The sequence below is a fragment of the Campylobacter sp. RM12642 genome, from assembly GCF_020137635.1.
GTDB lineage: Bacteria > Campylobacterota > Campylobacteria > Campylobacterales > Campylobacteraceae > Campylobacter_E.
This window is the reverse complement of sequence record NZ_JACGAT010000005.1, coordinates 57672-103758: the sequence shown is the minus strand read 5'-3', so window position 1 is coordinate 103758 and position 46087 is coordinate 57672. Positions and strand designations below refer to the sequence as shown.

General features: G+C 27.1%; 44 protein-coding genes and 1 tRNA gene (1 of these 45 running past the window's edge). 24 read left to right on the top strand and 21 right to left on the bottom strand.

Going from position 1 to position 46087, the window contains the following annotated elements:
- Positions 1-9 precede the first annotated feature (9 nt).
- On the bottom strand, positions 10-603 hold the full coding sequence (rdgB, locus tag AVBRAN12642_RS03495) for an RdgB/HAM1 family non-canonical purine NTP pyrophosphatase (RefSeq protein WP_214117295.1): 594 nt from the start codon (positions 601-603) through the stop codon (positions 10-12).
- Between the two features lie 34 nt (positions 604-637).
- On the opposite strand from rdgB, the gene AVBRAN12642_RS03490 reads away from it, so the two are divergent.
- Positions 638-1780, top strand: coding sequence for an aminoacetone oxidase family FAD-binding enzyme (locus tag AVBRAN12642_RS03490; RefSeq protein ID WP_336607947.1), 1143 nt, complete (start codon positions 638-640; stop codon positions 1778-1780).
- Positions 1773-2765 (top strand): pyridoxal phosphate-dependent aminotransferase, encoded by a 993-nt coding sequence (locus tag AVBRAN12642_RS03485; RefSeq protein WP_336607081.1) that lies wholly within the window; start codon positions 1773-1775, stop codon positions 2763-2765. Before AVBRAN12642_RS03490 ends, AVBRAN12642_RS03485 begins: the two co-directional genes overlap by 8 nt.
- Before the next feature lie 22 nt (positions 2766-2787).
- Here AVBRAN12642_RS03485 and ruvB read toward each other — a convergent pair whose 3' ends face one another.
- Positions 2788-3798, bottom strand: coding sequence for a Holliday junction branch migration DNA helicase RuvB (ruvB, locus tag AVBRAN12642_RS03480; RefSeq protein WP_214117299.1), 1011 nt, complete (start codon positions 3796-3798; stop codon positions 2788-2790).
- Positions 3799-3866: 68 nt separating this feature from the next.
- On the opposite strand from ruvB, the gene AVBRAN12642_RS03475 reads away from it, so the two are divergent.
- Positions 3867-4286 (top strand): Hpt domain-containing protein, encoded by a 420-nt coding sequence (locus tag AVBRAN12642_RS03475; protein ID WP_214117301.1) that lies wholly within the window; start codon positions 3867-3869, stop codon positions 4284-4286.
- Positions 4283-5314 (top strand): AI-2E family transporter, encoded by a 1032-nt coding sequence (locus AVBRAN12642_RS03470; protein WP_336607082.1) that lies wholly within the window; start codon positions 4283-4285, stop codon positions 5312-5314. The genes AVBRAN12642_RS03475 and AVBRAN12642_RS03470 overlap by 4 nt, the downstream gene beginning before the upstream one ends.
- On the opposite strand, the gene AVBRAN12642_RS03465 is transcribed toward AVBRAN12642_RS03470, so the two are convergent.
- Both AVBRAN12642_RS03465 and AVBRAN12642_RS03460 read right to left on the bottom strand, forming a co-directional pair.
- Entirely contained in the window at positions 5311-6300 is a 990-nt protein-coding gene (locus AVBRAN12642_RS03465; protein WP_214117309.1) for an alanine racemase, read from the bottom strand. The two genes, AVBRAN12642_RS03470 and AVBRAN12642_RS03465, sit on opposite strands and share 4 nt — an antisense overlap.
- Positions 6300-7262, bottom strand: coding sequence for a L,D-transpeptidase family protein (locus AVBRAN12642_RS03460; RefSeq protein WP_336607083.1), 963 nt, complete (start codon positions 7260-7262; stop codon positions 6300-6302). The genes AVBRAN12642_RS03465 and AVBRAN12642_RS03460 overlap by 1 nt, the downstream gene beginning before the upstream one ends.
- Before the next feature lie 144 nt (positions 7263-7406).
- Between AVBRAN12642_RS03460 and AVBRAN12642_RS03455 the strand changes: the two genes are divergently transcribed.
- Genes AVBRAN12642_RS03455 through AVBRAN12642_RS03435 form a run of 5 tightly spaced genes read left to right on the top strand, consistent with a single transcriptional unit; the run spans position 7407 to position 10371 of the window.
- A complete protein-coding gene (locus tag AVBRAN12642_RS03455) occupies positions 7407-7832 on the top strand; it encodes a copper chaperone PCu(A)C (protein ID WP_214120431.1) in 426 nt (141 codons plus the stop codon).
- Positions 7832-8266, top strand: coding sequence for a hypothetical protein (locus AVBRAN12642_RS03450; protein WP_336607084.1), 435 nt, complete (start codon positions 7832-7834; stop codon positions 8264-8266). Before AVBRAN12642_RS03455 ends, AVBRAN12642_RS03450 begins: the two co-directional genes overlap by 1 nt.
- 1 nt (position 8267) lies before the next feature.
- Positions 8268-8798, top strand: coding sequence for an SCO family protein (locus AVBRAN12642_RS03445; RefSeq protein ID WP_214117317.1), 531 nt, complete (start codon positions 8268-8270; stop codon positions 8796-8798).
- Positions 8799-8844: 46 nt separating this feature from the next.
- Complete coding sequence (locus tag AVBRAN12642_RS03440; protein ID WP_214117318.1) at positions 8845-9264, top strand: hypothetical protein; 420 nt, start codon at positions 8845-8847, stop codon at positions 9262-9264.
- Positions 9265-9297: 33 nt separating this feature from the next.
- Positions 9298-10371: an SLC13 family permease gene (locus AVBRAN12642_RS03435; RefSeq protein ID WP_336607085.1), complete on the top strand. Its 1074-nt coding sequence runs from the start codon at positions 9298-9300 to the stop codon at positions 10369-10371.
- Positions 10372-10382: 11 nt separating this feature from the next.
- Here the strand turns inward: AVBRAN12642_RS03435 and AVBRAN12642_RS03430 are convergent, their stop codons facing one another.
- Positions 10383-12950: an ATP-dependent Clp protease ATP-binding subunit gene (locus tag AVBRAN12642_RS03430; protein WP_336607086.1), complete on the bottom strand. Its 2568-nt coding sequence runs from the start codon at positions 12948-12950 to the stop codon at positions 10383-10385.
- Positions 12951-13105: 155 nt separating this feature from the next.
- On the opposite strand from AVBRAN12642_RS03430, the gene AVBRAN12642_RS03425 reads away from it, so the two are divergent.
- The 7 genes from AVBRAN12642_RS03425 to AVBRAN12642_RS03395 all read left to right on the top strand — a co-directional run bounded on the left by AVBRAN12642_RS03425 (position 13106) and on the right by AVBRAN12642_RS03395 (position 20464).
- Entirely contained in the window at positions 13106-14401 is a 1296-nt protein-coding gene (locus tag AVBRAN12642_RS03425; RefSeq protein WP_442862234.1) for a S41 family peptidase, read from the top strand.
- Positions 14401-15552, top strand: coding sequence for a hypothetical protein (locus tag AVBRAN12642_RS03420; RefSeq protein ID WP_214117324.1), 1152 nt, complete (start codon positions 14401-14403; stop codon positions 15550-15552). The genes AVBRAN12642_RS03425 and AVBRAN12642_RS03420 overlap by 1 nt, the downstream gene beginning before the upstream one ends.
- Positions 15536-16219 carry a lysophospholipid acyltransferase family protein gene (locus AVBRAN12642_RS03415; protein WP_239802974.1) on the top strand — a complete coding sequence of 228 codons (684 nt, stop codon included), beginning with the start codon at positions 15536-15538 and terminating at the stop codon, positions 16217-16219. Before AVBRAN12642_RS03420 ends, AVBRAN12642_RS03415 begins: the two co-directional genes overlap by 17 nt.
- On the top strand, positions 16216-16581 hold the full coding sequence (gene crcB, locus AVBRAN12642_RS03410) for a fluoride efflux transporter CrcB (RefSeq protein ID WP_214117327.1): 366 nt from the start codon (positions 16216-16218) through the stop codon (positions 16579-16581). Before AVBRAN12642_RS03415 ends, crcB begins: the two co-directional genes overlap by 4 nt.
- Before the next feature lie 8 nt (positions 16582-16589).
- Positions 16590-18407, top strand: coding sequence for a molecular chaperone HtpG (gene htpG / locus AVBRAN12642_RS03405; RefSeq protein ID WP_336607088.1), 1818 nt, complete (start codon positions 16590-16592; stop codon positions 18405-18407).
- Positions 18407-19495 carry a DNA adenine methylase gene (locus AVBRAN12642_RS03400; RefSeq protein WP_239802976.1) on the top strand — a complete coding sequence of 363 codons (1089 nt, stop codon included), beginning with the start codon at positions 18407-18409 and terminating at the stop codon, positions 19493-19495. The genes htpG and AVBRAN12642_RS03400 overlap by 1 nt, the downstream gene beginning before the upstream one ends.
- Positions 19496-19792: 297 nt before the next feature.
- The gene (locus AVBRAN12642_RS03395) at positions 19793-20464 is read left to right on the top strand and encodes a hypothetical protein (RefSeq protein WP_336607946.1); all 672 of its coding nucleotides are present in this window, start codon (positions 19793-19795) and stop codon (positions 20462-20464) included.
- Positions 20465-20497: 33 nt separating this feature from the next.
- Here the strand turns inward: AVBRAN12642_RS03395 and AVBRAN12642_RS03390 are convergent, their stop codons facing one another.
- Genes AVBRAN12642_RS03390 through fliP form a run of 4 tightly spaced genes read right to left on the bottom strand, consistent with a single transcriptional unit; the run spans position 20498 to position 26255 of the window.
- A complete protein-coding gene (locus tag AVBRAN12642_RS03390; RefSeq protein WP_336607945.1) occupies positions 20498-23515 on the bottom strand; it encodes an efflux RND transporter permease subunit in 3018 nt (1005 codons plus the stop codon).
- Complete coding sequence (locus AVBRAN12642_RS03385) at positions 23516-24247, bottom strand: efflux RND transporter periplasmic adaptor subunit (protein ID WP_214117332.1); 732 nt, start codon at positions 24245-24247, stop codon at positions 23516-23518.
- A gap of 8 nt (positions 24248-24255) precedes the next feature.
- Positions 24256-25512: a TolC family protein gene (locus AVBRAN12642_RS03380; protein WP_336607944.1), complete on the bottom strand. Its 1257-nt coding sequence runs from the start codon at positions 25510-25512 to the stop codon at positions 24256-24258.
- Positions 25513-25520: 8 nt separating this feature from the next.
- Complete coding sequence (gene fliP, locus AVBRAN12642_RS03375) at positions 25521-26255, bottom strand: flagellar type III secretion system pore protein FliP (protein WP_214117334.1); 735 nt, start codon at positions 26253-26255, stop codon at positions 25521-25523.
- Positions 26256-26328: 73 nt separating this feature from the next.
- Between fliP and glmU the strand changes: the two genes are divergently transcribed.
- From glmU to AVBRAN12642_RS03340, 7 genes are read left to right on the top strand one after another with little or no spacing between them, the layout of a single operon-like run.
- On the top strand, positions 26329-27615 hold the full coding sequence (glmU, locus tag AVBRAN12642_RS03370) for a bifunctional UDP-N-acetylglucosamine diphosphorylase/glucosamine-1-phosphate N-acetyltransferase GlmU (RefSeq protein ID WP_239802981.1): 1287 nt from the start codon (positions 26329-26331) through the stop codon (positions 27613-27615).
- Complete coding sequence (coaBC, locus tag AVBRAN12642_RS03365) at positions 27615-28778, top strand: bifunctional phosphopantothenoylcysteine decarboxylase/phosphopantothenate--cysteine ligase CoaBC (protein ID WP_214117336.1); 1164 nt, start codon at positions 27615-27617, stop codon at positions 28776-28778. The genes glmU and coaBC overlap by 1 nt, the downstream gene beginning before the upstream one ends.
- On the top strand, positions 28771-29346 hold the full coding sequence (locus AVBRAN12642_RS03360; protein ID WP_214117337.1) for a hypothetical protein: 576 nt from the start codon (positions 28771-28773) through the stop codon (positions 29344-29346). Before coaBC ends, AVBRAN12642_RS03360 begins: the two co-directional genes overlap by 8 nt.
- Positions 29343-30014, top strand: a complete 672-nt coding sequence (gene uppS / locus AVBRAN12642_RS03355; protein ID WP_214149817.1) for a polyprenyl diphosphate synthase — start codon at positions 29343-29345, stop codon at positions 30012-30014. The genes AVBRAN12642_RS03360 and uppS overlap by 4 nt, the downstream gene beginning before the upstream one ends.
- Positions 30004-30774 (top strand): prepilin peptidase, encoded by a 771-nt coding sequence (locus AVBRAN12642_RS03350; protein ID WP_214149818.1) that lies wholly within the window; start codon positions 30004-30006, stop codon positions 30772-30774. The genes uppS and AVBRAN12642_RS03350 overlap by 11 nt, the downstream gene beginning before the upstream one ends.
- The gene (locus AVBRAN12642_RS03345; protein ID WP_214117340.1) at positions 30753-31778 is read left to right on the top strand and encodes an LptF/LptG family permease; all 1026 of its coding nucleotides are present in this window, start codon (positions 30753-30755) and stop codon (positions 31776-31778) included. The genes AVBRAN12642_RS03350 and AVBRAN12642_RS03345 overlap by 22 nt, the downstream gene beginning before the upstream one ends.
- Positions 31779-32609 carry a 1-aminocyclopropane-1-carboxylate deaminase gene (locus AVBRAN12642_RS03340; protein WP_336607943.1) on the top strand — a complete coding sequence of 277 codons (831 nt, stop codon included), beginning with the start codon at positions 31779-31781 and terminating at the stop codon, positions 32607-32609.
- Here the strand turns inward: AVBRAN12642_RS03340 and AVBRAN12642_RS03335 are convergent.
- The 11 genes from AVBRAN12642_RS03335 to mraY form a co-directional block, all read right to left on the bottom strand.
- Complete coding sequence (locus AVBRAN12642_RS03335; protein WP_214117342.1) at positions 32606-33973, bottom strand: MFS transporter; 1368 nt, start codon at positions 33971-33973, stop codon at positions 32606-32608. The genes AVBRAN12642_RS03340 and AVBRAN12642_RS03335 overlap by 4 nt on opposite strands.
- Positions 33974-34301: 328 nt before the next feature.
- A complete protein-coding gene (locus AVBRAN12642_RS03330) occupies positions 34302-34904 on the bottom strand; it encodes a hydrogenase-4 component G (RefSeq protein WP_214117343.1) in 603 nt (200 codons plus the stop codon).
- 77 nt (positions 34905-34981) lie between these two features.
- Entirely contained in the window at positions 34982-36148 is a 1167-nt protein-coding gene (locus AVBRAN12642_RS03325) for an amidohydrolase (RefSeq protein WP_214117344.1), read from the bottom strand.
- Positions 36148-36912: a pseudouridine synthase gene (locus AVBRAN12642_RS03320; RefSeq protein ID WP_336607094.1), complete on the bottom strand. Its 765-nt coding sequence runs from the start codon at positions 36910-36912 to the stop codon at positions 36148-36150. Before AVBRAN12642_RS03320 ends, AVBRAN12642_RS03325 begins: the two co-directional genes overlap by 1 nt.
- A complete protein-coding gene (locus AVBRAN12642_RS03315; RefSeq protein ID WP_214117346.1) occupies positions 36912-37835 on the bottom strand; it encodes a KpsF/GutQ family sugar-phosphate isomerase in 924 nt (307 codons plus the stop codon). The genes AVBRAN12642_RS03320 and AVBRAN12642_RS03315 overlap by 1 nt, the downstream gene beginning before the upstream one ends.
- A 9-nt stretch (positions 37836-37844) precedes the next feature.
- Positions 37845-39749 (bottom strand): ribonuclease J, encoded by a 1905-nt coding sequence (locus AVBRAN12642_RS03310; protein WP_239802988.1) that lies wholly within the window; start codon positions 39747-39749, stop codon positions 37845-37847.
- Entirely contained in the window at positions 39739-40506 is a 768-nt protein-coding gene (gene rsmA, locus AVBRAN12642_RS03305) for a 16S rRNA (adenine(1518)-N(6)/adenine(1519)-N(6))-dimethyltransferase RsmA (protein ID WP_336607096.1), read from the bottom strand. The genes AVBRAN12642_RS03310 and rsmA overlap by 11 nt, the downstream gene beginning before the upstream one ends.
- A 102-nt stretch (positions 40507-40608) precedes the next feature.
- A tRNA-Phe gene (locus AVBRAN12642_RS03300) sits at positions 40609-40684 on the bottom strand.
- Positions 40685-40730: 46 nt separating this feature from the next.
- Entirely contained in the window at positions 40731-41117 is a 387-nt protein-coding gene (locus AVBRAN12642_RS03295; RefSeq protein ID WP_214117349.1) for a hypothetical protein, read from the bottom strand.
- Positions 41110-42297 (bottom strand): UDP-N-acetylmuramoyl-L-alanine--D-glutamate ligase, encoded by a 1188-nt coding sequence (gene murD, locus AVBRAN12642_RS03290; RefSeq protein WP_336607942.1) that lies wholly within the window; start codon positions 42295-42297, stop codon positions 41110-41112. Before murD ends, AVBRAN12642_RS03295 begins: the two co-directional genes overlap by 8 nt.
- Before the next feature lie 5 nt (positions 42298-42302).
- Entirely contained in the window at positions 42303-43349 is a 1047-nt protein-coding gene (gene mraY, locus AVBRAN12642_RS03285; protein ID WP_214117351.1) for a phospho-N-acetylmuramoyl-pentapeptide-transferase, read from the bottom strand.
- A 97-nt stretch (positions 43350-43446) separates the two neighbouring features.
- Here mraY and thiD point away from each other — a divergent pair, with 97 nt between their 5' ends.
- Positions 43447-44229 carry a bifunctional hydroxymethylpyrimidine kinase/phosphomethylpyrimidine kinase gene (gene thiD, locus AVBRAN12642_RS03280; RefSeq protein WP_214120200.1) on the top strand — a complete coding sequence of 261 codons (783 nt, stop codon included), beginning with the start codon at positions 43447-43449 and terminating at the stop codon, positions 44227-44229.
- A 23-nt stretch (positions 44230-44252) separates the two neighbouring features.
- Here the strand turns inward: thiD and AVBRAN12642_RS03275 are convergent, their stop codons facing one another.
- Positions 44253-46087: the 3' portion of a hypothetical protein gene (locus AVBRAN12642_RS03275; RefSeq protein ID WP_336607941.1), read on the bottom strand. Its footprint extends 589 nt past the window's final position; only the last 1835 of its 2424 coding nucleotides appear in the window; its start codon lies off the right edge, out of view — the gene reads right to left on this strand; the stop codon is at positions 44253-44255.

Here is a 46087-nt window from a genome sequence, read left to right as displayed (position 1 = left end):
TATAATTTATTAAAAAATCTTTTTTAATTCTTCTAAAGCCTTAAATCTGTGGCTAATTTTATTTTTTTCATCTTGACTAAGCTCTGCAAAAGTCTTACTTAATCCTAAAGGAATAAACATACTATCATAGCCAAAACCATTATTACCGCTTTCTATTTTACTAATCGTTCCATCGCAAACGCCTTTTGCAAATTCTATCTTTGAATTAGTAATTAAGCATAGAACACAAACAAAACTAGCTTTACTAAAATCAACTCCAACTTTTGTTAATTCAAGGCGTAATTTTTCTCTATTTTTAGCATCTTTTTCATCACTAAAATCATTTGCGTATCTAGCAGAAAAAATGCCTGGAGCATTATCTAAAGCCTCAACGCAAAGACCACTATCATCAGCTAATACTGCATAATTTTTCTTATCTTCTTCGCTTAATTTATCCCACAATGCTTTTGCTTTAATTTTTGCATTTTGTTTAAAGCTATTTCCATTTTCAATAGGATTAAAATCACTAACAAAATCACTTGCTAAATAAAGCTCGCAATTTGTTAATAATTCTTTAAATTCTTTTAATTTACCACTATTTGAACTCGCAATTATTATTTTCATTATCTATCCTTTATAATTTTTAGTATTATAAGTAATAAAAATACCAAAAGGACAAACCATTAAAGATTTAATAATTATTGGAGCTGGAGCAGCGGGATTATTTTTGGCTGCTAATTTGAAAAAAAATGCTTTAATTTTAGAGCAAAATAACGCCGTTGCTAAAAAACTTTTAATAAGTGGTGGTGGCAAATGCAATGTAACAAATGAAAATATCAATATTAAATCGTATTTATGCGATGATTATGATAAATTAAAGCAAAGTTTAGATGAGTTTAGCTATCAAGATAATCTTAATTTTTTTAAAGGAATTAAGTTTAATAAAATTAGAAATAAGCAGTTTTTTGCTCCTAATTCTTCGTTAATCCTTGATAAATTATTAAGTCAAAATAAATCAAAAATTATGCTAAATACTAAAGTTTTAGGCTTAGAAAAGGCAAATAATTCTTATAAAATCATCACAAATAAAGGCGAGTTTTTAGCTAAAAATGTAGTAATTGCTACTGGTGGAATTTCTTTTGCTACTTTAGGAGTAAGCGATATTGCATTAAAAATTGCAAAAGAATTTCAAATAGGATTTAGCGAGTTTTTACCTGCTTTAGTGCCACTTACTTTACAAAAAGATGAGTTTTTTATGAAAAATCTTAGTGGAATTAGCATTGAAGTTTGCATTAATGATATTTTTAAAGGTTCTATGTTATTTACCCATAAAAGTATTAGCGGCCCTGTGGTTTTGAGTGCTTCATTGTTTTGGACTAAAGGCAAAATCAAAATTAATTTTCTAAATGATTTTAAAATAGATTTTAGTAGTTTAAAGCAAGCTAGCACGCATTTATCTTTACCTAAAGCTTTTATTAAAGAATACTTAAATGCAAATAATTTAAGCGATAAAGCAATGAATAAATATAATTTAGAAGAAAAAGAGATTATAAATAAATTATATAATTATGAGTTCGCACCAGCAGGAAATCTAGGATTTAATAAAGCAGAAGTTTGTAAAGGTGGAATTAGCCTAAAAAGCCTAAATGAGCATTATGAAAGCTTAGAAAATAAAGGTTTATTTTTCATAGGTGAATGTTTAAATGTAGCAGGGATTTTAGGCGGATTTAATATACATTTTGCATTTGCTAGTGCAAAAAAATTGGCAAATTATTTAAACAAGGAGTTAAAAGATGATTGATTTATCAAATAATGAAAATACCTTAATAAAACACGATTTTAAAAGCATTATGAATGATTATGATTTAATGTGTAAATACCCTTGCGATAGCGAGTATTTGCTAAAAGAAGAACTAGCCAAAAAGCATAATGTAAAATCAAATAACATAAGCTTAGGTTGTGGCTCAAGCGATATTATTTATAGAACAATTTGTGCTTTAAATGCAAGAGCAAAAAGCGAAAATAAAGAGCTTAATTTAATAGTTCCTATGCCAACATTTGATTTGGTTTTAAGCATTGCAAAAGCTTTAAAAGTAAAAATCACTTATATTTATTTAAAAGATGATTTTATCCTAAATGTAAATGATATAAAGCCATTAAAAAACTCATATAATTTAATTTATATTACCAACCCAAACAACCCAAGTGCAAAAGAGCTTAGCCAAAATGATTTAGGGTATTTATGCTCAATTTGTAAGGATAATACTTATATGATTTTAGATGAAGCTTATGCCGAATACAATACTAATTTTATAAGTATTAAAAAATGTCAAAAAAATATAATAATTACTAGAACCTTTTCTAAAATCTATGCTCTAGCGGGACTTAGAATAGGATATGCTATTGCTGAAAATGAATTGCTTTCTTTTATTGATGAGTTTATTTTAATAGACAATATCAATGCTTATGCTTTATTTTGTGCTATAAATGCTTTAAAAGATGAAGAATTTGTAAGTAAAACAAGAGCTATGACTTTAGAAAATAAGGCTAAATTAGAACAGGTTTTAAATGAATTGGATATTTTTTATTTTAAATCTAATGCTAATTTTATTTTACATAAAATAAAAAGTGAAAATTATCATAATTTTATGCTAGAAAACGGCGTTAAAGTAGGTAGAAAAATACATAATTATCCTTTATTTAACAGAATTAGCGTAGGAAATATTGAAGAATTAAATGTATTTTTTAAAGCCTTAAAATTAGCAAAAGAAAAAGATTTGGTGTAAAAATAAATTAAGAATTTAATTCTTAATTTATATCAAATAAAGAAGGTGTATAACCACTTAATTTTAAAAGCGAATAAGCTTTAGTGGTTGCTACTCTTCCTTTTGCACTTTTTTCTATGTAATTATTTGCTATTAAATAAGGCTCGATTACATCTTCAATAGTTCTTTCATCTTCGCTTAAAGCTGCTGCAATAGTATTTAAGCCCACTGCTTTTTTAGCCTTGCATAAAAACTCAAGATAATTTAAATCGCACTCATCAAGACCTAATTCATTTACACCTAAACTCTCAAGCGCTAATTTAGCTCTTTTTAAAGTGATTTTTGTTTCATTATTTACTATGGCAAAATCCCTAACTCTTTTAAGAAGTCTAAGGGCAATTCTTGGGGTGCTTCTGCATCTTTTAGCTATTTCTTTACTAGCGTCGTTATCACAGGTAATATCAAGCTTTAAAGCAGCTTTGCTAATAATTAAAGCAAGTTCATCAGGGGTATAAAACTCTAGCCTACAATTAATCCCAAATCTATCCCTAAGCGGAGTTGAAATTCCACCGCTTTTAGTAGTAGCAGCAATTAAGCAAAACTTAGCTAAATCAATTTTAACGGTTTGAGCTGCAGGGCCACTTCCTATTATAATATCAAGACGAAAGTCCTCCATCGCTGGATATAAAACTTCTTCAATAGCAGGGCTTAAGCGATGAATTTCATCAATAAATAATATATCTCCATCTTCAAGATTTGTAAGAATTGCAGCTAAATCTCCGCTTTTTTCTATCATAGGCGCTGCTGTTGTTTTAATATTTACTCCCATTTCATTTGCAATTATATTTGCTAAAGTGGTTTTTCCAAGACCTGCAGGGCCAAAAAATAAAGTATGATCTAGTGGGGCATTTCTTAACTTTGCTGATTTTATAAATACTTTTAAATTCTCTTTAGTTTTGTTTTGACCTACATATTCATCAAAAGTGCTTGGTCTTAGGCTAATTTCATATTTGCTATCATCTTTAAATTGTTCAATTTCAACTATTCTTTCCATTTTTTACCTTAAATAATGTTTGTAAATAATTTGTATAATCTTAGCAAAATATAAAAACGAGTGATTACATGAATAAAAATTTAGGACTTTTAGGGCAATTAGAATTAGAATTTGATTTTGATATCGTTGATGATTTTATGACCCATTTTAATATTTTTTGCGATTCTTTAGAGCCTGTTATTATCGCACTTGAAGATGAAGATAAATATAAAAATAAAGTAAATGAGCTTTTTAGAATGTTTCATAATATGAAAAGCGCTAGTGGTTTTTTAAAAATTAATCAATTCGTAAATATTTGTAAAATTGTTGAAGATGTCTTAGATGAAGCTAGAGATATGAGAGGTCCTGCTAGCGATGAATTAGTAGATTGGCTACTTTTTGTAACTGACCAATTTATGATATACAAAAGAGATTTTAACGATAATAATCCTTATCTATCAGCTTTAAATCCAAAAATTATTCACCTACCACAAAGGCTAAATAAATGAATGCTAAATATTTTATAACAGCTATTGTTTTATTGGTTTTATGTTGTTTGCTTTATTTATTTAAACCTTTTTTATTAACTATTGCAATCGCTGTTTTAATGGCAGTTGCTACTGCAAATCTTCATCATAAAATATTCATAAAAACAAAAAGAAAATATGTAGCTCCAATAGTTTTAACAACTATGATGTCTTTATTATTTTTTGCTCCACTTGCATACACTAGCTTTTCTTTAGCAAGTTCAATTAAAGACTTAGATATAGTTCAAATTCAAACAACAATTACAAAATTAAAATCAGCAGAATTTAATTTACCAAGCAATTTAGACTACATAGAGCCAAAAGTAAAAGAAGCTTTAAATGAAATAGATTTAAATAATGTAGGTAAAAATATATTAAATTATGCTTCAAATTTTACAAAATCAGGTGTTAAATTCTTTACTGAACTTATATTAATAATAATATTTTATTTCTTCGCAAATTATTACGGAGTAGAACTTGTAGGATTTTTTAGAAAACTTATGCCGCTTAAAAAAAGTGAATTTGAAAATGTATTAGGCGAAGTATCTAATGTAATGAGCGTTGTGTTTTATTCTGTAATTATTACTGCTGTTTTTGAAGGTTTATTATTTGCAGTATTTTTAATGTATTTTGGATATAACGGACTTTTAATGGGTATTTTATATGCAATATCTTCGCTAATTCCATTAATAGGCGGTGCTTTACTTTGGGTTCCTGTTAGTTTGTATGAATACTCTCACGGCAATACAGCAAATGCTATAATAATTGCACTTTATTCAATTATTATGATTTCTATTATTGCAGATACTTTTGTAAAGCCATTAATAATTAGATGGATTAATGAAAAATTGTTAAAAACTCCAGCAAATGTCAATGAGCTTTTGATATTTTTTGCAATGATTGCTGGTATTTCTACATTTGGCTTTTGGGGAGTTATATTAGGGCCTGCTATTTTGGCTTTATTTTTATCAGTTGTAAAACTTTATGTATTAATTATAGAAAAGCATTAAATTATTATTTTTTTAATACTTGGATTTAATCTAACTAAAGCTTCATAAACATTAGTATTAAAATAATTTGCGTATTTTAAAGCATCGTTAAATACGCAGATATTTTCTTTATTAGTATCTTCAATACTAAAGCTATCCATTGAGATTTTGCCTAAAACTTGTTCATTATTTGCTAATTTAAATTCTTTTAAACCTTTATAATATAAAAGCCCATCTCCATATCCTAAATCATAATTAGCAACTTTTAAATCCTTATTAGATACAAAAATCTCATCATATCCAATACTATCTCCAGCACTAATAATTCTTGAGCTAATTTTTTCAGCCCAAAGACTTAAAACCGGCTTTAAATTAGCCTTTACATCGCAATATCCAAATTGTGCTAAACCTACTCTAGCAGCCTTATCGTATTCATTTTCATCTAAAAATAAAGTGCTAGAATTTGCAGAGTGAAAAAACACTTCATCAGAATAATTATTCTTTATAAACTCGCACATTTTTATATAAAGTGGTTTTTGATTTTTAATATTATTTGGACTTGAATAATGAGTGAAAGCTGATACTAATTTCAGCTTTTTTTCTTTAATAATTTTTAGAGCTAATTCTAAATTGTTTTCACATATTCCACTTCTATGCATATTAGTATCAAGTTTTAAAGCGACTTTATCTTCATTATTTAAATAATCAAAATAACTCAAATCATTAATCGCTAAAATATAATTATCGCAAGCTTTATAATGCTTTGGAATTTGAGATAGTATTAATATATTTTTAAATTTATTTTGAATAATACTAGCTTCATTTATGTTTTTTACTGCGACATTTTTAATACCAAATTCTAAAGCCAAATCACTAATTATATTAATATCGTGCCCGTAAGCATTGTCCTTTAAAATAATGATTAATTTATCAATGCTACTAACTTTTTTTAAGCACTCATTTAAATTATGAAAATAATTTGCTTTATTAATTGTGATAAATGCCATTATTGCTCCGTTAAGATTGATATTTTTCCATTTACTAATTCAACATATAAAACTTTTTCGCCATTAAAAGTATAACTTGAAGTAGCATAATTTTCATAAAAAGTAATCTTAAATATTTTTCTTTGCTCTAAATTAGGATAAGGAATTATATTTATATCTTTAAATTGTATTGTTTTATCCTGCTTTCTACTAAAAATTGCCTTTTTTTGCTCCTTAAAAGCAGATATTTTCGTGCCATCATATTTAATAAACTCATCACTATAATAACTAAGATATGTTTTATAATCATTGTTAGTCCAAGCATTTTTCCAGTCAAATAAATTAGCCAATATTAAAGCAATTTCATCAGCATTTGTGCTAACAACGCCTTTTTCATTAATTAATACATATATTTTTTTATTATTTACAATGCCATTAAAATCTAGCAAAACATCATTAGTCATTACAACACAACCCTTAGTCTTATAAGCATCATATCTTACATCGCCTTCAAGTGGAAAACCATGAATCCAAATTCCAGAGCCTGTTTTTTTACGAACTTTATCATATAAATTAGGATAGTTTAAAACAAAAGCATAAGGTCCATAATAATTATCAGGTGGAACCATTTTGTTTAAAACCTGATAAGCTCCAATAGGGGTTTTTAAGTCCCCTTCTCTTTCTTTATTACCCATAAGACCTGTTATTACACTTTGCTCGAATTTAGGTGTTAATTTGTTGTTTTTTTCTTCAAATAAAACTAATTTTTGTTTATCTTTATCAACTACTACCACCATAGCATCATCGCTATAGTATCCATATTTTAAATCAAGTCCTTGCAATTGAGTTTGCCAAAACTTAACATCACTAAGTCCAGCTTCAAGCTTATTTTCAACTGCACCTATGCCATCTTTTAAATAAATTTGTAATAAATTGTCTGAATATAAATAAATTGATAATAATAAAATTATGATTTTTTTCACTATTAGCTCCTATAAAAGTTAAGGACTAATTATAAAAAGTAATTTTAAAGCTAAGTTAATACCAAAAATGTTTTTTTGATTATTGCTTTCATTAAGAAAAATTTATTTATAATCCTTATCGTTTTTATTAAAAAGGAGAATTCAATGAAAAAGATATTATTAGCGTTAAGTTTAGGTGCAAGTTTATTTGCAAACAATATAGAAATAAGTGAGCCTTATGTTAAAATTACCCCACCAAATGCAAAAAATTCAGCTATTTTTATGAGTATTAAAAACAACTCAAATGAAGATATAAAGTTAGTTGATGCTAAATGTGATTTTGCAAAAAATACAGAAATCCACACTCATATTCACGAAGATGGTATGATGAAAATGATTAGAATACAAGACGCAACAATCAAGGCAAATGATACTTTAGAACTAAAACCAAAAAGCTATCATATTATGCTAATGGATATTAAAGATAGCATTAAAGAAGATACTAAACTTAATTTAGAACTAAGCTTTAGTAATGGCGAAAAAGTTGAATTAAAAGACATTCCAGCAAAATCAATAATTCACGCTCATTAATGAAAAAATTAATATTTTTATTAGTAATAATTGCTATTTTTGCAAGTTTGTTTTATTTTTATCCAAATTCTAAAAAAAGGGAGTTAATCACTACATTAACTCCACTTAGTTGCGATTTAAATGTAAGTGAGTGTGAAGTAGATTATAATGGTAAAAAAATCATATTTGATTTAAGTCCAAAACCGCTAAAAACCTTAGAAGAAACAAAAGTAATTATTAAAAATTTAGAAGATTTTCCCAAATTAAATGCAAGACTTTATGGGCTTAATATGTATATGGGAGATATTGTAGGAGAATTTGAAAAGATTAATAATGCTTATATTGCAGATATTGTTTTTAGTGCTTGTACTGAAAATACTATGAGATATAGATTAGAATTATTTAATGACAATAAAAGCCTTGATTTATCTATAGATTTTGATGTTAGGAGATAGTATGAAAAAGCTAATTATTTTTATTTTTTTAGGATTAATCTTAACTGCTTGTTTTAATAATAAATATGATTTTAATTTAAAAGGAGCAGGTGATAAAACTTATACCCTTAAAGATTTTAAAGGAGATAATTTATTAATTTACTTTGGCTACACATTGTGTGCTGATATATGCCCTACTTCTTTAGCTATTGCCACTAAAGCTTTAAATGAATTAAATAGAAATGATATAAAAATATTATTTATTAGTCTTGACCCTAAAAGAGATACGGCAAATGATATAAATGAATATGTGCAATATTTTTATAAAAACTCACTAGGACTTGTGCCTAGCGAAGATGAGCTTAAAAGAATTTCAAAAAACTATGGGGTAAAATATGAGTATATTTATCAAGATAGTGCTGCTGAATACACCGTAGCTCATAGCTCAAGTTTTTATATAATTGATAAAGATGGTAATTTCAAAGGAGAAATAAGCAATTTAACAAATGCGAATGTTAAGAAAAAAATTAGCGAATTTTTAGGTAATAATTAACTATTTACTTTTACAATTCGGTTTTTAAATATATAAAGGAGAAATAATGGCTACTAAAAAAACTAGCGAAAAAGAAACAAAGCAAACAGCTAAAAAAACTACTGCTAAAAAAGAAACGGCTAAAAAAGAAGTAAGTAAAAAAGAAACTTCTAAAGAAGTAGCAAAAAAACCAACTGCAACAAAAGCTGAAAAAGTAGAAAAAGAAGTAGTTGAAGATAAAGCTGTTAAATCTAAATCAAAGGAAACTACATTGTCTAACGAAGTAAGTAAAGTTGAAGAATTACAAAATGAAATTGAAAAATTAAAAGCTGAACTTGGTATTATGAAACAATTCAATAATAATCGTGATAAAAACTCAAGCGATAAAATCTTTATGGAACTTGAAAAATTAAAAGAGATTATTTATGGTTTAGAAGATAGAATTGAAGAGCTTGAATATCAAGTAAGCGAAAAAGACGATTATTAATATTCATTCCGTTTTTCGGAATGAATTAAACTTATGCTATTTACATTTATTCTTTCATTAATTAGTTTTGTTGTTTTAATTATTTTTAAAGGTATTGATTTTACTTATTTAAATTCTTTATATGATTTTATAAGTTTTAAGACACTTGCCTTACTTTCTATGTTTATAGCTGTTAATAAATCCTTAGAATTAATAGGAGCATTTAAGCTACTTGCCTTTTATGTATTAAACAAAATTACCAAATTAAAAACCATAGCAATTTTACTAATACTAATATGTTTTTTTAGCTCTATGTTGGTTACTAATGATGTAGCATTGCTTTGTTTTGTGCCTTTTAGTATTTATTTATTAAAAGAATTAAAAGCGAAAAAATTTACTATGCAAATCATAATATTACAAACAATAGCAGCAAATCTTGGCTCAATGCTAACCCCATTTGGAAATCCACAAAATTTATTTATATTCACATATTTTCATTTAGATTTTTTAAGCTTTTTTAAAAGCACTTATATTTACTGCATTATATCTTTAATATTATTATTTATTTTTACCATAAATATTAAAAACAAAAACATAAAACTAAAAAATCTTATAAAAACTCAAATAAATCAAAAATTATTTATCCAAAACCTAGCATTATTTTTCATATCAATTTTATGTGTTAGTGATATTTTAAATATATTTTTAGGCTTTTTTATAGTTTTTATAAGCTTATTTATTAGCAATAAAAACGCAATTTTTAAAGCTGATTTTTCTCTTATTATAATTTTTATAAATCTTTTTATATTTGTAAAAAATATAAGTTATTTTATAAGTATTAAAGAATTTGATATTTTTTATCTAAGTATATTTTTATCTTGGATTATTAGCAATGTTCCTGCTTGTGTGTTTTTAGCTAGTTTTACAAATGATTATAAAGAATTATTACTAGGGGTAAATATTGGCTCATTAGGGACTTTAATAGCTTCTATGGCGAGTTTAATTTCTTATAAATACTATATTAATTCTTATAAAAATAAAGCTTTTAAATACATAATCAATTTTACTTGGATAAATATTGTATTTTTAATAATTTTAGTAGTTTTTAAAGAATTATCCCGAATTTAATCGGGATAAAATTATTTCGTATTAAATATAAATTCCTTATCAAAATCAACTTCTACAAAAGATTTCAAATTCCCTTGTAAAATAAGCTCACTAAGTCTTGAATCAATTTCTTGATATATAGTTCTTTTTAAGGCTCTAGCACCATATTCATCACTATATCCTAGATTTAAAATTTCTAATTTTGCATTCTCACTAATACTAAAGCTAATTCCAAGTTCTGCTAATTTATTGCTAGTATTTTTAAGCAAAATATCAACAATTTGTAAGCATAAATCTTTGTCTAAAGCATTAAATCCTACTATTTCATCAAGCCTATTTACAAATTCTGGTTTAAAGTATTTTAATAATTCTTTATTTATTAATTCATTTCTTTCTTTTTCATCTTTAATCTCTACAAACTTAGCTGCTCCAATATTACTTGTAAATATTATTAAAGTGTTTTTAAAATCAACCCTAAAGCCTTTATTATCACTCAAAGCTCCTTCATCTAACATATTTAAAAATATATTAAAAATCTCAGGATGAGCTTTTTCTATCTCATCAAAAAGTAACACCGAATAAGGTCTATTTTTAACAGCTTCTGTTAATTGTCCGCCTTCATCACTTCCTACATAACCAACCGCAGAACCTATTAAATTGCTTACTCTATAGCTTTCAGCATATTCATTCATATCAAAACGAATTAAAGCCTTTTCATCATCAAAAAGCTCTTTTGCAATTGCTTTTGCTAATTCAGTTTTACCAACTCCTGTAGGCCCTAAGAATAAAAAGCTTCCTATAGGACGATTGCTATCACTAAGCCCTGCTTTATTTGCCCTTACTGCACGAGCTAAAGCTTTTATAGCTTTATCTTGTCCTACCACACGAGTTTGTAAATTATTTTCAAGATTTAAGTATTTTTCACTCTCATTGCTTAGTAATTTACTAACCTTTATTCCTGTCATTTTTGCCAAAATTAAAGCGACTTGCTCATCATCAACTTCGTTTTTAAGTAAAGTTCCGCTTTGTTTTAACTCTTGCCAATTTGCCTTAGCATTCTCAAGCTCATTTTTAACTTGTGGGATTTTTCCGTATTCAATCTCTCCTGCTTTTTGATAATCTCCTTTATTTTTTGCAATATTTGCTTCATTTTGCAAATTATTAATCTCGTTCATTTTCTTTGAAATTTCGGCAAATACTCTTTGCTCGTTTTCAAATTTCATTCTTAATTTTCTTTCTTCTTCGCTAAATTCACTTAATTCATTTTCAATTTCTTTTAATCTTTCTTTATTTTTTTCTTCGCCTTCCATTAATAAAGCTTCTTTTTCAACTCTTAATCTAACGATATTATTTTTTACATTTCTTAAAGCACTTGGCTCACTTTCAATTTGCATTTTAAGTTCAGCCGCAGCTTCATCTATTAAATCTATTGCCTTATCAGGCAAAAATCTTCCTTGAATATAACGATTACTAAGCTTAACAGCAGCTACTAAAGCTTTATCATTAATACTTACATTATGATGAGCGCTTAATCTTTCTTTAAGACCCCTAAGCATTGCTATTGCATCATTTACGCTTGGTTCATTCACAATTATGCTTTGAAATCTTCTTTGCATTGCAGCATCTTTTTCAAAATATTTTTTATATTCTTTTAAAGTGGTTGCACCAATGGTTTTAAACTCGCCCCTACTTAAAGCAGGTTTAAGTATATTAGCAGCATCCATACTTCCTTCGCTTGCACCTGCACCTAATATTGTATGAATTTCATCAATAAAAATTATAATATTAGGATTTGCTTTTACACTTTCAATTATATTTTTAAGTCTTTCTTCAAATTCTCCGCGGTATTTTGCTCCTGCAACAAGTGCTGCTAAATCAAGACTTAATATTTGTTTATTAGCTAAAGAGCTTGGCACTTGTTTATTAGCAATTGCTTGAGCTAGAGCTTCTACTATAGCTGTTTTACCAACTCCTGGCTCACCTAATAAAATAGGATTATTTTTGCTTTTTCTAATTAAGATTTGCATAAGCCTTTCTAATTCATTATCCCTTCCTGTAATCGGGTCAAGTTTGCCTGATTTTGCTAATTCAACTAGATTTGTGGTGTATTTTTCTAATTCTTTATTACTTATATCATCTTGCTCTTTTTCGCTAATTTTTCTATCACCTCTTAAAGCATTTAATTCACTTTTTAATACAAGTAAATCTAAATAATCTTTTAATAACTCACAAATTCCACCCTTATCACACTCACTAATTATCCACATATCAGTGCTTAAGTAGCTATCACCTTTGCTTAAAGCAAATCCAATAGCCTTTTCAAGTGAAGTTAAAAGTGCATTACTAGGTTTTACATTATTAGCATTTACTCCATCGCTTTTTACTAAATTATCAGCCTTGCTTTTTAGCATTAATGAAATTGCAGTTTTATCTATTGATAATTTATTAAATACTTGATTAAGAATAGAACTTGAATCATTAGCAATAGCCCATAAAATATGAAATGGTTCTATATTTGGATTTTTATTAAATACACATAAGCTCACTGCTTGACTTAAAGTTTCATTAAATTGATTTGTTAATTTATCTTGAATATTCATATTATCTCCTTTAATTGATATGGTTCGCATTATATTACTTTAGTCTATTATTGTCAAGTATAAAATTAAATTTATCACTTAAATATCTTAAGTGCTAAGTTTTTTATTTAAAAATACATATAATTGCTTACTTGTATTTAAAAAATTGCGTTAAAATCACAGCTTTAATCTTAAATCTTATTGGAGCTATCGTGAATTTTAATAAAAAGATATTTTTGTGTGTTGCACTTGGAATTTCGTTGTTTGCAAAAACTGATGAAGAAGCTGAAAGACAAGCATTCTCAAAGCTTATTAAGACTTTTAGAATGATTGAAGCAAATTATGTTGATGAAATCAGTATAGAGCAACTTGTGGATAAATCTTTAGAAGGATTATTGAGTAATCTTGACGCACATTCAGCATTTTTAAATGAAAAGAATTTCAAATCTTTACAAGAAAGCACAAACGGAGAATTTGGCGGTCTTGGAATGACTTTATCAATTAAAGATAATGCAATAACCGTTATTGCACCGATTGAAGGAACACCTGCTGATAAAATTGGTATAAAATCAGGCGATGTTATTTTAAAAATTGAAAATGAAAGCACGATAGGAATGAATCTTGATGACGCAGTTTCTAAAATGCGTGGCAAACCAAATACTAAGATTAATATTACAATATATAGAAAAGGCGAGAAAAAGCCACTAGATTTTACGATAACAAGAGATATTATAAAAGTTGAAAGCGTTTATACTAAAAAAATAGAAAATACAGACTTTTTATACATTAGAATTACAAGTTTTGATAGAAATGTTGTAAGTAAAGTAAAAGACGCATTAGCTATTAATAAGGATATTAAAGGGATAGTAATTGATTTAAGAAACAATCCAGGTGGTTTATTAAACCAAGCTACAGATTTATTGAATTTATTTATTGATAAAGGTATTTTAGTATCTCAAAAAGGAAGAGATGAAAGTGCTAAAATAGATACTTTAGCAATTAAAGGTGCTGCAATAAATACAAAAATACCTATTAGTATAATTGTAAATGGTGGAAGTGCAAGTGCAAGCGAAATCGTAAGTGGAGCTATGCAAGATAGAAAAAGAGCGATTATTGTTGGTGAGAAGACTTTTGGTAAAGGAAGTGTTCAAATGATTAGAGAAATCAATGATAAAGAAGGTATAAAACTAACAATTGCAAAATACTACCTACCAAGTGGAAGAACAATTCAAGCAGTAGGAGTTACTCCTGATATTATTGTGTATCCTGGTAAGGTAAATACTGAAGATAGTGGCTTTAGTATAAAAGAAAGTGAACTTAAAAAACACCTAGAAAATGAATTAGAAAAAATTGATGGTAAAAAAGAAAACAAAACCGATAAAAATACGCTAACTCAAGAGCAAATCAATGAAGATTCTCAATTAAAATCAGCAATTGACGCTTTAAAAATCTTAGTAATTAAAGGAAATTAATGAAAAAAATAATCTTTTTGATATTTGCTAGTATTTTATTTGCAGCTCCATCAAAAGAATTAAGTGTAATGGACGCTCAAGTTTATACAAACCTTAATCAAAATAATGAAGATGCAAATAGTTTTACTAGCGATATTAAAGAAGAATTTAATGATAAAGTAGAACTTGCTATTAATGCTAATTTTTCAAAAAATTCTGTAAAAACTAAAGAAGTTTTTTATATAGATATAACAATTAATTCTAATTACAAAACAAATTTTACTCCGCAAATTAATTTTGAAAAAAGCATTGATATGCAACAATTAAATAAAGATATTAAATTTAATAGCGAAAATGGAATTTATACTACTCGTGTTTATTTTCAAGCAAATACAGCAAATGCTAAACTAAACTCAATTGATGCTAAGTTATTTAGAAATACTCAAGAAGTAGGAAATGCTAAAATCAGCCTAGATAATTTAAAAATTGAAGAATTAAAATTTAATAAAGATTATGTAGAGTTAGTTGCAAGTGATTTAAAAATTACGAATTTAAAATGCACTGAATATGATGAAACTAGCGTTATATGTGGAATGGACGCAAAAGCAAATAACACTAATTTTAATAATTTTTCTTTAAAAACTGCAAAATCACAAAGCATTACAAATGTCGGAAAAGACTATGAAAATGCAAAATGCTCAATTGCTTTAATTTTTCCTAATAATATGAAAAATTTCTCTTTTTCATATTATGACCCATTAGAAAATAAATTCATAGAATATTCTAATAAAATCATAGTAGAATCTGAAGAAATAAGCACTCAAACAGACTTAAATCCAATAACAAAAGAAATTAATTTTTATTTACAAATTGGAAGCTTAATCTTAGCTGTAATTTGTCTCATAATTGTAGTAATTTTTAAAAGGTTTTTTTCTTTAATAGCACTTGCTATAGTTTTTGTGGCTTTTAGCTTTATTGATGGTGGGAATTTTAGTAGTGCTAAATTAAAATCAGGTGCAAGTGTTAGAATTTTACCAACTAATAATTCAACTATTTTTTATAAAAATACTGACATAAAAGAAGTAAAAATCATAACCAAAAAAGACAATTTTGTAAAAATAGCACTTGATGAAAATACAAGTGGTTGGGTAAAAAATGAAGATATTGAATAAAATCTTAAGTATTTTTCTAGCAATAATCATAGCAATCAGCATTGCTTTTGTAATTGTTTTAATGTTTATTTTCCCTAAAAAAAATTGGGTTATTAGAAAAACTTGGGCAAAATTTATCCGTAAATTGTGCTGTTATAAAATAGAAATAAAAGGCGATTTTAATCCTAATGCAAGAATGATTATCCTAAATCATCGCTCAATGCTAGATATTATCGCACTTGAAGATGTATATCCATACGATTTAGCTTGGATTGCAAAAAAACAGATTGAAGAATTATTTTTCTTTGGAAATATCATAAAATTACCTAAAATGATTTCAATAGATAGAGAAAACGCAAGAGATTTTGTAAGAGTTATAAATGAAGCAAACGATAGATTAAATAATAATAGAAACATATCTATGTTTCCTGAAGGAACTAGAAGTGATGGTTATGAGTTATTAAGATTTAAAAAAGGCGCTTCAATGCTAGCTACTAAGTTAGATGTTTTAGTTCAACCTGTTGTAATTATTGGTTCAAAAGAGATTTTAGATAGTAAAAGAATAACAATTCACTTAGGTAAAAAACTTACAATAATACCTTTACAACCACTAAAAGCTAATGAATTAGACAATGCAAAAGACTTAATGCAAGAAGCAATTAATGAATATTTCAAGGCTAATGAGTGAATATTTTTATGGTTGCTTTAGGTGGAGCCATTGGTGCTGTTTTAAGATATATTTTAAGCACTTTTATAAATCGTAATTTTGATTTTAAATTCTTTATAGCTGGGACATTAATCGTTAATTTAATAGGCTGTTTTTTGATAGGATTATTTTATGCACTAGCTAAAAATTACGAGAGTTTAAACGAGATAAGATTATTAATAGTAGTAGGATTTTTGGGTGCTTTTACTACTTTTTCATCAATTACTTATGAGAGCATAACATTATTAAAATCATTAGGCTTCGTTGCCTTTAGTGCAAATATTATTTTAAATGTAGTATTTGGACTAATAGCAACTTATATTGCTTTAAATTTTTTTAAATAGGAGAAAATATGGAATTTAAAACCGAAGTAAATCAATTACTTAATTTAATGATTCATTCACTTTACTCAAATAAAGAAATATTTTTAAGAGAGCTTATATCAAACTCAAGCGACGCTATAGATAAGCTAAATTTCTTAAGCCTTAGCGATGAAGCTTATAAAGGAATTAGCTTTAATCCTAGTATTAAAATTAGTATTAATAAAGACGCTAAATTATTAATCATAGAAGATAACGGCATAGGTATGGACGAAGCTGATTTAAATAATAATTTAGGCACAATTGCTTCAAGTGGAACTAAGAAATTCTTAGAAAATTTAAGCGAAGATGCTAAGAAAAATAGCGATTTGATAGGTCAATTTGGTGTTGGATTTTATTCAGCATTTATGGTTGCAAATAAAATTGAAGTTTATACTAAAAAAGCCTTAAGCAATGATTCGTTTTTATGGAGTTCTGATACAAATGGTTATGAAATCACTAAAACAAATAAAGATAGTTTTGGCACAAAAATAGTTCTACATTTAAAAGATGATGAGTTTTTAAACACTCACACTATTGAAAATCTAGTTAGCAAGTATTCAAATCATATTTCTTATCCGATTTTCTTGGAAAAAGAGATAAGTGTTGGAGAAGGAGAAAACGCTAAAACTGAATTAAAATTCGAGCAAATCAATAAAGCAAAAGCTTTATGGAGAGAAAACAAAGCAAGTCTTAAAAAAGAAGATTATTTAAAATTCTATGAAGGTATAAGTTATGATAGCAAAGAGCCGATTTTATATGTTCATACTAAAAGTGAGGGCGGTTCTTTAGAATATTCAAGCTTATTTTTTATCCCTGCAAATGCTCCACACGATTTATATAGAGTAGATTATGAAAAAGGTATAAAACTTTATGTAAAAAGAGTATTAATTAGCGAAAAAGAAGAGATTTTACCAAGTTACTTAAGATTTGTTAAAGGTGTGCTTGATGTTGAGGATTTACCTTTAAATGTAAGTCGTGAGATACTACAAGAAAATGTAATTTTAAGAAAAATCAAAGAAATCAGCACTAAAAAGATTTTAGGTGAATTAGAAAAATTACAAAAAAATGACGCTAATAAATATGATGAGTTTTATAAATTATTTGGTGCTGTATTAAAAGAAGCATTGTTTGACCCAAGTGCGAACAAAGATGAGATTTTAGCATTATGCAAATTTGATAATAGTCAAAACGATACTCAAATCACACTTGATGAATATTGTGCTAATTTAGGTGAAAACAAAACTATTTATTATCTAATCGGTGAAAATAAAGAATTATTAAAACACTCACCTTTACTTGAAAGCTACAAAAAAAATAGCATAAATGTATTGCTTTTAAGCGACAAGATTGACCCAATCGTAATTCCTATGGTTCATAAATATAAAGATTTTGATTTAAAAGCTATAAACGAAGTTGATGAAATCAAAAAAGATGAATTAAACGATGAGCAAAAAGGCTTTTGTGAAAAACTAAGCAAAATATTAGAAAATGATGTAAAAGAAGTAGTTCTATCTAATTCTTTAGAAAGCTCATTATCAAGCTTAGTTTATGATACTAAAGACCAAGAATATATGATGGCTAAAATGATGGCTCAATTTAGCGGAGAAAAAATGAATGCTAAAGGCGTTTTACAACTAAATGCAAAACACGAATTAGTAGCAAAACTAATAAACGAAAATAACGAAGATAGCCTTAAAAATCTAGCATTTATAGCTTATGGCACCGCAGCACTTGCTCAAGGCTTAGAATTTGCTAAGGTTAGTGAGTTTAACGAAGCTGTTATAAATCTAGCTAAAAAAGCGTTTTAATGCAAGAAAACAAAGCCTATTTAAGCGAACAAATAATTACTTATTTAGGCAATAAACGCTCATTATTAGGCTTTATTGAAAAAGGCGTAAAATATGCAAAAACCGAGCTTAAAAAAGATAAATTAAGCTCGGTTGATTTGTTTAGTGGTAGTGGCATTGTCGCAAGATTTTTAAAACAACACTCAAGCTATTTAATAGCAAATGATTTAGAAAGTTATAGCAAAGCAATCAATGAATGCTATTTATCAAATATTGATAATAATTTTTATAAAGAGCTTGAAATAGAGCATAAAAAACTAAAAGAACAAATCATTAATAATTTTAATGAAAACGGCTTTATACGAGAGCTTTACTCTCCTAAAGATGAGCTAAATATCACTCAAAATGATAGAGCTTTTTATACAAATTATAATGCTAGTTATATTGATACAGCAAGATTATTGCTAGAAAATCACAAATATAAAAAATACTTTTTAGCACCACTTTTATATGAAGCTAGTGTAAAAGTAAATACAAGTGGTGTTTTTAAAGGCTTTTATAAAAATAAAAACGGCATAGGAGAATGGGGCGGAAGTGGCAAAAATGCTCTTAGTAGAATTATTGCTAATATTGAATTAGCAATGCCTATTTTTTCAAACCATAATGTGCCTTTTAATGTGTTTTGGCAAGACGCAAATGTTTTAGCAAATGAGCTTGATTGTGATTTATGCTATATTGACCCACCTTACAATCAACACCCTTATGGCTCAAATTATTTTATGCTAAATCTAATTACAAATTATATTAAACCACAAGATATTTCTAAGGTTTCAGGTATTACAAAGGATTGGAATAAAAGCGTTTATAATTCTAAAAAAACAGCTAGCGAAAGCTTTTTTGAGCTAATAAACAATCTAAAAGCAAAAATAATTTTAATCTCATATAACAACGAAGGCATAATAAGTGAAGATGAATTTAAAAACACTCTTTTAAAATTTGGTAGCTTAAATATATTAGAGCAAAAATATAATACCTTTAGAGCAAGTAGAAATCTAAATAATCGTAAAATCCATGTAAAAGAGATTTTATATATCCTTAAAAAAATATAAAAATAATATATGATTTAATATGCTTAATCACAAAAACTACCTAAAGCCTTATTTTTATCTACAAAATATACTACTTATAATAAAGACTTAAAATTATCATAAATATTTATATTTTTATTAAAAGAATTTAAAAACACACTTTCAAAATATATTTTTATAAAATCAAAAGCTTTATTATTATTGTTTGATAAAAATACTAATTAATAAAAATTATTATTTATATTATCCATAGATATAATATTTAAAATATAATTACCTATGCAAATATTATTTGTATAAATTATTTAAGGAGTTTTTATGAAAAAAATCATTTTTTCTTTACTTTGTTGTAGCAATTTATTAATATCTCAAACTTTTATAGAATTTAACACTCTAGGTGCAAGTATTAAAGACAAAAATAATATTTTTGACAATGATTTATCTAGCACCTTAAACGCAAGTGTATATTTATATAAAATGGATAATTATGATAATGATTTTGTAGGTGGAATAGACTTTAGCCATTTTAATATATATTCAAGGTTTTTTATAGGCAATCAAGGAAGCAAAACTGATATTGATTTATATAATTTAACAGCTTTAGGTGGATATGGATTTTATAATGATATTTACAATATATCGCTTTCTTTATTAGGCGGTGTAGGATATGAAAAGGCTAAATATAATTTAAGTAGTGATATTATAAAAAACGCTAATTTTAATAAGAATTTAAAATCAAATCTATTAACGCTAGGAATTACTGCTAAATCGTATTTGGACAGCAATTTAATACTTGGAATGAGATTATTTGCCAAACACTACACAAACAATAATATAAAAGAAAAATCAGTCCTAGCAGGAGATATATCATTAGGTTATAGTATTTCAAGACAACTTAATGGATTTTATACTCAAGTAAAAATAGGTTATGATAATAATTTAGTAGGTAAAGGCGTTAATTTTGGAATAGGATTAGGCTATTCATTTTAAAACTTAGGTTTTTTATCCAAAAGATAAAAAACCTTAAATTAAATCTCTTTTATAAATTCTTTTTAACTTTCTATCTAATTTATAGCATACTTCATAAATTGCAGGAATAGCAAAAAGTGTTAATATGGTTGAACTAATAAGACCACTAATTACTGCAACTGCCATAGGAGAATTACTCTCATAACCAGCTCCGTGTGAAATAGCTAAAGGTAGCATTGCAAAAATCATGGCAATCGTAGTCATTAATATCGCTCTAATTCTACTTTTACCAGCTATTTTAAGAGCTTCTTTAACCCCTATTCCACTATCACATAATTTATTTGCAACATCAATTAATAAAATTGCGTTTTTGCCAACCATTCCAAATAACAAAATAAGAGCAACCAAAACAAATAAAGAAAATGTATTGCCTGTCAAATAAAGACCAATACAAGCTCCTGCAAACGCAAGTGGCATTGTAATCATTATTACAAATGGAACGATAAAGCTTTCATAAAGAGCTGCTAATACTAAATAAATTAATAAAAACGACAAAATCATAACCATAATAAAACCAATAATCGTTTCTTCTAAAAGGTCAATAAAACCAGTAAATGTATATCTTAATCCAGTATTTTGCATAATTTTACTCATATTAGTTTCTAGTTTTGTTTTTACCTCATCTAAAGAAACTCTATCAACTCCTGCAGTAATTTTTACAGAACGAGTTTTATTAAGTCTATTGATACTACTACTATCCTTAATTAGTTTGATATTTACTACATTTAATAAACTAATTACATTATTATCCATAGTTCTTATTTGTATTTTTTCAAGTGATTTCATATCTTCTTTAGATACTTTTTCAAGTTGAATAAATATATCTTTACTATCTTTTAAACCATCTAAAACCCCAACATTAGCGTGAGCAAAAGAAGTTTGAATTATCCCTGCTAATTCTTGAGTATTTACATTTAATTTTCTTGCTTTTTCTTTATCTATATAAATAGCTAAAACATCTGCATAAGCATCAATATCATCGCTAATATCAACAACGCCTTTTAATTCGCTTAAAATATTTTTTGCTCTTCTACTAGCACTTACTAAAGAAGAAAAATCATCACCTAATAATACAAACTGAACCGGCTCATCAATACCTGCACCTTCAAATTTAGGTATTTCTAAAACTTTGATTTTAAATTCTTTTAAACTCAAACTATCTCTTAGATTAGAAACAACTTCTTTTTGTCTTTCAGTTCTTTCATCTAATGGTTTTAACTTAACATATATTTTAGATTTTTTTCTATCTTTTGCATCATCGTAGCCTACTAATAAATAAGCATAATCTACATTTTTATTTTCTTTAATTTGTTTTAAAACTTCTAAAGATTTAGTTTCCATAATATCTATTGATACATCTTTTTTAGATTCTATTTGAACTTGAAGTTCGCTATCATCTTCCATAGGTAAGAAATCAAGTCCTATTTTAGGTGCTAAAGAAAAAGATAAAGCACATAAAATAAAAATAATACCTATAAAAATCTTTTTGTATTCTAATATAGTATCAAGAGTATTTTCATACCATTGTTCTAGTCTAGTAAAATACTTTTCTGTATTATCGTGAAACTTACTCTCTTTAACATTTAAAAATCTAGCACTAATGGTTGGGACTAAAAATACACAAACCAAAAACGAAATAATTACCCCAAAAGCAACGCTCATTCCTAATGTATTAAAAAACAAACCAGAAATACTATTCATAAACGAAATCGGAATAAATACACATAATAAAACTATACTGATACTAAATACAGAAAAAGCAATATCCTTAATACCTTCATAGCTTGCATATAAAGCATTTTTTTCTGTTTTAATCTTTTTACTAATATTCTCAATTACAACTATAGCATCATCTACGAATATACCAATAGATAAAGTAAGTGCTATTAATGTCAAACGATTTAAATCGTATCCAAATAAATCTATTAAAAAAAAGCTAGAAATAATTGAAGTAGGAATTGCTATGCTAGCAATAATAGTAGCACTAATATTTCTTAAAAATAAAAATACTATTAAAATTGTTAAAATCACCCCTAAACACATATCAAATACAACTTGATATATGTGTTTTGTAATATTTTCTGATTTATCATACACAACACTAAAATCTATATTTTTATGATAATCTTGAATACCTATTAAAGCTTGTTTAATATTTTTAGCAACTTCTAAACTATTTTGACCTGTGATTTTTTTAAGCTCTATTAAAACTCCATTATCTCCATTAAAATAAGCATAACTATCTTTTGAAGTATAGCCTATACTAATATCTGCTACATCTTTTAAAAATACTCCTGGAGCTATTCTTAATTGCTCTAATTCTTCTACACTATTTGAGTCAAAATAACCTTTAATAGTAATATTTTTAGCTTCATTTTCAATACTTCCTAAAAAGGTTTTAAAATTCTGCATTTTTATTAGTTTTGCTACATCTAAAGAATTAATATGGTATTTATTTAATTCATCTAAATTTAAATCAATTTTTACATTGTTTTTTAAATACCCTACCATTTTAACTTCTCCAACGCCTTTTATACGCTGAAAGTCGCCTTCTAAATCATCTTCAATCAACTGCATTAAATCTTTATCGCTTAAATCTTTAGATGAGATAAAAATACTCATAACTGCACCTGCATCTGATGAGACTTTTTCAACACTTGGTGGGTATTCTAATTTCATTTTTGATATTTTTTCACGAATATCATTTACTGCTATTTCTAAATCTTTACCTAGTTCAAATTCTACGACTATTACGCTTAGATTATTAAAACTTTTTGAACTAATTCTTTTTATCTGGCTAACACCTGAAATTTGATTTTCTAACTTTTTAGTAATTTGAGATTCTACATAGCTTAAATCAGCATTTGCAAATGTAGTGATTTTAACAAGTGGAATATCAACATTAGGATATAAATTAATTGGCATTGTAAAAATTGATATAACACCAAAAATCAATAACCCTAAAAAAGTCATCAAAATAGTAACAGGTCTATTAATTGCAATTTTTAACATTTATTTATCCGTAATAATATAACCATCTCCAAATGAACCAATTTGTATATCATTTGCTAAGACTTCTGCATAAATTTTTCTAGTTTTTATATCTATATTTGGATATACCTTACTAATTACACCCTTCATATTTAAACCATTTATACTATATTCATAAGTATTACCTACTTTAACCTTATCAGAATACTTTTCATCAAAACTTAAAAGTAATTTAACTTCAGGGTAACTATCTAAAATCAATAAAGGTTGATTAGGACTTGCTACGCCTTCTCCAACTTCAATATATTTTGCCGTAATTACTCCATCAAAAGGAGCTTTTAATTTTTTTTGATTTATTAAAGTTTCATATTTTTTACTAGACATTCTTGCTGATTTTAGTCTTTGTTCTGCTTCGCTTTTTTTAAAATTAATTTCATCTAAAATTTGTTCATTCAATACTGATTTTACTTGCTCGTATCTTTTAAGAGTGCTAATTGCTAAAGTTAAAGCTTCATTTGCTAATTTTTGTTGAACATTTGATTCTTCTAATCCAACTTGCTCAATTGAACTATCAAGTTCTAATAAAATATCACCTTTTTTCACGCTTTTACCTACATCTACATTAATTTTATTTACAATTCCAAAAGACTGCAATGACAATTTAGCACTTTTTTGAGCAACCACATCAAAACTAGCATAAATAGAATCTGCAAATAAATTAAGACTAATTAACAAAAATAATAATTTTTTCAACATTTCTCCTATAAATCAATTACAAAATCTTTAATAATAATACCTTTAGCAAGTAATAATTCTGCCTTAGTTATTTCAAATTTAGCTTTACTTAAGCTAAGCTTCGCCAAAGCTCCTTGCATAGTTTCTAAAGAATTTAAATATTCAACATATCCAACAAGTCCAGCTTCATATTTTTTAGCAATACTCTCATAAGCAATTTTGCTAGCATTTAAAAGCTTTTCATTGGCATTGATTTCTTCTTGTAAAAATGAAATTTTTTGAATTAATAGTTTTTCCTTTTCACTAACTGATTTTTTACTATATATATTCATTTCTTTAGCGGCTAAATTACTAAGTTTTGCACTCTCATATGCCTTTTTGTCAGCTCCAAAAGAAAAAACATTCCAAGATAAACCTAGCATAAATATATTTGAAAACATTTTTTCTTTTACTCTTTCTTTTACTATCATATCAAATGGAGCATATAAAGAATAATTGAAATTATTTTTTGAAAATCCCACAATATTTTTTACAAAAATAGTAGGTTTAAATGGTGCTAATGATAAATCCTTATTAAGCTCACTCATCTCTTCTTTTAAAGAATTTATTTTAATATCATAAGATTTATTAGCACTATCTTCATAAATAATAGCACTGCCTTTTGTAGGAATAAAATTATTATTAGTTATTAAATAAATATTACTTAATATCTCATCTTTTTGATAATTTAAATTATTTAATTCACTTTTATTTAATTCTACTTTTGCTCTAAATATTTCTAGCTCATCATTAGGTCTTAAGCCTACTTTATTTAAATTTTCTAATCTACTTAAACTTGCATTTAAATATTTTAAATTCTGCTCTTTATATTCAATATTTTCCATTAAAGCTAAATAAGAATAATATAAACTTACTAAATTAAATTCCAATTCATTTTTAGCCTTTTCTAATTCAATTTGACTTAATTCGTGATTTTTTTTCGCAAGATTTATATTAGAATTTCTTTTACCATCATAAATTAAAGCATCTATTGCTACACTTACATTTGTTAAATTATTTGGATTTATTATATATCTATCATAATCAAAACTAACAAATCCAACTTGTAAAGTAGCACTAGGATAGTATTTGTATTTTACGCTTTTTGCACTCTCTTCTTTGCTTAAAGTTTCATAATTTTTAGCTTTTAATTGCTCATTATTCTCAATACTTTCTAGCATAGTTTTTAAGCTAGTTGCATTAAGCAAACTAAGACTTAATAAAATTAAAGATAATTTTTTCATATTTTTTCCTATGTAAAACTTTTAACCAAATTACCAATTAATAAATTCCAACCATCAACTAAGACAAAAATTAGAATTTTAAATGGTAAAGATATCATAACCGGCGGCAACATCATCATACCCATAGCCATTAATACTGATGATACAACCATATCAATTACTAAAAAAGGTAAGTATAGCAAAAATCCTATCTCAAATGCAGTTTTTAATTCACTAATCATAAAAGCAGGAACTAAAGTTACTAAATCCACATCATCAATACTCTTAGGATTATCAATATTTCTTAAGCGATAAAATAGTGCTAAATCCTTTTCTCTAGTATTTTTAAGCATAAATTCTTTAAACGGCTTAACACTTAATGCAAATGCTTCTTCATAGCCTATTTTTTCTTCCAAATAAGGCTTAATTCCTGTTTCATAAGATTTATTAGCAGCTGGTTGCATTATAAAAAAAGTTATCACAAGTGCTAAAGATATTAAAATTGTATTAGGTGGCATTGCTTGTGTTCCCATAGCTTGTCTCATAAACGAAAACACTATAACTAATCTTAAAAACGAAGTGCATACAAATATAATACTAGGAGCTAAAGCCAATATAGTTAAAACTATGACTACATTTAAAGTAGTTACTAATTGGCTAGGCGTTTCTGGTGCGCTTAGATTTAGATTTAATGTAGGAACGCTAAGTGGAGTATCAGCATAAATAAACACTGAAAACAATAATAAAAGCAATAGTTTTTTCACTAATTTCCTTAAATAGTTTTTAAAAATGTTATCCAAAACTTGCTAACATTTTCTTAAAATCTAAAGGAAAAATATGAAATTAAGCATAGTAATACTAGCAGCTGGTTTTGGCACTAGAATGAATAGTAATTTAGCAAAACCTTTGCATACAATTTGTGGGAAATCTTTAATTAAAATTATTATTGAAAATGCTTTGCAACTTAGTGATGATATAACTTTGATTTTACACCATCAAGCAGACGCTATAAAAGAGCATTTAAAAGATTATTCTAATTTAAAATATATATATCAAGATATGCAAAATCATAAAGGCACAGGCGGGGCTTTAATAAATTATGAGCCAAAATACGAAGAAGCGTTGATTTTAAATGCTGATATGCCTTTAATCACACAAAATAGTCTAAAAATTATAGCTAATACAAATTCTAAAATAGTTTTAAGCACTTTTAATAAATATAGTGCTAATTCTTACGGAAGAGTGATTAAAGAAAACGACAAAATAAGTAAAATTGTAGAAACAAAAGATGCAAACAATGAAGAATTAAAATGCACTTTGTGTAATGCTGGAATTTATAAAATAAGTAAAGATATATTAAAAACTTACATTCCTAAGCTAAACAACAACAACGCTCAAAAAGAATATTATCTAACTGATATTATCAAAATGGCTATAGATGATAAAATAAGCGTTAGTGAATGTACCTTTGATGAGATTGAGTTTTTAGGCATTAATAATAAATTAGATTTAGAACAAGCCGAGCAAATTATGCAAAAAAGAATAAAAGATGAATTGCTTATAAATGGCGTTGTTATGCATAATAAAGATAGTATTTTCATAGAGCTTGATACACAAATTAGCAATGATTGTGAGATTGAAAGTGGAGTTGTGATTAAGGCAAATTCTATTATAAAAAGCTCAAAAATCTTAGCAAATAGCGTTATAGAAAATAGTGAGATAATTAATTCAAGCATAGGGCCAATGGCTAGAATTCGTCCAAAATGCGTTATTAAAGATAGTAAAATCGGTAATTTCGTAGAATGCAAAAATGCAAAATTAGAAAATGTAAAAGCTGGGCATTTAGCTTATTTAGGAGATTGCGAGATTAGTAGTGGTGTAAATATTGGCTGTGGTGTGATAATTTGTAATTACGATGGCAAAAACAAACACCTAAGCAAAATCGGTAAAAATGTCTTCATAGGCTCAAACTCAAACCTAATAGCACCAATTAACATACCTAGCGATACTTTAATTGCAGCAGGTAGCACGATTAGCAATAAAGACGCTGCTAAATTAAAAGCAAAAGATTTATTTATAGAGCGTAATAAAGGCGTGATTTTTAATAATTTTAAGGATTTTTAATGAAAGTATTATTATGTGTTAGTGGAAGTATTAGCTTTTATAAAAGCTTTGAATTAATTTCTATGTTTAAAGAAGAAGGAATTAAAGTAAAAGCTTTATTAAGTGATGGGGCTTTGAAATTCGTAAATAAATTAGCTTATGAAGCATTATGCGAGAGCGTTTTAACAAGTGAGAATGAAAGCTGGGAAAATGATAAAAATCACATAATGTTTTCAAAAGATTGTGATGCTGTTGTATTTGCTCCTGCTAGTGTTAATTCAATAAATAAACTAGCTAATGGAGTTTGTGATAATGTATTTTTAAGCACCTTAATTGCTTCAAACAAACCACTAATAATAGCACCTGCAGCAAATACTAATATGTATTTAGCAAGTCAAACACAAAAAAGCTTAGAATATTTAAAGAGTTTAGGTGTAAAAATAGTAAAGCCAATTAGCAAAACCTTAGCTTGTAAAGAATTTGGCATAGGAGCTTTAGCTAATACAAAAGATATTTTTCTAGCAACTTTAAGAGAAATTTATAAAGATAAATTCTATATGGGAAAAAATATTTTAATAACAGGTGGCGGCACTCGTGAGAGCATTGATTTAGTAAGAAATATAGGAAATTATTCAAGTGGAACTATGTCAGATGCACTAGCTAAACAAGCTTATTTAAGGGGTGCAAATGTGGTGTATTTAAAGGCTAGATGTGATGAGATTAAAAATGAAAATTTCACACAATTAAGCTACGATACAAGTGCTGAATTAAAAGCCTTAATGCAAGATTATAAAGAATTTGATTATTTATTTATGTGTGCTGCGGTTAGTGATTTTATCCCTATCAAACAAGAAAGAAAAATAAAAAGAGATGAATTCGATGAAGAATTTAATATCAAAATAAGACCTAATGATGATTTATTAGCTACTTTTAATTTTTCGGGTAAAAAAATCGGCTTTAAGCTAGAGTGTGATGAAAAGACTGCCTATGATAATGCAAAAAAAGCTTTAGTAAATAAAGGTTTAAGCTTATTATGTCTTAATATTTTAGGAGAACATACTCAATTTGGCTCAAGTAAAAACGAAATATTTTTCTGTGATTATTCAGGCATTAGCGAAGGGTATTTTGATACTAAAGAAAACTTAGCAAAAATTATTTTTGATAGAGTAAAAGCTGATGTTTAATGATGTTTTGCCAATTAAGTTTAAAGTAATTGATAAATTAATGTTTAATCGCTACAAATTATTAATTGGTAAAAAAGAATTAACCACAAAATCAAACATTAATTTAGAGCCAAACACTTATTATTTAGCTGAAATTTATGATAGTTTAGTCTTTAAAAATCTTCAAGCTGATAAGGTTTTTGCCTATATTGATTATGATTGTTTTGAGTTATTAAAAATCGCTTTTAGAGATGATTTTAAATACACGCTAATTAATTCATTAATCCAAACAAATCAAAAATCAGATTATGAATGCTATAAAACAATGCTTTTTGCTTTGAATGAAGATATTTTATATTTACCTTGTTTGCTTGAAGGAAAACCTATATTAATTGAATATAGAAAGAAAAAAAATGAATTAGCAATTTATTATGATGTTTTTGCTAAATTAAGCCTTTTTTTAAATGATAATAAAATATTAACTAGCTTTTCTAAGGTTCAAAAAATCTGCTTTGAATATTCGCAAAATGTAGAATTGACTACTTATAAAGATGATTTTTTTAGCCTTAGTTATAAAGGAAATTTATGAACGAGTTAAATCATTTAGCAATCATTATGGATGGTAATGGTAGATGGGCTAAAAATCAAGGTTTATTAAGAAGTTTCGGGCATAAAGCAGGTGCAAAAACTATTGAAAGATTGGTAAAAGCTTGTATTGAAGAAGGCGTTTTAGAGCTTAGTTTATTTGCATTTTCTACCGAAAATTGGAAAAGACCTAAAGAAGAAATTGAGTTTATTTTCAAATTACTTAAAGAATACTTATCTAGTGAATTAAACAATTTTATAAAAAATGAAATTAGATTTAAAAGCTTTGGAGATATTAGTGTTCTTGATGTAGATACTAAGAATTTAATTAATGAGTTTGAAGAAAAAACTAAAAATTACTCAAGAATTATTTTTAATCTAGGCATAAATTACGGCGGAAAAGATGAGATTTTAAGAGCTTTTAAAAAATTAAAAGCAAGTGATGAAGAAATAGATGAAAATAATTTTAATAAATATTTAGATATTAAAAACAATGTTGATTTATTGATTAGAACGGGCGGACATTTTAGGATTTCAAATTTCTTACTTTGGCAATGTGCTTATGCAGAGTTTGTTTTTACCCCTACTTTGTTTCCTGATTTTAAAGAAGATGAATTAAAAGAAATTATTAAAAATTATAGAATTTGTAAAAGGAATTTCGGTGGAGTTTAGTATTTTAGTTTTTATATTTGGGCTTGTTTTTGGCTCGTTTTTAAATGTATTGATTTTAAGACTACCTGAGAGAAAAAGTGTTTTTTATCCGCCAAGTTCTTGTGGAAGCTGTAATAACAAATTGAAATTCTATCACAATATTCCTATTATTTCTTGGCTAGTTTTAGGTGGTAAATGTGGGTTTTGTAAAAGCAAAATAAGCATTCAGTATCCATTAATTGAGCTAATTGTTGGCTTTATATTTTTATATTGCATAGATATTAGTAGTTTAGAAAATCTTGCTTATTCTATTTGCTTAGCATTATCATTTAGCTTATTATTTGCACTTTGCATTATTGATGTTCGCTACCTTGCTGTGCCTAGCTTTACTTTAATGCTAACTTTGATTTTTGCTCTAATTTATACTCATTCAATAAGTAGTTTTAAAGATGCTTTAATCTTTGCAGGTGGTGCGTATTTGCTAAAATCTTTAATAGAGAGCATAATGAATGCAAAAGCAAAAAGCGATGATGAATGTATTCAAGTAATGGGCGAAGCTGATATTGAAATAATGGCATTAATTGGAGCCTTATTAGGAATTAAACTTGGTTTTGTGGCTATATTTTTAGGAGCTGTTGTGAGTTTGCCTGTTTTTATGTATCTAAGAATAAAAGGCAAGGAAAACATACAAGTTCCTTTTATACCATTTTTAAGCATAGGACTTGCTTTAGTATGGTTTTTCCCTAGCGTTGGGCAATTTTGTTTAGATTATGTGCAATGATTAAAAAATATTTATTTAGACAATTCATAGGCTCTTTTTTATCAATATTTTTAACGCTATTTTTAGTAAGCTCTATCATTGTCTTATTTCAAATAGCAAAAATTACTTCTTATATAGAATTAAGCTTATATGAATTATTTAAATTATATTCTCTTATGAGTGTAAAACTCATAATTTTTACTACTCCTATTAGTTTTTTTATTACCTGTTTTATGTGTATTCTAAGATTATCTAAAGAAAACGAAATAATTATGCTTTTTTCTCTAGGATTAAACCCTAGAAAAATAGCTAATTTTATTAGCTTTTTAGCCTTTATAGTAAGTTTGGTTTTATTAGTAATTAGCATAGTTTTAATGCCGCTTAGCTTTTCTTTATATGATAATTTTATTGATTATAAAAAAGCCTTTTCTAAAATTAATCTTAAAAATGCTAATTTTGGTCAAAAATTAGGAGATTATATATATTTTGCAGATGAATTAGAGAATGGAATTTATAAAAATATTGTTTTATATTTGCCAAAAACAAATTCTAAAAACGAACAAATATTATTAGCTAATCAAGGAACAATCCTAAACGAAGATAATAAAATCACATTTAATTTAGACAATGTAATGCTATATAATTTCAAGCAAAATACAGAAATTGCAAAGATTAAAAACCTTAGCTTTAGCACCTTAATTAATTCAAAAATTACCAATATTCAATCATTTAAAGACTATTGGAAAGATTATAAAACCCCTTCAAAATCAAAAGAATTAGTAATCTATGTCCTACTTAGCCTACTTCCTATTGCAAGTGTTCATTACGCACTAGCATTTAGTATTATTAGCTCAAGGTATGAAAAAAGCCACGAGTATTTAGCTATGCTTGTGTTTTTGATAATTTATCTAGTTCCTATGATGATGTTTTTAAATTATCATTTTTATACTATTACTTTTGTATTTTTCACTTCGCTAATAATTTCTAAGATTTGCTTTAGGAAAAAGATTTTATCAAGGTATTAAATGTTTTCAACTCTTAAGATTTTTAATAAAAATATTATTATTTTAAGAGATGATTTATTAGGCGAAATTAACGGCAATAAAGCAAGAAAATTAGATATATTTAAAGACTTAAAACTCCCTTATAAACACATAATCTGCTATGGCTCAAGTCAATCAAATGCTATGCAAGCACTAGCACTCTGGACTAAAAATAATAATTATAATTTTTCTTTTGTTTGTGCTAGAAGATGCGAAATTAGTGGGAATTTAAAAAGTGCATTAGAAAATAACGCTGTGATTTATTATGCGAATAATCCTAAAGAATTTGCAAAAACTTTGCATAAAAATGATAATAATAGCTTTTTAATTAGCGAAGGTGTTTGTGAAGATTATGCTAGATTTGGCTTTTATAAAATGGCAAAAGAAATAGCAAAAATTGTAAATGAATTAGATTGTGATGTGGTATTAGCAAGTGGGACTTATACAAGTGCGATTTATCTTGAAAAATATCTAAGCACACTTTCAAATGCTAGAGTTTTTACAGCATCTTGCGTAAATGCTAATGAATATTTTGTAAAACAAATAAACAAACTTAATCCAAATTCCAAGCTAAAATTATTAAAAACTGCTAGAAAATATCATTTTGCAAATCTTTATGAAGAGCTATTTGTCTTAACAAAAAATATTAGCGATATTGAGTTTGATTTGCTTTATGATAGCGTTTGTCTAAAAGCAATTTATGAAAACCTTGATGAACTAAAAGAAAATATCTTATATATTCATCAAGGCGGATTAATTGGTTCTAAGAATTTAGAACTTCGTTATAATAAAAAATATAATCTCATAAATTAAAATTTCTTATTCTTAGCACCAAAGTGGCAAAGTAAAGAAAACACAATACACATAATACAAGCAAATAAAAGCATATATAAACCTGCATTCCAACCAAAAGCATCAACCATAGCACCTAAAAGCATAGTTCCTAAAGAAGCTCCTACGACATAGCTCATAAATCCACGAAGACCAACGCAAGAACCTACAGCAAAAGCAGGAACAACTTCCATAGTTTGAACACTTGCTAAAAATTGTGGCACATATACTAAACACCCAGCTGCTGCTGCAAAAAATATAGTGTAGTAAATATTATCGCTCGTAAAATATCCAATAATCATAAAAAATATTATACAAACAGCAAGAATTGCAGGTGGCATTCTATATCCTTTAAATAATCTATCAGATATAATTCCTGCTAACATTGTTGATGGAATTGCAGCCCATTCAAAGAATAAAAACGCTGTATGCATTTGCTCTTTACTAAAGCCTTTTACAGATAAAAGATAAATAGGAAGCCAATTTATCAACCCAAATCTAATCATATAAACAAAAGTATCCATCCAAGCAACATACCAAGCATTAGGGTTTTTTAGAACATATTTAACAAATATTTCTTTACTACTTAAATCAGTAGTTGAAGCTGAGTTTTTAATATCTTCTTCATAGCCTCTTAATTTATTAATCTCGTTTAATTCTTTTAACCCTTCATTTTTAGGATTACCCTTAACAGCGTATAAAACATAAACACTAATTAACAAGGCTAAAATTGCTGGAACATAAAAGTGATTTACTTTCCAATAAGTAGCATTAAAATCAGCCGCAGCAATCCCTAATACAGGAGATAATATTAAAACAGATTTAGAAATAATTGGAGCTACCAAACCCCCTCCAATATTATGACTTATATTCCAAATAGCAGTATAAATTCCTCTTTCTTTTTTAGGATACCAATTAGCAAGAGTAATAAAACTAGGTCCAACGCCCATTCCTTGAAAAACTCCAAGTGCAATAACAGCACCTACATAAGCATATAAAGCATTACAAAAGCCTAATAACACATTAATTAACGCACATAAAATAAGACCTAAAGCCATATATCTTTTTGGGTCAGCCTTATCACTTAAAGCACTCATAACGCCTTTACTAATACCATAAGCAATTAGCATAGAACCAGTAATTAAACCTATATCAGAATTATTTACTGCTAAATCAGTCTTAATTAATGGAGTAGATAGGGTAATATTATTTCTTACTAAATAATATCCCATATAACCAACAAACACACCACTTAATGAAAGTTTTCTATACTTATAATAAGTGCTTAGCAACTCATCATCTTTAATCACCCTATCCTTTTTGACAGGCCTTAAAAAAGAAATCATCTTTAATCCTTTTAAAAAATTTTTAGAGATTTTATTTCAATTTATTTTAAAATAATATTAATTATTAAGCCATACTAAGAATAATTTTTGTTTTATAGTATTAATAAATATTTATTATTAAAAGTTTAAGAATTTAATTATTCATAATTAATTATAAGTGCAAAATATAATGATTTTACTTTATTATGAAAGCTAAAATTAATTGATTAAATTATCTAATTAGTATGAAAATTTTATTTTAATTTGTTTTAATATAAGAACATTTGTTTTTAAGAATTTGAAATTCTTTTTATTTATAAATATTAAATGCCTAAAAATAGGCATTTAATTAAGCTTTTATATCTACTACATTGCCACCTAATTCAGCTATTTTATCATCTATAGCTTTTACAGCACGTTCAATTGTAGCATTTGCAATATCAGCATATCCTTTGCTAAAACCACCTAAAGTCTTATCAGCGTCTTTAAAACCACGCATAATTCCTTCACGACCTGCTTTTAGCTTTTCAATATCATCTCCAGCACCAGCTAGAACAAAACCAGCTATTCTATCGCCAGTTTGCTTACTACCCCAATAGCCATCTTCGCTAATTAATTCTTTAGCTTTTGCAGGAGTTAAGTTTTGTAAATTCTCAAAACCATCACCTAATTTACCTAAAGTTCCAAGAAAAGTATTAAGTTGCATTTCATTTTTTGAAAAACTAAATATACTTCCTTGAGTATTAAATTGAGAAAAGCTAATTTGCATACTTTGTGCTATATAAGCATTTGTAATATCCTTACCACTAATACTACTTAAATCCCTATCTCCTAAGTCAATGCCTATATTTTTTAAATTATCTTTTATAGCATTTCTTGCATCATCTTGAGTTTTTACACTTTTTGGTAAGCCACTCGTAAAACCTGAATTACTAACAGAACCTACATTCATAATCTTCTCCTTTTAAATATAGTCTTTTTTATATCGGCTAAATAATAAATTTATTTAATTTTTTAATAAAAATAAATTTATTTTAAATAATTTAATACTAAATTTGCAAAATACTTACTAGCTAGTAGCAATACTTCATCGTTGAAATTATATTCTGGGTGATGAAGATTTGCACTATCTCCATTATTTATAAAAGCATATGTTCCTTTAACCTCATCTAAAAATGCAGAAAAGTCTTCGCTACCCATTAAATGCGGGTGTTCAAACTCGCATTCATCTTCACCAAAACTCTCAATCGCAGCAAGTCTTGCTAACTCGTGTGCTTCATCATTATTGATAGTAGCTTTTATATTTTCAGCTCTTTTTACTATGGCTTTTATATTAAAAGCATTTGCTAAGTTTGTTGCTAATTCTTTAATTCTTGTATCAATAAATTCAAGCTCTTGATTGCTAAGACCTCTTACATTTATCATAACACTAGCTTCATTTGGGATTATATTAAATGCTTTTGTAGTCCCTGCTAGAAAGCCTGTAACATTTACAACGCTATCTTTTAATTCTAAAGATTTAAAAGTATATAAAGCATTTACAAAATTATTTGCAACGCTTATTGGGTCTTTGCATAAATGTGGAGCCGATGCGTGTCCGCCTAAGCCTATAAAATCTACTTTATAAGCACTTACACCTGCCATCATTACGCCTTTTTTCATAAAGAATTTCTTATTTTCATAGCCTTTCATCTGTGAAATTGGCATATTATGAATTCCATAAATATAATCAACCTTAAAGCGTTCTAAAACTCCATCTTTTATCATTCTCATAGCACCGCTTAACATTTCATTATCACAACATTCTTCAGCAGGTTGAAAAAATAAATTAAGAGTTCCATTAAAATTAGCACTTGCTAAATACTTAGCAGCCATTAATAATCCTGCCGTATGCCCATCGTGTCCGCAAGCGTGCATACAGCCATTCTTACTAGCATAATCAAGTCCTGTGCATTCTTCTATACTAAGCGCATCCATATCAGCTCTAAGACCTATGCTTTTAGTAGAATTTCCTTTCTTTAATACTCCTACAACACCTGTTTTTCCTATGCCTTCATAAACTTCATAACCAAATTCTTTTAGTTTATTTGCAACTAATTTTGCGGTATTAAATTCATTAAATCCTAGCTCTGGATTTGCGTGTATGCTATGTCTTAACTCTATAAATTCTTTATGTAAATTATTTAATTCTTTCATTAATAATACACCTTATTTTCTTTTAAAAAGCTTCTTAAATCTTCGTATTCGCTATTGGTTAAAAATCTATATTTTTTAGGCTTTAATACACCCAAATCAACCCTACCAAAAGCAACCCTTTTAAGCTCCACTACTTCTAAATCAAATTCAGCAAAAAAGCGTCTTAATTCTCTATTTTTACCTTCATCAATAATAACTCTTAGTTTTGTATATCCACCACTACTTCCAAAAATCTCATATTCTAAAAAAGGCTTTAGACTAAGATTTGTGATTTTGCTTTTTGGGTGTGCTCCTTTTAAGCTATTTACAATCTCAAGTCCATTTTCCATAGCATTAATTACTTCTTTTGTGATAGTTCCTTTAATTTTTAAGTAATATTCACGCTCTAAGTTACTTTGCATTAAAAAATCAGCTATTACAGGACTATCTACTAATAAAAGTATGCCCGTTGATGAAAAATCTAATCTTCCAACAGGATTAAAATGTCTAAAATCTCTTGGCAAATTATCATATATCAAGGCTCTTCCACGCTCATCTTTATGGCTTACTAATTCGCCTTTATCTTTATGATATACGATGACGCTAAATTCACTTTTTTTATAAATTCTTTTACCTTTTACAAAAACTTTATCATCAATTCCAACTTCACTCCAGTCTTCTAAGCAAACTTTGTTATTAATCTTTACTAAGCCTTCTTTTATTAGTTTATCAGCTTCTTTTCTTGAATACTTGCTATTGTGTGCTATAAATTTATTAAGTCTCATCACTCATCCAATAATTGTAATAATCCTATTATTTTTTCATTCTCAAGAACTACTAAAATTGATATTTTGTTTTCTTTCATATAAGAAAACGCCTTATGTGCTAAAACTGATTTTTCTATGGTTTTAGGATTTTTACTAGCATATTCTAAGGCTAATTGCTCTAAAGAAAAATCATCCTTAGCCATAGCTCTTCTTAAATCCCCATCACTTAAAAAACCAACTAATTTTTCATTATCAACTAATAAAGCACAACCAAAACTTGCCTTACTCATACAAATAATAGCGTCTTTTAAACTAGCATTTTTGCTTATTATCGGTAGATTGTTTTTATGCATTAAATCACTAACTTTTACATAATACTTTTTACCTAATGCTCCACCCGGATGATTTATACCAAAATCACTAACGCTAAAATCTTTTAAATTAATAACACAAGCTAAAAGCGCATCAGCTAAAGCTAGAGTTAGAGTAGTTGAGCTAGTAGGTGCTGGTAGATTTGTGATTGCTTCATTACAATTTGTAGCAATATTGAAACTACAAGCATTTGCTAATGGAGAATTGCTTTGAGAAATGCTAATTAAAGTAGCATTTCTATCATTTAAAAATGGTAATATTTTTAACACTTCTTCGCTTTTACCACTAAAAGAAATTAAAATCACCACATCATCTTTACAAATATTTCCTAAATCTCCGTGCATTAACTCACTAGCATGAATAAAAAATGACCTTACCCCACAACTAGCAAACGAAGCTGCAATTTTGCGTCCAACTATACCACTTTTACCAACTCCAACAATGATTAAATTCCCTTTGCATTCGCTAATTATTTTAGCAACTTCACAAAAACTCTCATCTAAAGAATTTGACGCTTCTTCTAAAGCGAAGGCTTCTCGCTTTAGAATGTTTTTTGCAATTTCTAGCATATTTTATCCTTAATGAATATTTAATAATAAATACGGATATTTTTTATATTTTTTGAAAAAATACTTCTTAAGTGCATTTCTTAGTGCAGGTTCAAATGCCTTTTTATCCTTTAATAAAGTATCTTTTGCATCAGCTATAAATAATTTAATATAATTGCTAACATCAGTTGCAAAATCTTGAGCTAGTTTATTTGATACTAAACCAAAATTGATTATATGTGCGTGATTTAGTGTCCTTGCACCCATATTAATATGAAGATTAAGCTGCACTATTCCATGCTCTGCAAGATTTTTTCTAGTATTTAATAAATCATCATGCACTTCTCTATCTACTTGATTATCTATATAAGTTTTACCTGTTTTAACGGTTTTTAATCTTCTTAATTTATTCCAGCTAATCTCCATTTGATCGCCGTTATTTAATAAATATATATTTTTTTCATTCACACCACAAGCAATTGCACTAGCTTTGTGCTTACTAATATGAGAATACTCTCCATGCACAGGCAAGAAATATTTAGGTTTTACAAGTCTTAAGATTAGCTTTTGTTCTTCACTTGCTGCATGACCGCTTACATGAATTTCGCTAAATTCTTGATAAGCAACACTTGCTCCATGACGCATTAATAAATCAATTACACCTGATACACTTGCTTCATTACCAGGAATTGCTTTAGCACTTATAATTACTTGATCATTAGGCTTAATTTTTACATGTTTGTGTTCGCTTGTAGCCATTCTATATAATGCACTCATACTCTCACCTTGTGAGCCTGTAGTTACTATTAATATCTCTTCATCAGGATATTTATCAAGCTCATCAGCACTTATGAAAATCTTTTTATCAAATTTTAAATATCCAAGTTCAATTGCTGTAAATAAGTTTCTTTCCATAGAACGACCTATAATACAAACTTTTCTATTATATACAAGTGCGTGTGTGATTGCTTGATGGATTCTGTGAATGTTTGAGCTAAATGTACTCATAATCACACGACCTTTGCATCTTGAATAAATCAAATCAAAAGTCCCACCAACGGTGCTTTCACTCTTGGTTACACCTTCGCGGTAACTATTAGTGCTATCGCTAAATAAACATAAAACACCTTTTTCGCCATAATAAGCTAAACGATGTAAATCACTAGCATAACCATCTATTGGAGTATGGTCAATCTTAAAATCTCCCGTATGAATAATAGTTCCAGCAGGAGTATTTATAGCTAATGCACAGCTATCTATAATACTATGAGTTATATGCATAAACTCAACTTTAAAAGAGCCAATTTCATAAATTTGTCTTTTTGTAATTGGTCTAAATAATTTGCATTTATCTTTAAGCCCGTGTTCGCTAAATTTATTTGAAATCATTCCAAGTGGAAGCGGCGTAGCATAAATCGGAAAATCAAATTCTTTATAAAAATAAGGCATTGCTCCAATATGATCTTCGTGAGCGTGAGTGATAAGAACAGCTTTTACTTTATCTTTTATCTTTCTAATATAAGAAAAATCAGGAACTACAATATCAACACCTAAAGTATCAGCATCAGGAAAGCTCATTCCAACATCAATGATAATAGCTTCATCTTCATACTCAATTACGCTCATATTTCCACCAATAGCACCAAGTCCGCCTAATGGAGTAAATTTAACACTTGCATTACCTTTGTAATTTATCCAAGGATATAGCCTTTTTTCTTGAGCTTTTTCGTTTTCTTTCATTGATTCAGCTAAGGCTTTTTGCCAATCTAAATCACCTTTTAAAGAAGCTGGTAAGATTTTTTTCTTACGCTTTTTTTTCTTTTTAGCTTTTTTATCGTCAATTTCTTCTTCTAATTCTTCTAAAAGTTCATCTTCGTTTTCAGCGTTTTCATAACTTCTTGCTACTTTTGTTTTTTCTAAATCTTCAATATTCATTTTCATCCTTTAGTAATTTAAAAAGTTCTAAGAATGATTTAACAGGTATTTCATGAGCTCTTTTGTTTTCATCAATTTCTAGCTTATCTAATGCTTGTTTTACCTTTGTTTTATTTGAAAATGAACTAAGCATTTTTTTTCTTGGTTGATTAAAGGCTATCTTGATAAAAGAATTAAAAGCTTTTAAATCTTTTTTATCCAACAAACTAGGCTTTTTAATAAGCTTAATTACACTAGAATTTACTTTTGGCATAGGAGTGAATGCACTAGGTGGCACTTCACAAACATTAACTTTATCACAAAGTAAATCCGTAATAACACTTAAAGCACAATAATCAATACCAAAAAATCTATCTGCTAATTCTTTTTGAATCATCACAAGCATACCTATGCAGTTATCATCAAATAAAGCATTTATAATAATTTGCGAACTAATATAATACGGCAAATTAGCACATATAAAATAAGGCTCATCGCTAATTTTTACATTCATAACATCAGCATTTATTAGCGTAAAATCTCCACTTAAAATCTCTTTATTAAAACGCTCGTTTAAAATAGGAATTAAACTATCATCTATTTCAAAACTTGTTAATTTAAAACCGCTTTTAAGTATTGGAGCAGTTAAATCACCTAAGCCAGGCCCAATTTCAATTAATTTTGCTTTTAAATCTTTGGGTATCGCTTGGATGATCTGCTGTTTTACTAACTCATCTTTTAAAAAATTTTGTCCGAATTTCTTTTTTGCCTTAATCATTTGGGGAGTATATGAAAAAATATTTAATGTATAGAAAAATTATTTTGAAATTCCTATTTCAAATTCTCAAATAAAAAATAATAAAAAGTGGGAAATTTAAAATGGTGGTTAGAGGCAGAATCGAACTGCCGACACGCAGATTTTCAGTCTGCTGCTCTACCGACTGAGCTATCCAACCACCGAAGTAAAAGCCGTTATTATATATGATAATTCTTAAATTATGCTTAAATTTTTTCTAATGCGAAAATTTGTTGTTTTAAAAAAGAATAATTAAGTATTGAAAGTATAAAAACTACAATACTAGCAATACTTAAAAATGAAATTCCTATTTCAAATTCTTGAAAAAATAAAATTATCAAACATAAAATCATTACTAAAAAACTAAGACTTATCGCTTTTATTTGTCTTTTTTTAGCCTTATCAAAATTATTTTCATTTTGATTTTTAAATAAAATCACCCTATCAATAGCAACTACAAAATAAGTATTTTCGTAATTTTTTAATTCATCTTGGATTATAAATTCTTTATTTTTATAAAATAATTTATTATTTTTCACACTATACTCACTTGTAATTAAAGCACTTTTTGCAAGTCTTAAAAAGCTAAACATCTAAATCTTTCATATATTTTATAAACAAATCCCCACGCTCAGCATAAGAACTAAACTCATCTAAACTAGCACACGCAGGACTTAATAATGCTATTTCTTTAGTTGTTAAATCTTTATAAATCATACTTACAGCTTCTTTTAGATTGGTTCTAATTGGGTTTAATCCGTGCTTTTTAGCAATATCACTAAAATCGCTCTTACCTATTAAATAAAGCTTTATATTTTTATCTAATTTTGAGAAAAACTCATTTAAATCTTGACCTTTAGCATCTCCACCAGCAATTAAATGTAAAGGCTCTTTAAAACTATTAATAGCAGCAAGTGCAGCTGAAATATTAGTAGCCTTGCTATCATCAATCCAAATTCTATTTTTACTATCTTTAAAAATCTCAACCCTATGACGACCAATTTTAAACTTAGATATTTTTTCATATTCAATTTTGCCACTAATAATCTTACAAGCAGCCAACGCTAAACACGCATCTAATAAAAACGGCTCATTGTAATTTAATCTAGCTAAATCAATATCAAAAAGCTTAGCTAAATCACTAGAATTCTCATAAAAATATTTAATACAATTTGCACTCTTTAAATACTCTTCATATTTTTTAGGCACAATAATACTTGCTGTTTTATTCATTCTAAAAATTAAATCAAGTTTTGCTTTTTCATAATTATTAAAGCTTCCATGCCAAGAAATATGATCATCACAAATAGGTAATAACACATAAAGTTCAGGTCTTGCAACCTTAGTATAATGAAGGGCAAAAGAGCTCATCTCAAGGACAACTAAAGGTGCTTTAAGATTCATTAATGCAATTGGTTTTCCTATATTTGCTCCTGCTTCAATATTAAGCAAATAAGAAATCATTTCCGTTGTAGTAGTCTTACCATTAGTCCCACTAACCCAAATACTAAGCCCTAAAGCTTCGTTATAAAAATCAATCTCACTTGTTAAATTCTTAGCACTTTTACATAAAATATGATTAGGCGCAATTCCAGGGCTAACTACTTCTATACTACTTTTATCAGGATTAAAATAGCTTGTAGGTAAAAGCCTATTACCAAATTCATCTTCACTACAAACGCTAAATTTATCATCATATATATACCATTCACCCTTTTTATAAGTGCTTGTAATTGCCTTAGCAACATTTCCATATCCAAACATTGATAACATAAAACTCACCTTAATTTAATAGTAATTAACGCTAAAACATTGCAAATAAATGCAATTAGCCAAAACCTAACTATGATTTTATTTTCACTCCAACCAATTTGCTCAAAATGATGATGAATTGGAGCCATTTTGAAAATCCTTTTATGAAATATTTTAAAACTTCCAACTTGTAAAATAACGCTAATAGTCTCAAGAACAAAAACAAAACCTATTAAAATTAATAAAATCTCATTTTTTGAAATTATCGCTAAATATCCAACAATAGCTCCTAATGTAAGAGAACCGCTATCTCCCATAAATACTTGTGCTGGATGGCAGTTATACCATAAAAATCCTAGTAAAGCACCAATTAATGCAAGCGCAATTACAACGCATTCTTCACTCCCGCTTACTCTAGGTAACAATAAATAATTAGCATAAACAGCATTTGAGCTAAGATATAAAAACACTGATAATGTAAATAATGAAAACACACTAGGCACACAAGCAAGCCCATCAAGTCCATCGGTTAGATTAATAGCATTTGAGCTAGAGATTAACACCAATACCCAAAATAATAAAGCAAAATACTTCATATCAATTATAGGATATTTATAAAATGGGACAAAAAGTTCTGTGCTAAAATTCCCATATATCATAATAGGTAATATTGTTATTAAAGATGCAATTAACATTAAAATCATTTTAGAGCGTGGTTTTAACCCAGCCTTATTTGCCTTTTTTAATACCTTGCCTAAATCATCAATTATTCCAATAGCACCAAAACAAACAATACACAAAATCGCACTAAAACTATAAACATTAAATGTAGTAAAAACAAGACTAGATAATAAAGCAGCACAAATAAAAACAACCCCACCCATTGTAGGAGTATTAGATTTTTTTTGATGATTTAGTGGTGCATCACTTAAAATTGGCTGATTAGCCCCTACACTCTTTGCCCAAGAAATAAAAAGTGGCATAATAATTAATGTAATAATAAACGATAATAAAAACGCTAAAAAAGCCCTAACGCTAATGTAAGAAAATAAGTTTATATCAAGGTTAAACATTTTTGTTCCTAATAAATTTATAAAAAAGGCAAATATTATAATAAAATTATAAATTTTTAGAGTATTATTTCTCTTTTAACCAATATAAGGAGTTTATATGTTAAATCCAGTTCTAACAATTGCAGGAAGTGATTGCAGTGGTGGTAGCGGACTTGAAGCTGATTTAAAAACCTTTACTATGCATAAAACTTTTGGAATGGCAGTAGTTTTAGGAGTATATGCTGTAAATACTCAAGGAGTTTATGGTGCTTGTGTTATGAATGAAGATATTGTATCGGCTCAATTTGATGCAGTATTTAAAGATATTCCACCAAAAGCACTAAAAACAGGATTAATGGGGGATGCTAATTTAATAAGATTAACTATTGAAAAATTTAAAGAATATAAACCTAAAAATATAGTAATTGACCCTGTTATGTTTGCTAAAAGTGGTTTTAGATTAATAGGAGATGAAGATTTTAAGCTTTATGTAAATGAGTTTATCAAATTCGCTGATATTTTAACGCCTAATAAATTAGAAGCCGAACTTTTATGTGGATTTGAGATTAATTCTAAAGAAAAACTAAAAGATGCTGCTAAAAAATTAATAGACTTAGGTGCTAAAAGCGTGATTGCTAAAGGTGGAAAATATTTTGATTTAGCGATAGATTATTTTTATGATGGAAAAGACTTTTACGAGCTTTACGGAAAAGCTTTAAACACCACAAACGATCACGGCGCAGGATGTACTTTAAGTGCTTCTATAGCTGCTAATTTAGCTAATGGACTTTCTAAACTACAAGCTGTAAAAGATGCTAAATTATATACACAAAATGCAATGGAATTTGCTCCAAACTTAGGAAGTGGCAGAGGCCCATTAAATCATATGTTTAATTTATAAAAAGGCAAAATATATAATTTTGCCTAAAACTTATATCCAAAACCAATCTTAAAAAAATAAGAATTAAATTCTTTAAAAAACTGCTTACTTAAATCAATATCCAAACTTAAACTATCATTTAATAAATACTTAGTTTGTATTCCAAGCTCAAAACTATTAAGATTTTTAAAATATAAATTTTCTTTAGAATATCCATCACTTATAATAAGCAATTTATCCTTGCTTAAGCTTTTAAAATAATTACTATTTAGCGAAAATGCAAAATCATTGTTAAGGTATTCTAAAGCAAAACCTAATTTTAAAAAGCAATTATTTTGCCTTTTAAATAAAGCTTTTATATATTCATTTTTATATTTTGTCTTTGGTAAGTATTCAAAAACAAAAGCAATATTTGGCTTATATACAAAATAATTTTCATAACTTAATCCAAATTCTACTTTTGAATTAACGCTAAAATAATCTTTATTTATAATCCCTAAATCATCAAGATTTATCGCAACTTCGTGCTCATTGTATTTAAAATCAGTATTTATATAAAAATTATCAAAATTAAAATTAGCATAAAATCCGCCACCATAGATTTTATGATTTTTGCTTTCATTATTTAAGCTATATAAAAACAATCCTAAATTATTATAAAAATAATTATATTCATTAGATTTATTTATTTTTATTAGATTTAGCCAATAATTTATATCATTTATATCCCCACTTAAATACTCATAATCTAAATAATCAAACCTTTTGCTATCAAAATTTAATCTTGAAATAGAATAATTTAATAAATCTTCTTTATAGAATTTATTTTTTATATTATTAATTAGCTTTTTATCCACACCAATTTTTGCAATATCAGGATTTTTTGCTGTAATTTTATTTATTGCATTATTTTCTAAATTCTTTTTATATTTATCATCAAATAATTCATTAATATCGCTAATATTTAAAGAGTTAAAATCCCCTATCCCAAGCAAAAAAGCTCCATTTTGCTCTTTTTTTACTATTACTTCTTTATCAAAACCAAAAACACTAAAGCCTTTTATAGTATATACAGCAAAATCTTTACTTAAATCCTTACTACTCCTTGCTAAAAGTAAAGGAAAGAATCCTAAATTATTTTGATAATTTACAATTTTTATATCATTATTTACGCCTTTTATCTCTTCATCAACGACAATAGCCCCACTAAAACCATCATTAAAATAAAGAACAAAATTATTATTATTAGCTTCTAGTGTTTTAGCTCTAAAACCACCATAAATTGATGAAGAATTTAAAATCAAATTATCAAAAATCATATTTTTTGAATTAATTGTAGAATTATTGATTTTCGCATTTTTTACTTTTAATTCTTCATTAGCTAAATTACTATAAGCAATCTCAATATCCCCACCTAAAATATCAGCATTAATAGCAGATGCATTAGCATAAAAATACGCATTATCGCTTTGAGTAATGGTATTATTAAAAGTAGATTTATAGCTTGTAAAAAATCCACTATTATTTATCTTTTCAAAACTAGAATAAATACTATCTACATTTAAAGTATTTTCTAATTGATTTTTAAACTTAAAATTGCTTCCTACTAAATCACCATTATTAATAACCCTATCATTAAAGGTAATATCATTTCCAATAACCCAGCCATTAATATCATTATCTAATTCTTTATTAAAAGTAGTAATATCACCTAAAATCATACCATCATTATAAGTATTTGCAAAAGTTAAATTCTCTCCAGAAATAGTGCTATTTTGATTATTTTTTAGATTATTTTTAAATTCTAAAAAATCCCCATTGATAGTATCATTATTGATTACTTCGCCAATAAATTCTGCATTATTTACATCCATAACAG

Excerpts from the sequence above, each read along its gene's own strand:
- rdgB (WP_214117295.1), bottom strand. The coding sequence starts at position 603 with ATGAAAATAATAATTGCGAGTTCAAATAGTGGTAAATTAAAAGAATTT.
- AVBRAN12642_RS03485 (WP_336607081.1), top strand. The coding sequence starts at position 1,773 with ATGATTGATTTATCAAATAATGAAAATACCTTAATAAAACACGATTTT.
- ruvB (WP_214117299.1), bottom strand. The coding sequence starts at position 3,798 with ATGGAAAGAATAGTTGAAATTGAACAATTTAAAGATGATAGCAAATAT.
- AVBRAN12642_RS03475 (WP_214117301.1), top strand. The coding sequence starts at position 3,867 with ATGAATAAAAATTTAGGACTTTTAGGGCAATTAGAATTAGAATTTGAT.
- AVBRAN12642_RS03470 (WP_336607082.1), top strand. The coding sequence starts at position 4,283 with ATGAATGCTAAATATTTTATAACAGCTATTGTTTTATTGGTTTTATGT.
- AVBRAN12642_RS03465 (WP_214117309.1), bottom strand. The coding sequence starts at position 6,300 with ATGGCATTTATCACAATTAATAAAGCAAATTATTTTCATAATTTAAAT.
- AVBRAN12642_RS03455 (WP_214120431.1), top strand. The coding sequence starts at position 7,407 with ATGAAAAAGATATTATTAGCGTTAAGTTTAGGTGCAAGTTTATTTGCA.
- AVBRAN12642_RS03450 (WP_336607084.1), top strand. The coding sequence starts at position 7,832 with ATGAAAAAATTAATATTTTTATTAGTAATAATTGCTATTTTTGCAAGT.
- AVBRAN12642_RS03445 (WP_214117317.1), top strand. The coding sequence starts at position 8,268 with ATGAAAAAGCTAATTATTTTTATTTTTTTAGGATTAATCTTAACTGCT.
- AVBRAN12642_RS03440 (WP_214117318.1), top strand. The coding sequence starts at position 8,845 with ATGGCTACTAAAAAAACTAGCGAAAAAGAAACAAAGCAAACAGCTAAA.
- AVBRAN12642_RS03435 (WP_336607085.1), top strand. The coding sequence starts at position 9,298 with ATGCTATTTACATTTATTCTTTCATTAATTAGTTTTGTTGTTTTAATT.
- AVBRAN12642_RS03430 (WP_336607086.1), bottom strand. The coding sequence starts at position 12,950 with ATGAATATTCAAGATAAATTAACAAATCAATTTAATGAAACTTTAAGT.
- AVBRAN12642_RS03420 (WP_214117324.1), top strand. The coding sequence starts at position 14,401 with ATGAAAAAAATAATCTTTTTGATATTTGCTAGTATTTTATTTGCAGCT.
- AVBRAN12642_RS03415 (WP_239802974.1), top strand. The coding sequence starts at position 15,536 with ATGAAGATATTGAATAAAATCTTAAGTATTTTTCTAGCAATAATCATA.
- htpG (WP_336607088.1), top strand. The coding sequence starts at position 16,590 with ATGGAATTTAAAACCGAAGTAAATCAATTACTTAATTTAATGATTCAT.
- AVBRAN12642_RS03400 (WP_239802976.1), top strand. The coding sequence starts at position 18,407 with ATGCAAGAAAACAAAGCCTATTTAAGCGAACAAATAATTACTTATTTA.
- AVBRAN12642_RS03395 (WP_336607946.1), top strand. The coding sequence starts at position 19,793 with ATGAAAAAAATCATTTTTTCTTTACTTTGTTGTAGCAATTTATTAATA.
- AVBRAN12642_RS03390 (WP_336607945.1), bottom strand. The coding sequence starts at position 23,515 with ATGTTAAAAATTGCAATTAATAGACCTGTTACTATTTTGATGACTTTT.
- AVBRAN12642_RS03380 (WP_336607944.1), bottom strand. The coding sequence starts at position 25,512 with ATGAAAAAATTATCTTTAATTTTATTAAGTCTTAGTTTGCTTAATGCA.
- glmU (WP_239802981.1), top strand. The coding sequence starts at position 26,329 with ATGAAATTAAGCATAGTAATACTAGCAGCTGGTTTTGGCACTAGAATG.
- coaBC (WP_214117336.1), top strand. The coding sequence starts at position 27,615 with ATGAAAGTATTATTATGTGTTAGTGGAAGTATTAGCTTTTATAAAAGC.
- AVBRAN12642_RS03360 (WP_214117337.1), top strand. The coding sequence starts at position 28,771 with ATGTTTAATGATGTTTTGCCAATTAAGTTTAAAGTAATTGATAAATTA.
- uppS (WP_214149817.1), top strand. The coding sequence starts at position 29,343 with ATGAACGAGTTAAATCATTTAGCAATCATTATGGATGGTAATGGTAGA.
- AVBRAN12642_RS03340 (WP_336607943.1), top strand. The coding sequence starts at position 31,779 with ATGTTTTCAACTCTTAAGATTTTTAATAAAAATATTATTATTTTAAGA.
- AVBRAN12642_RS03335 (WP_214117342.1), bottom strand. The coding sequence starts at position 33,973 with ATGATTTCTTTTTTAAGGCCTGTCAAAAAGGATAGGGTGATTAAAGAT.
- AVBRAN12642_RS03330 (WP_214117343.1), bottom strand. The coding sequence starts at position 34,904 with ATGAATGTAGGTTCTGTTAGTAATTCAGGTTTTACGAGTGGCTTACCA.
- AVBRAN12642_RS03325 (WP_214117344.1), bottom strand. The coding sequence starts at position 36,148 with ATGAAAGAATTAAATAATTTACATAAAGAATTTATAGAGTTAAGACAT.
- AVBRAN12642_RS03320 (WP_336607094.1), bottom strand. The coding sequence starts at position 36,912 with ATGAGACTTAATAAATTTATAGCACACAATAGCAAGTATTCAAGAAAA.
- AVBRAN12642_RS03315 (WP_214117346.1), bottom strand. The coding sequence starts at position 37,835 with ATGCTAGAAATTGCAAAAAACATTCTAAAGCGAGAAGCCTTCGCTTTA.
- AVBRAN12642_RS03310 (WP_239802988.1), bottom strand. The coding sequence starts at position 39,749 with ATGAATATTGAAGATTTAGAAAAAACAAAAGTAGCAAGAAGTTATGAA.
- rsmA (WP_336607096.1), bottom strand. The coding sequence starts at position 40,506 with ATGATTAAGGCAAAAAAGAAATTCGGACAAAATTTTTTAAAAGATGAG.
- AVBRAN12642_RS03295 (WP_214117349.1), bottom strand. The coding sequence starts at position 41,117 with ATGTTTAGCTTTTTAAGACTTGCAAAAAGTGCTTTAATTACAAGTGAG.
- murD (WP_336607942.1), bottom strand. The coding sequence starts at position 42,297 with ATGTTATCAATGTTTGGATATGGAAATGTTGCTAAGGCAATTACAAGC.
- mraY (WP_214117351.1), bottom strand. The coding sequence starts at position 43,349 with ATGTTTAACCTTGATATAAACTTATTTTCTTACATTAGCGTTAGGGCT.
- thiD (WP_214120200.1), top strand. The coding sequence starts at position 43,447 with ATGTTAAATCCAGTTCTAACAATTGCAGGAAGTGATTGCAGTGGTGGT.